The organism is Paraburkholderia sp. EG286A, from assembly GCF_040965375.1.
In the GTDB taxonomy this organism is placed as follows: domain Bacteria; phylum Pseudomonadota; class Gammaproteobacteria; order Burkholderiales; family Burkholderiaceae; genus Paraburkholderia.
In genome coordinates, this window is the sequence record NZ_JBFRCB010000001.1 from 1,027,056 (window position 1) to 1,083,331 (window position 56,276).

Genomic DNA, 56,276 nt, shown 5'->3' on the forward strand with positions numbered 1-56,276 from the left:
GGTCGCCTGCTTCGCATGTTCCGCTGGCCTCGCGCTGATGGGTTTGCGCGCCGTTTATGGAGTCGTATCGTGATGCGAAAGAACGACTATCGCGCCCGCACGCATCCTGCCTGGTGGGCCTTTCTCGTGCATCGTCTTTCCGGTCTGGCGCTGGCCCTGTTCCTGCCGGTTCACTTCTGGGCGCTCGGCCACGCCATTACGGGAGAGGCTTCGCTCGACGGCTTTCTTCGTGTGACCGACCAGCCGCTTTTCAAGTTTGGCGAATGGGGACTCGTGGTTCTGCTCTCGCTCCACATGATGGGGGGGATACGCCTCTTGCTGATCGAATTTCTGCCGTGGACCGGCTTGAGAAAGAACTGGCTCGCCTTCGGTTTGGGGGCAAGCACGTGTACGGGCCTGGCTTTCCTGCTCGCGCTCGTGCATTAGCCCCCTATAGCGGGAATTCCACGCTGCGCGACAGCCCCACAACCTTGTTACCAATCCGGAAGAGACGGCCATGAAACTCGATCTCGACGTCGTCGAGGAAGCCTCGAAGGAACTGTATATCCGCGCCCTCAAGTTGCTCCCGCCCGACGTGAAAGACGGCATTGAACGACTTTCCGCCAGCGAAACGTCGCCGGTCGCGCAGCGGGTGCTCGAAACGATGCGCACCAATATCCGTGTCGCGGAAGATACGGAGAACCTGCTTTGCCAGGACACGGGCATCCCGATTTACAACGTCGCGCTTGGCCGCAATGTCGAGTTCGACGGCTTCGCATTGAAGGCGGCGATTCGCAAAGGGTGCGAGCGCGCCACGAGAGAGCACCCGCTGCGCTCGTCGGTCGTGCATCCGCTCACGCGCAAGAACAATCACACGTCGTGCGGCATCGAGGTGCCCGTCATTCATGTCGACTTCACGGACGAGGACGAGACCGCAACCATCGAGATGGTGCCGAAGGGCAGCGGCTCGGAGAACAATTCCTTCCTGAAGATGGCCGTGCCTGCCGAGGGTATCGATGCGATCAAGATGTTCGTCGTCGACTGTGTGATTTCGGCAGGCGGCAAGACGTGTCCGCCGACGATCGTGGGCGTGGGACTCGGCGGCACGTCCGATCTGTCCATCGCGCTCGCCAAGCGTGCCGCGACGCGCGCGCTGGGCACCACATGCGCCGACCCCGAGGGCGCCGCGCTCGAACGCGAACTGACGCAGGCGGTGAACCGTCTCGGTGTCGGGCCGCAGGGTCTGGGGGGCGACAGCACGGCGTTTGCGGTGCATATCGAACTGGCGTCGACGCACATCACGATGAATCCCATTGCGGTCAACATGCAATGTCATTCGGCGCGGCGCGCGAAGGCGCTGCTTACCACAAGCGGTCTCACTTACGGGTTCTGACATGGCTCACTACGACCTCCATACGCCCGTCGACGAGTCGCAGATCCGCAAGCTGCGCGTGAACGATACGGTGACCTTGCACCACACACTGTTCGGCATCCGCGATGCCACGCAGATCCATCTGTTCGACAAGGGGCGCACGACGGAATTCGACCTGCGCGGGCACGCGGTCATTCACACGGCGCCCAACGTGCGCAAGGTCGCGCCAAGCAGCGAATTCCCGGCGGGGTATCAGCCGGTCTGTATCGGCACGACCACGTCGGACCGCATGGAACGCTTCACACGCCCGCTGATGGAGCAGTACGGCGTGCGCATGATCGTTGGAAAAGGGGGCTTGCGCGAAGGATCGAAGGCGGCGTTCCAGGATCTGGGCGGCGTCTACCTGGCCATCATCGGCGGCACGGCGGCGCTCGAAACGACATGGATCGAGAAGATCGAAGCTGTCGATCTCGATGACCTCAATCCGGAGTCGCTCTGGAAGTTCAGGATCAAAGGCTTCGGTCCGCTGCTGGTCGCCATGGACAGCCACGGCGGCAGCCTGTACGACGAAGTCAAGGGCGACACCGCCTCGCGACGCGCCGAAGTTCTCGAGAGCCTGGGAGTACCGACAAAATGAATATCGAGCGCGTCAAGACGGATATCCTGATTCTCGGCTCGGGCGGCGCCGGTCTCTTTGCCGCGCTGCACGCGCACAAGCAGGCACCGGATCTCTCGATCACGGTTGCCGTGAAGGGGCTGCTCGGGAAATGCGGCTGCACGCGCATGGTGCAGGGCGGCTACAACGTCGCGCTGGCGCCCGGCGATTCGGTCGAGCGTCACTTCATGGACACGATCGAGGGCAGCAAATGGTTGTCCAACCAGGACCTCGCCTGGGCGCTGGTGAGCACGGCAGTCGAGCGTGTGCGTGAACTCGAAAACGAACTCGGCTGCTTTTTCGACCGTAACCCGGACGGGTCGATTCACCAGAAAGCGTTCGCGGGTCAGACGTTCGACAGAACGGTCCACAAGGGCGACCTGACCGGCATCGAGATCATCAACCGCCTGGCCGAGCAGGTGTGGAGCCGCGGCATCCATCGGCTGGAGGAGCACCGGGCCATCGAGCTGATCAAGACGCCCGATGGCAAGCATGTCGCGGGCGTGTTGATGATCGACATGCGCACGGGCCGGTTCGTCTTCGTGCAGGCGAGGGCGGTGCTGCTCGCCACGGGCGGCGGCCCGACGATGTACAAGTTCCATACGCCGTCGGGGGACAAGAGCTGCGACGGCCTCGCGATGGCGCTGCGCGCGGGCCTCACGCTGCGTGATATGGAAATGGTGCAGTTCCATCCTACGGGTCTGCTTGCCGGCAGTCACACGCGGATGACCGGAACGGTGCTCGAAGAAGGACTGCGCGGTGCAGGCGGGCACTTGCTGAACGGCGCGAAAGCGCGGTTCATGGATCGCTATGACAAGCGCGGCGAACGCGCCACGCGCGACATCGTTTCGCGCGGCATCTATGCGGAAATGCGCGCGGGACGGACCTCGCCCAATGGCGGCGTGTACATCCAGATGAGCCACCTGGGCCCGGACAAGGTCCGCAAGCAGTTCAAGGGCATGGTGGAACGCTGCGCGGACTGCGGGTTCGATCTCGCGGGCGGGCTCGTCGAAGTGGTGCCGACCGCGCACTACATGATGGGCGGCGTGACGTTCGATACCGACTGCAGCACCGAACTGAGCGGCCTCTTCGCCGCGGGAGAGGACACGGGCGGCGTACACGGCGCGAACCGGCTGGGTGGCAACGGCGTGGCGAATTCCACGGTGTTCGGCGGCATCGCAGGCGACAACATGGCGAAGTGGGTCAAGGCGCAAGGTGAGTATCGCGAACCCGATGCGCTTGCCATCGAAGGCGCCATCAGGGAGGCAGAAGTTCCCTTCTCCAGGAATGGAAAAGGCCTCGAGAGCATTCGGGAAGCGCTCTACGAATGCATGTGGACGGATGTCGGCATCATTCGCGATCGCGACGGGCTCCTGCGGGCACGCAAGGTCCTGGGCGAACTTCATGAGCAGTTGATGCTCACCGGCGTCGTGGATGGCGACCGCGCATTCAACGCGCAGTGGCACGACTGGCTGAACCTGAAGAATCTGATTGCGGTCAGCCAGATCATCACCGAGGCGGCCCTGTCCCGCGAGAATTCGCGGGGCGCGCATTTCCGTGAGGACTATGCGGAAGCCGGCGATCTGGAGAAGTCCGCTTACACGACGATTCGCAAAAGTGGAGGAGAGGTCGAGATCAAACAGGAGCCAGTGACATTTAGCCGGGTACGGCCGGGAGAAACGATTCTTTGCGAGCAGATGGCGCAATGAGGGGTGCCGCGTGGCAAGCGCATTTCCGGAAACTGCTTCGCTGTCCACCTTGAATCGGGCCACGGCCGATCCACACTATTTCAAACGGAGACAACGCAATGCCCCCCAATATCGTTCGCACGCTTCGGCGCGGGCTCGTGCTCGCTGCCGCATTTACCGCTGTCCTGCAGGCGCAGTCGGCCGCCCATGCTGAAGACGCGTGGCCGTCCCAGCCGATCCGCATCATCGTTCCTTTCTCTGCCGGCGGCTCGACCGATGTGCTGGCCCGCACGATCGGCCAGGGATTGGGGACGCTTTGGAAGCAGTCCGTGGTGATCGACAATCGCCCAGGCGCGGGCGGCATGATCGCCGCTCAAGTCGAAGCGAAGTCTGCGCCTGACGGCTACACATTGATGCTGGCGTCGGGGAGCATGTTCACCGTCAATCAGTACATCTACAAGAAGCTCCCGTACACGGGCAAGGACTTCAGCTATATCACGACGGTGGCGAGCAATCCGATGGTCGTTGCCGTCGCGCCCTCGCTGCCCATTTCGAATGTCAAAGAGCTGATCGCGTACGGGAAGACGCAGCATCCGAAGCTGAATTTCGGTTCGGCCGGCATCGGCAGTCAGGTTCACATGGCCGACGAAGCGTTCTCGGGCGCGGCGGGCATTCCGATGGTTCACGTGCCCTATAAGGGCGAGGTGCTTGCGCTGAACGATCTGATGGCGGACCGCGTGCAGGTCGTGTTGCCCAACATCGCCGCGGCCATGCCCTTCATGAAGGGCAAGACGATCAAGGTGCTCGCCGTGACCGGCGATCACCGTTCAGCCGCGTGGCCCAATATTCCGACCGTGAGCGAGGCCGGATTGCCCGGTTTCAATGTGACCGGCTGGTTCGCACTCGTGGCGCCGGCCGGCACGCCGGCGAACGTCATCAACAAGATTCAGCAGGACACCGTGAAGGTGCTCGCGCAGCCCGACACGCGCCAGCACCTGGCCGTGCTCGGGATGGACCCGGTAGGCGACACGCCTGCCCAACTCCAGGCCAGGATCGCCACGGAATCGGCGAAATGGCAAAAGGTCGTCAGCGCGAGCCATATCAGCGCGAATTGAAGTCGATCGTTGGCTGTCGTTGCTGCCGAGCCCGCCGGATGTGATGTCCTGGCGGGCTTTTCATTGGGTCGGCGGATTACCGGTCGCGTATCGCGCGAGTGCGGCGGCCGAGCCGAGGTCAGGACTGAACGGAGCGACGATTGACGGCCGCTTTCAGATCGCTGATGTCGTCGTGCAGTTCGAGCATCCAGCGTGCGGCAGCGGCGATCTGGCGTTGAATGCGTTGGAAGGTATCGGGGGAAGTGCGAACGGGCGAGGAGGGCGTATTCACGTGCAACCGGGTTTTCAGTTAGGTAGTAACCCGTATTGTACTAGCGTTGAGGCAAACACGTGGTCGCACATGACCGATGCTATGGTCTGCTTACAACAGAATATCGAGGGGTTTTACGCTCACTAAAATGACAACGCCGCCCGGGCAGCTTGCAGCCGGGCGGCGTTCATCTTGCCCCGTTTAATCGCTGCTTGCCCGAGGCATTTCGGTGCGCGTTCCACCCTGGCGCACGCGTTCCGTCTTGTTTGCGCGGCGGCGGTTTCGTTGTGCCGACAACGTGACCATCACGACGAGCAGCAGCGATGCGATGAGGAATCCGCAGCTGATGGGCCGCTCGACGAAAATCGACATATTCCCGTGCGAAATGAGCAGCGCGCGGCGAAAGTTCTCTTCGATCATCGGTCCGAGCACGAAGCCAAGCAGAATCGGCGCGACTGAAAAGCCAAGGTAGTTGAACACGGTGCCGATCAAGCCGAACGCCAGCACTTGCCAGACCTCGAACAGGCTGTTCTGGGTGCTGAACACGCCAACGGCAATAAAGAACATCGCAGAGGGAAAGAGATACCGATAAGGCAGTCTGAGCAATTTGACCCACACGCCGATCATCGGCACGTTGAGCAGCACGAGAAGAATATTGCCGATCCAGAAGCTCGCAATGAGGCCCCAGAAGATATCGGGGTGCTCGGAGATCAACTGGGGGCCAGGTGTGATGCCCTGAATGATGAGCGCGCCGAGGATCAGCGCCATCACCGGATCGCCGGGTATGCCGAGGCTCATCGTCGGAATGAAATCGACCTGCGTTTTCGAGTGCGACGACGCTTCGGGTGCCGCGACGCCGGCAATCACGCCCGTGCCGAACGCCTGGGGATTCTTCGAGAGCTTGCGCTCGAGCGCATAGGCCACGAACGTGGTGATCGTCGGGCCGGTTCCCGGCATGGCGCCGAACAGCGCGCCCACGGCCGTTCCTCGCGTCATGGGCCAGAAGGTGGCTTTGAGTTCCTCGCGCGTGGGCCGCATGTCCTTGAAGCGCACGCTGAGCGACTTGCTCGACACCTGCATTCTGTTGACGTTGCACAGGAAGTCGGCCACGCCAAACAGCCCCATGGCGATCGCGACCAGTTCGAGCCCGTCGTTCATGTCGGTCAGGCCAAACGTGAAGCGGAACGTGCCCGTATTGACATCGGTGCCGGCCATGCCGCAAAGCAGGCCGAACAGCGTCATGGCGACGCCCTTGAGCGCCGAGCCTCGCGACATCGTCGAGCCGGCGAGCAGACCCAGCAGCATGACGGAGAAGATCTCCGAGGGGCCGAACTTGAAGGCCATTGCCGTGAGCAACGGAGAGGCAAAGATCATCAGGATGATGCCGGTCGACGCCGCGAAGAACGAACTCAGCATCGTGATGCCGAGCGCCGCGCCGCCTCTGCCGGCCTTCGCCATGGGATACCCGTCGAGGCAGGTGATCGCATGCGGCGGGTGAGAAGGCAGATTGAGCAGGATGGCGCCGATCGCGCCGCCGTATTGCGAGCCGTAGAAAATACCGGCGAGCATCAGGATCGCCGGTACAGGATGCATGACATAGGTGAGCGGCAACAGGATGGAGATGGCCGACAGCGCGCCCATGCCCGGCAACACGCCCACCATGTTGCCCACGAGGACGCCGAAGAACGACCACATCAGGTTGGTGCCCTGAAGCACAACCGAGAAGCCGTAAAAGAGGTCGTGCAAGGATTGTTCGATCATGTTGCTCACTATCCCCAGGCAAATGGCGCCAGCTGAAGTTTTAGCGCCCATGAGAAGACAACGAGGGCGATCGCGCACATGACGATCGACAACGCGGCTGCCCGAAACACGGTATTGGTTCGGTCTCCGAGCGCGGATATGAAGACGATCGCGAAGGTGGCGGGAATCAGGCCGCCGTACTTGCCGAACAGGATGAACGCGAGCGTGCCCGTGATGATGCACACGGCGCCACGCAGGTCGGGCAGCCGCGCATGCGCATCGGCCGTGTTCGAAGCGGGTTTGGGCAGATCCTTCGCCGAGAGCGCGATCAGAATGCCGACGACAGCCAGAAGCGCGCCCACGGCGACGGGAAAGAAACCCGCCCCCATGCTCGTCAGCGATCCCACGTCATAGGACATGCCGGCATACGCGGCGCTCACGCCGATCACGACCATCAGTGCGCCGGCGTAGTAATCCTTGCTGAAAGAAACTCTGAGGTTCAACGCACACCTCCGCCGCCTGAGCGATTGACATCCGCAGCGCAGCCCGGCGCATGAAGTCTGGGAGAGCGAGGTCCGGCAAGCTTGCCGGGCCCCAGGTGTGGCAGGGCAAAAGGAAGCACTGCGAATCGAAATTGACTGTACAACCGGTGCGCGCCAATGGCCCGCAGGGAGCGTCGCCTGTTTGTCACAGTCATACAACTCATATGTATGAGTCGCAATGTAATGTGTTAGCCTTCGGATTGCCATCAGGGAAAACATGGGTGTCGGCGCATCGTGCGCGAGACGAAGCAATTCTTTCGTCGACTTCAAGAATTACTGACTTTTCGCCCTGCCAGATGACGCGAATAATCCACTCGCCACCCATTTCATGCGGGAATCAATTCGTCTTGAACAGGAGATATCGCAATGTCGATTGCATGCCGCGGCGCTGACGCGCTGGTAAATGCGCTGTCCAAAGCCGGGGTGAAGCATGTCTTCACCTTGTCGGGCAACCACATCATGCCGGTGTTCGACGCTTGCATCGGCGCGGGTATCGAGTTGTTTCACACGCGCCACGAGGCCGCGGCCGTGCATATGGCCGACGCCTATGCGCGCTTGACCGGCAAGGTCGGCGTGGCGCTGGTGACGGGCGGTCCCGGTCACGCCAACGCGGTTTCGGCGCTCTATACGGCGCAGATGGCGGAATCGCCCGTTCTGCTGCTCTCCGGGCATGCGCCGCACGACCAGTTGGGCATGGGCGCGTTTCAGGAGATGCGCCAGGCGGATGTGGCGGCGCCGCTCGTGAAGATGGCCGCCACGGCGCAGCATCCGGACACCCTCGTCGATGAACTGTTGCATGCGATGCGCACCGCGCAGTCGGGGCGCCCCGGGCCCGTTCACCTGAGCCTGCCAGTGGACGTATTGGAAGGCGCAGCGCACGTGCCCGCTGAAATGAACGTCGAAAGCTTTTTGCCCGCGCGGCAGATGCTTGACGATACAACGGCCAGGCGCCTCGTCTCGAGCCTCGCCGATGCGTCGCGCCCGCTGATCCTCGTGGGGCCCGCGTGCATGACGCGCGCGGGCCGCGAGCGCACGGACACGCTCGCGGCGGCGCTCGGCATTCCGGTCATCGGCATGGAGAGCCCGCGCGGCGTCAACGATCCGGCGCTGGGGGCGTTCGCCGAGGTTCTGGCGCAGGCTGACCGTGTGATGCTGGTCGGCAAGCGCATGGATTTCACGCTGGCGTTCGGGAAGTCGCCCGCGTTTGCGCCGGATTGCACGTTTGTTCAGGTCGATCCGGAGTCGCAGGAGATTGCACGCACGCGCCGCGCGGTAGGTGAGCGCCTGATCGGCACGGCCGTGGCGGATAGTCTCCCGGCGCTCGAAATGCTGGCTACCGTTTCCCGCAATGCCCACAAGTGCGACGAACGATGGACGCGCGACGTGCAGGGCGCGATTGCATGGCGGCCCGAGCAATGGCGCACGGCGTCATCGTCGCTCGAAAAACGGGTTCATCCTGTTCAGGCGCTCGCGCCGTTCCGGACGTTGCTCGACAGCCATCCCGACGCGGTTTTCGTCTCCGATGGCGGCGAATTCGGGCAGTGGGCGCAAGCCTGCCTGCGCGCGCCCCATCGTGTGATCAACGGCGTCGCCGGGGCGATCGGCGCCGCGCTGCCGTTCGCGCTGGCCGCGCGCGTCGCGCACCCTGATGCACCCGTCGTTGCCGTGATGGGGGACGGCACGTTCGGCTTTCATGCGGCGGAAATGGATACCGCCGTGCGCTACGGATTACCCTTCGTGGCCGTGGTCGGCAACGACGCGCGCTGGAACGCCGAGTACCAGATCCAGTTGCGCACTTATGGACCCGAGCGGCTGATCGGCTGCGAGTTGCTGCCCGCACGCTACGATCGCGTGACCGAGGCCTTCGGCGGAGCGGGCGCGTTCGTCGAACGTGCGGACGACATGAAAGACGCGATCGAGCGGGCGCAGGCTGCGCAGAACGCGAAGCTGCCGGCGTGCGTGAATATCATGATCGAAGGTGTTGCTGCGCCGTCTTTCAAACGGCGCGCGCCGGAAGCTGAACCGCCGGGACGCTAGATCAGGAGGTTCGCAAACGAATCGGTGACACGGGCTACTGCGCAGTCTGCTGACGCTGATATTCGTTGTGCTTCATTTGCATGTAATCGGCGCGGCTGACCTCGTGCAGTTGCCGCGGATACTGCTCGGTCGCGTCGAACCACTCGGCGAGGCGTTTGTCGAGGCGGGCATTGGGCGGGCTGGAAAGCGCATCGAGATACGCTTCGATGGCGAGGTAATAGCGCATGGTGTTGCGTTCGACCAGACCGCGCACGCCGCCGATGTATCGCGTCTCGTTCGTCGACGGATCGCGGGTCGTGGAAAAGCCGACTTTGTCGCTGCCTATCGTCGCCAGATAGGCTTTCATGGCAAGCCGCCCCGCCGTGCCGTAACCGTAGGCGTAAGTCAGATGAATAAAGGTGCGATCGTTACCCACGGGGATGGCCTCCAGCACGATCCGGTAGTCTTTCGTGCTCAGCGGACCGGTGGCGGCGGTAAGCTCCACGCGAAAATAGTCAGGGCTACTCACCGCCTGCTGCCAGGCGAATTGCACGCGGTAGGATGAGGACAGCGATTCCTCGGTTTTCTTGCCGATATTCACGGCGAGCACCGTACCGTTCGCGCCGGTCGAGGCATGGCAGTACTTGATGTTCAGGTGCAGGATCAGCACGTCGCACCAGTTCGCGGGCCCTTCAGTCGGGTGGTTGAGCGTGTCGTTGACCGTCGCGAAAGGGAAGTTGACCACGCCGTAAATATCGCCTTTGAGTGCCGATGGCAGCTCCTGCGATTCGAGGTAAAGCGGTCGCTGAAACTGGTTTTGCGCGAGTTGCTGTGTGAGACTCTGGTACTTTTCGCGCAGGCTCGTCGCCCTGGCGTCCGCTTGCGCGAAAGCGCCCTGGCCCAGCAAACAGAGCGCCGCGGTCATCACGGCCATCCACCACTGGCGCGTGCGCCGGAGGCCTGATGCGAATTGGGCAAGCGTACTCATGGCCTTCCTCCCGTGTTGACTCCGTGTGCACTGCATCGATCCGACTACCCATTTGGGTGGTGTGCGCCGCCTGTCCTTCTGTCATTGTGAACCCACGAATGGTGAACCCACATTGGCAGGAGACTTGAAATGGAAACGACATCCTCGAGCGCAAATCCTTTAGTGGTTTTCTCGGACGGTCTGGCCGACATTGTCGCGCGAGTCGGGCAGAGCGTTGTGGCAATTCACGGCCGGCATCGCATGCCGTCGAGTGGGGTAATCTGGCGCCATGGCGTCGTCGTAACGGCTGCCCACACGATCCGGCGCGAGGAGGGGATCAAGATCACCCTGACCGACGGTCGTACGGTCGCCGCGGTCCTTGCAGGCCTCGATCCGGGCACCGACCTCGCCGTGCTGAAGCTGGACGGCGTGGACCTCGACCCAGTCGAGTCCGGCGATGCGGGCTCACTGAAGCCGGGTCATCTGGCGCTCGCGGTCGCGCGCACCGACGAACTCGGCGTCAGCGCCGATTTTGGCGTGATCGGCGGCACGGGCGGTGCCTGGCGCACGTGGCGAGGCGGCCAGCTCGACGCGTTCGTGCGGCTCGACGGCGGTCTGCGCCCGGGATTCTCGGGCGCGGCGCTCGCCGACATGCGCGGCCAGGTCGTGGGCATCTGCACGTCGGGGCTGATGCGCGGCGCCGGCATGGTGATTCCCGCGACGACGGTGGAGCGCGTCGCCGACGAGCTGCTGGCCAAGGGGCGCGTCTCGCGCGGCTATCTTGGCGTCGGCACACAGCAGGTCAGCCTGCCGAACGCATGGGTGGACAAAATGAACCTGTCGTTCAATAGCGGATTGCTGATCAGTTCGCTTGCGCCGGGCGGTCCCGCGGAACAGGCCGGTGTGCTCATCGGCGATGTGCTGATCGAACTGGCCGGCCAACCTTGCCGCGACATGGGCGACCTGCACGCCGCGCTGGGCTCGACGGGCATCGGCCAGCCGTTGCCCGTCACGTTGATCCGGGGCGGCGAGCGCCACGCGTGCACGGTCACCGTGGGCGAGCGGCCCCAACGACACGCATGCAGGTGAAGTCCGGGACGCGGCGAAATGGCGGATGGAACGATGGAAGACATGGGGCCGGTGCGGGTCGCGGTCATTGCGGCGTCATCGCAGCTGCGCGCGAGCCTGCAGACGATCGTCGAGTCGGACCCGGCACTCGCGTTCCTCGGTAGCGCCGCCGACACCGAAACGCTCGCCGCTTACCTCGCCGGTTCGGTGCCGGATGTCGTCGTAGCCGACATCGAGCCTCAGGCGAGCGACGCGCTCAAGACGCTGTTCGACCCAGGCCACGCACCAGCGGCGCTGGTCCTGTTGCTCGACGACCCGGATAGCGACGCGTTCCTCGACGAACTGCCCGCCTATGCGACGGCGATCCTGTCGCGCGACGTGACGCCCGCCGAAATCGTCGCGGCCATCGAAGCCGCTGCCGCTGGCCTGTGCGTGCTGTCGCCCGATATCCTCGCAAGGCTGCTGGCCGGACGAAAACCGTTGCGCCAGCCGGCATCCGGCGGACCGTTCGAGGCCTTGTCGCTACGGGAGATCGAAGTGCTGGCGATGCTCGCCGACGGACTCGGCAACAAGGAGATCGCCCGGCAACTCGACATCTCGGACAACACGGTGAAATCCCACCTCTCGTCCATCTTCGGCAAACTCGGCGCGACCAATCGCACCGAAGCGGTGATGCTCGGCATGCGGCACGGATACATCATGGTGTAAGCAGGCCACGACCGCCCCGCGATAAAGGCGGCATGGACAGCGCTCAAGAAACCTTCAGGCTTGCCGATAACACACGGATAGGGCGTTATTCGGCAGCGGCGCAGCCCTTGACTTACGGCGAGAAAGATTCCATGCAGATTCAACCCATTACCGCGACGACGACTACGACGACTGCCTACGGCGGCGGCACGCAGGCTTCGACGGGCGGCGCAGGCAACGGCGCTTCCTCGGGCGCGGCATCGTCGAATTCAAACGACAGCAACACGACGAGTTCGTCGACGAGCGCGTCGAGCAGCGGCACCACCTCGGCTTCGACTTCGACGCAAAGCACTTCGGCCTCTTCGAAAGCGGGCGGCGGCGGCGGCGCGGCATCCTCCAGCAGTTCGTCATCGAGCGAAGTCGAGGAATTGAACGCGCTCATCGCGTCGCTTCAGGCCCAGCTCGCGCAGGTGTCGTCGCAGACCTCCAGCGCCGCGGCGCAAGGCTCGAACTCGGGCGAGATCAGCCAGATCAAGGCGCAGATCCAGAATGCGCAGAGCGCGTTGAGCCCGGCGTCGCAATCGGACGCGAGTCAGGTCAGCCAGATCGCGTCGCAACTGGCGAGCGTGCAGACTTCGCTGGCGCAGTTGATGGTCGCGAGCGGCAAGACCACGGGGCTGGTTTCCACGACGGCGTGAGCGGAGCGGGGCAGGCCGATTCGATCGGCCTGCCGATGATCGAGCGCAACGGCGGCTGGGCTTGCTACTATCGTCGGCGCCAATAACGGAGCCGACTGTGACCCACCCCACTCTCCACCTCTACGCCGACGCCCAGTACGCCAGTCCCTACGCGATGTCCGTCTTCGTCGCGCTGCACGAGAAGGCGCTCGCGTTCGAACTTTCGACCGTCGATCTCGGCAAGAGCGAAAACCAGCAGCCGGAATTTGCGGCAATCTCGCTCACGCGGCGCGTGCCGACCCTGATCCACGATGGCTTCGCGCTCTCGGAATCCTCGGCGATCACGGAGTATCTGGACGAAGCCTTCCCCGGCGTGGCGCTTTATCCCGCGGATCGCCAACAGCGCGCCCGCGCGCGCCAGGTTCAGGCGTGGCTGCGCAGCGATCTCATGCCGATCCGCCAGGAGCGCTCGACCGAGGTCGTGTTTTGCGGCCCGACCACGGCGCCGCTTTCCAGCGCAGCGCAACTCGCGGCGGAGAAGCTCTTCGCGATGGCCGAAGCGTTGCTCGCACAAGGCGAAAAGCATCTTTTCGGCGAGTGGTCCATCGCCGATGTGGACCTGGCGCTGATGCTGAACCGTCTGGTGCTGAACGGCGATCCGGTGCCGCATCGGCTGGCGCAGTACGCCCTGGCTCAGTGGCAGAGGCCTTCCGTGCAGCGCTGGCTCACGCTCGAGCGGCCGCCGCTCTGAGGCTGCGTCGTCGCGCGGAGCTTGCCGATGCGGACCGGATGGCGTTCACCCAAGCCTCAGAAAATCGAGCGGCCGGTGCGCGTCGTCAGCCACTCCAGCGCCAGCGAGCCGACCAGCGAATTCCCAGTCGAGTCGAGGCCCGGCGACCACACGCACACCGCGAATTCGCCGGGCAGCACCGCGATGATCCCGCCGCCCACACCGCTCTTCGCCGGCAAGCCCACGCGGTACACGAAGTCGCCGGCCGCGTCGTAGGTGCCGCAGGTCAGCATCAGCGCAGAAAGGCGCTTGGCCGAACTCGCGTCGAGCACGGGTTCGCCGCTCGCGGGCGAAACGCCGCCGTTGGCGAGAAAGAGCGCAGCGCGCGCCAGTTCCACGCAGCTCATCGAGATCGCGCACTGGCGGCAATACGCGTCGATCACGGTATCGGCGGGCATCTCCAGGTTGCCGAAGCTCGCGATGAAATGCGCCATCGCGCGGTTGCGCTCGGCGTGCGCGAGTTCCGACTGCGCAACGCGCAGGTCGTAGCCGATGCCGGGCTCGCCCGCAAGCCGCCGCATGAAATCGACGAGCGCGGTTTCCGCCTGCACGAAGCGGCGGCACAGCACGTCGGTCACGACCAGCGCGCCCGCGTTGATGAACGGGTTGCGCGGCTTGCCCGCCTCGAATTCGAGCTGCACGAGCGAGTTGAATGCCGTGCCCGACGGCTCGCGGCCCACGCGCTGCCAGAGTGCGTCGCCGAGCAGCTGGAACGCGAGTGTGCAGGCGAACAGCTTCGAAATGCTCTGGATGGAAAAGCGCACGTCGGCGTCGCCGGTGCGGTACACCTGGCCGTCCACCGTGACGATGGCCATGCCGAAGTGATCGGCGCGCACCGTGGCGAGTTCAGGGATGTAGTCGGCCACGCGGCCCGTGCCGATATACGGCTGCAGGTCGCGATGGATGGCGTCGAGGATGGGCGTGTAGTCGAACGTGTGAGTCATGGGAGGGAGCCAGGCAATCGCGGCGGAGCGCCCGCAGCGGTCCCGCGATTGTAGCGGCTCGCGCTTGGCGCCACGGCTTCATTGCGCGCCCCGACTCGACCCCGCGCGTCAATGCGCTCCCGCCGCGCCGCCGCCTCCGCCGCCCTTCGTCGACTTCGTGATCCAGATGAGCGGAATGATCACGAGAAAGATGATCGCCGAGATATAGAAAATGTCGTTCAGCCCCATCATGGCGGCCTGGGTGGAGAGCTGGAAGTCGAACAGCGCGCGCGCGGAAGGCTCGCTCAAATTCAACACCTTCTGGGTCTGGTCCATCGCCTGCACGAAGGTCGGGTTGTTGACCGAGGCCTGTTCCGTGAGCCGCGCGTGATGCAGGATCGTGCGGTTGTTCCAGGCGTTGGTCGCGATCGAGGTGCCCACCGCGCCGCAGAACACACGCACGAAGTTCGAGAGGCCCGCCGCCGCCGGCACGCGGCTCGGCGGCTGCCCCGCGAGAATGATCGCCGTGAGCGGCACGAAGAAGAGCGCCATCGGGATGCCCTGCAGCAGCGTGGGCAGCACGAGATGGAAGGTGTCGATTTCGATCACGTACAGCGAACGCATGTAGAACACCCCCGCGAACATCACGAACGCGATCGTCGCGATGATGCGCGCGTCGGAGCGCGGCAACAGGCGCCCCACGACGGGCGAGAGCAGCAGCGCGAAGACGCCGAGCGGCGCGGTCACGAGGCCCGCGTCCACCGAACGGTAGTTCAGATACTCCTGCATCCACTGCGGCAACAGCACGAGATTGCCGAAGAACACGGCATAGGCCACGGAAATCGCGATCGTGCCGCCGAGAAAGTTCCGTTGTCCGAACAAACGCAAATCGACGATCGGATGCTCCTCGGTCAGCTCCCAGACCAGAAAGAACGCAAAGCTGATGAGCGCGACGAGGCCGAGCGTGACGATCACGGGCGAGTTGAACCAGTCGAGGTCCTTGCCTTTATCGAGCATGATCTGGAGCGAGGCGACCCAGGCGATCAGGAGGCCGAGGCCCACCACGTCGATAGGCGGTTTGCGCGTGGCGGATTCGCGCTTGCGGTAGATCGACCACGTGACGAACGCCGCGAAGAAGCCCACCGGGATGTTGATGTAGAAGATCCACGCCCAGTTGTAGCTATCCGTGATCCAGCCGCCGAGCGCCGGTCCCGCGATCGGGCCGACGGTCGTCGTCATCGCCCAGAACGCCAGCGCGCTCGCCGATTTGTCCTTGGGCCACGAGCCGAGCAGGATGGCCTGCGAGAGCGGAATCAGCGGGCCGGCCACGGCGCCTTGCAGCACGCGCGCGACCAGCAGGAACGGCAGGGTCGGTGCGATGCCGCACAGCCACGACGCCACCACGAACGAGAGGATCGAGGTGACGAACAGGCGCACCTGGCCGAAGCGCTGCGTGAGCCAGCCGGTGAGCGGAATGGACACGGCGTTGGCCGCCGCGAACACGGTGATGACCCACGTGCCTTCGTCGACGGACACGCCCATGTCGCCGGAGATGGTCGGAATGGCGACGTTGGCGATCGACGTGTCGAGCACGTTCATGAAGGTCGCGAGCGAGACCGCGATGGTGCCGAGGACCAGGCTGCCTCCCTGGAGCGGCGGCGGTGGCGCGGGCGGCGCCGATGATGCGGCGGGCTGGTTCAAGCGTGTTCTCCGCGGATTCGGTTTGCGGCACAGGATACCTGTAATCGCCCTTCGTCATCGCCGGCCGCGGAGCATCCCCATGCGGTGCAGGGTCATGGGGCTTGCGAATGGCTTTCGCGCGATCGGGCTGCGGTTGCGGCTTTATGTAATGCCGGGAAATGGAGTCTTTCGTACACGCGCGGCATGGCGAGCGTATCCTTGCGCCTGCCGCGCGCCGCGCAAAAAGCGTGCGCTGGACACACAATACGATCGTCAGTACAGGGGAGGTCCGACCATGAGCTGGGAAGCATTCGAAGGGGGCTGGCGTCTGGCGCCGGCCGATGGCGCCGCGCACGCGCTCGTCGTGCTGCTGCACGGGGTAGGCAGCAACGCACAGGACCTCACGCCGCTCGCGGACGTATGGCGCGATGCGCTGCCGGGCGTCGCGTTCACGTCGCTCGACGGCAGCGAGCCGTTCGACGGCGGCTTTGGCGGACGCCAGTGGTTCAGCCTGCGCGACATCAGCGAGACCAATCGCGAGGCGCGCGTCGTCGTCGCCTCGCAGGTGTTCGAGCGGCGGCTCGCCGCCGAACTCGCCCACTGGGGGCTCGGCCACGACGCGCTCGCGCTGGTGGGCTTCTCGCAAGGCTCGATCATGTCGCTGTACCACGTGGCCACGCAGGCGGCGGGCGCGGCGGCCGTGGTCGCCTATGCGGGCCGGCTCGTCACGCCCGTGGTCGCGAAAAGCCGCACGGTGCTCACGCTCGTGCACGGCGAGGACGACGAAGTGATTCCGGCGAGCGAACTGGAGCGCGCCGCCGCCGCGTTCAGCGACGCGGGCTTCGCGGTCACGGCTTTCGCGCTGCCGGGCGTCGGCCACACGATCACGCCGCAGGGCGTCATGCTCGGGCGCGACGCCCTGGTGCGCGCGCTCGCGCGCGGCTAATCGGCTCCGTTCCGATTGCTGGCGGGGACGAGGTCGGTCCCCGTTAATCAGCGTGAATCGGCCGCGATCCGGGGCCATCAGCGGGCTAAATCGGTACAAATTGGCAGTCGCACAAGCCCGCAGTGTCGTATTTCGGCCATATTTTCCGGATAGGCTATGCAGTTGTTTTTCGACCGGCTAAAGTTCGCGCCGGTCGCGGCCGTTATTACGGGGAGTCGCCGCGACCCTGTGGGCCGCGTAGGCCCGTTCCGCCCGGCGCGCGGCTGGTTCGCGCTGCCTGGACGAGGCCGCCATCGGGAATGCCATCCGGCGGCGCGTCGTCTGCCGGGTCGCCAAAAAGAACCGAACTTCAGACCAATATGGCCCGAGCCAAGCCGCAATCCATTTTTTCCAAAAGGCTGTTCCGCCAGGACGTGGCGCTCGATCTCGGTACGGCCAACACGCTCATCTACACCGCCGACAAGGGCATCGTGCTGAACCAGCCCTCCGTGGTCTGCTTCGAGCGGCGCGCGGGCGCGAACGAGACGACGGTGGCCGCCGTGGGCCGCGAGGCGAAGGATCTGCTCGGCCGCGCGCCGGCCAATATGGAGACGGTGCGGCCGCTCTCGCATGGCGTGATCGCCAATTTTTCCGCTGCCGAGCACATGATGCGCCGCTTCGTGGCGATGGCGCAGCCGCGCCGTCTGCTCGGCCGTCGTGCGGCATTCACGGTGTGCGTGCCGGCGGGCGCGACGCGCGTCGAACTCCGCGCGATTCGCGAGGCGGCCTTCGCGGCGGGCGCTGCGAGCGTAAACCTGATCGGCGAGTCGCTGGCTTCGGCGCTCGGTGCGGGTCTGCCGGTGCACGCGGCGACGGGCTCGATGGTCGTGGATATCGGCGGCGGCACGACGGAAGTGGGCATCGTCGCGCTGGGCGGCGTGGCGTGCAGCGGCTCGGTGCGCGTGGGCGGCGACCAGTTCGACCGCGCCATCGTCGACCATGTGCGCACGCTCTATGGCGTCGTGCTGGGAGACCAGACCGCCGAACACGTGAAAAAGACGATTGGCTGCGCGCTCTACGGCGAACCCATCGAACGCATCCGCGCGACCGGGCGCAGCATGGAAGACGGTCTGCCGCGCACGGTCGAGATCACGAGCCACGACGTGGTGGACGCGCTGGCCGCGCCGTTGCGCGTGGTGATCAACGCGGTGCGGCAGGTGCTCGAGACGGCGCCCGCCGAACTCGTCACCGATATCGCCGATAGCGGCATCGTCCTCACGGGCGGCGGCTCGCTGCTCGGCAGGCTCGACCAGTGCCTCGCCGCCGAACTTGGCGTGACCGTGCGGGTGGCCGACGAGCCGCTCACCTGCGCGGTGCGCGGTGCGGGCGCGGCGGCCTCGCTCATGAGCGAGCACGCTTTCGAAATGGTCGAATAACGGCGCAAGCCGGCGCACGAGGCAACGCCGCTTCTCCGGGGCGCCGGCGTGCCCGGTGTTCGCGCCGCGGGCGTGGGACAATATGCCACTTTGCCGGCGTGCGCCGCGATGGACTGCCCGTAGGCCGTTTTGTCCTTTCAATGCGCCGCTGTCCCGTTGTCTCCACCTCGTCCAGCCGTGAATCCAGCCGCTTTTCCGGCCCCCGGTACGTTCATCGAACTGCCCGGCGGCCTGCCCATGCCCTATGTCGAACGGGGCGAGGGCGAACTCCTTCTCTTCGTGCACGGCTCGCTTTGCGATTACCGCTACTGGCAGCCGCAGCTGGCCGGCCTCGCGCAACAATATCGCTGTGTATCGGTGAGTCTCACGCACTACTGGCCCGCCGCTGACGCTGCGCGCGGCCTGCCATTCAGCTGGCGGCAGCATGCGGATGAACTCGCGGCGTTCATCGAAGCCCTCGGCGCCGGCCCGGCGCACGTGATCGGGCATTCGCGCGGCGGCCTCGTGTCGTTCCAGTTCGCGCGGCGCCATCCGCAGCACGTGCGCACGCTCACGCTCGCCGATCCGGGCGGCCCGGTCCAGCAGCCGGGCCAGACGCTCGCCACGCTCCCCGAGAACGTCAATGCGCTGCGCGCCCGCGCCGTGGCGCTGATCGAGTCGGGCCAGGTGGACGCGGGGCTGGAGTTGTTCGTCGATTCGGTGAGCCGGCCCGGCTTCTGGGCGAAGAGCACGCATGGGTTTCGCCGCATGGCCACCGACAACGCACACACGCTTGGGCCGCAGTTTCAGGATCCGCTGCCAGCGTACTCGCGCGAGCAGGCCGCCGAGGTGCAATGCCCCGTGCTGCTGATCGACGGCGAGCTGAGCCCGGAAGTGTTTCATCGGGCCGTGGCCGCGCTCGATGCCTGGCTACCCGATGCGCGCCGCGCAAGTGTGGCGGGCGCATCGCATGGGATGAATCTGGCGCGGCCCGCCGCGTTCAACGAGTTGATCGATCGCTTCGTGAGCGGCCACGGGCGCTGACGCGCGCTGATGCGCGCCGATGCAAAAAAGGGCGGCCATGCGAGAGAACTTGACTCGCGGCCGCCCTTTTTTATTGCTGCGAGGAATATCGCAGTCCGAACGATGCTCGCTTAGTCGCGGCCGTGCGCGTGGGCGTCGAGCGTGTGCTCGGCAGCTTCGCCGACGAGGCCCGCGTAATAGAGGTGCACACCGATCGCGAGCGAATCGTTGCGGATTTCGTGGAAGGCCTTCCATGCCTTCACCGGATCCTTGAACACGAGATAGTGCGCTTCCTGCGAAACGAGGCGGGCGACCTGGTGCAGGCCGTGGCCGTTGAGCGCGTCCACGAGGTGATCGAGGCTGCGATGCGTGCGCGCGTCGGTGCGCGGATACAGCATGTGCAGCACGGCCACGCGTTCGCTGGCGAGCGCAGCGGACAGTGCGACCACGATGTCCTGGTGATTGAGTGCCGTGACAACGGCGCCCTCTGCTTGTTCGTCTTCTGCGAACAGGGTGTCGACCGAGATGTTCATCTGTTGCTTCCTTACGTTTTGCTTTAAGCGCGTGTGGCGGTGAAAAAAGCCCGCCGGTGACAGCGGGCTAGTTTACAAAATGCAAGTAATGGAAAACCCTTGCATGTCAAGCAGTATCGCAAAGATGGGGTGCGACATGTTGCGCTGCAAGAGCAAAATATTGTTGCAGGAATCGGCGTTAAGGAAGCCGCAAGCTTGGCAGTGTTGCGAGCTTGAAGAGGGATTGTTGCTGGCTGTGCTATCAATCGATGCTGCACCGCGCCGTAGAATGCGGCAAGCGGTCGCAGCGATGCCGGCGTTTCCGGCGGCTGCGTCCTGTTGCGCGAGGTTTTGCGCGAAGTATTGCGATGACAGCAATTCAAGGACAGAAAATGATCGACTCGAAGACACACGCCACGCTCACGATCCCCGGCCACGCTGAAGGCGTGCAGTTGCCGGTCTACAAGGGCACCCAGGGCCCGGACGTGATCGACATCCGCAAGCTGTACGGCCAGACCGGCATGTTCACGTATGACCCGGGCTTCATGTCCACGGCGTCGTGCAACTCGGCGATCACGTATATCGACGGCGACAAGGGCGAGCTGCTCTACCGCGGCTACCCGATCGACAACCTCGCGCAAAACGCCGACTTCCTCGAAAGCTGCTACCTCCTGCTCAAGGGCGAGCTGCCCACGCAGCAGCAGAAGGACGAATTCGTGGCCTCGGTGACGAACCACACGATGGTTCACGAGCAGATGCACTTCTTTTTCCGGGGGTTCCGCCGTGACGCACATCCGATGGCGATTCTGGTGGCGGCGGTCGGCGCGCTGTCCGCGTTCTATCACGACTCGCTCGACATCAACAACGAGAAGCATCGCGAGGTGTCGGCGATCCGTATGATCGCGAAGCTGCCGACGCTCGTCGCCATGGCGTACAAGTATTCGATCGGCCAGCCGTTCGTGTATCCGCAGAACGACCTGTCGTACAGCGCGAACTTCATGCGCATGATGTTCTCCGCGCCGAGCGAAGAGTACAAGGTCAACGACGTGCTCGTGCGCGCGCTCGACCGTATCCTCATCCTGCACGCCGACCACGAGCAGAACGCTTCGACGTCTACCGTGCGTCTGGCCGGTTCGTCGGGCGCGAATCCGTTCGCGTGTATCGCGGCCGGTATCGCCTGTCTGTGGGGCCCGGCGCACGGCGGCGCGAACGAAGCCGCGCTGAACATGCTCGAAGAAATCGGCTCTGTCAATAACATCCCGAAGTTCATCGAACAGGTGAAGGACAAGAACTCGGGCGTGAAGCTGATGGGCTTCGGCCACCGCGTGTACAAGAACTACGACCCGCGTGCGAAGCTCATGCGCGAAACGTGCTACGAAGTGCTCAACGAACTGGGCCTGCACGACGATCCTTTGTTCAAGCTCGCCATGCAGCTCGAAAAGATCGCGCTGGAAGACGAATACTTCGTGTCGCGCAAGCTGTACCCGAACGTCGACTTCTACTCGGGTATCGTGCAGCGCGCGCTGGGCATCCCGACCTCGATGTTCACCTGTATCTTCGCGATGGCGCGTACGGTGGGCTGGATCGCGCAGTGGAACGAGATGATCGCGGACCCCGAGCAGAAGATCGGCCGTCCGCGCCAGCTCTTCATCGGCGAAACGCCGCGCGTCGCGAAGCCGATTTCGCAACGCTGATCCTCGAGCCGCGCGCCGCTTCCGGCGCGCGAGCGCATTGCCTCCACGGGCGCCCGCACGTTACGTCGTGCCGGCGCCCGCAATTTTTTCCGCGCACGATCCTTGCTCGCGCCGGGATGTGCCACCGATTTCGCGCGTCACCTCGCATATTCTTCGCGCATTCGCCGCCAACGCGTGCGCCGAAGCCACTACAATCGATCGCAAGCGAACCGTACCGTAACCCTTTGCATGGGACCCAGGAGGCACGCAAATGCAGGATCCTGAAACACTCGGTGGCGTCACGCGCTCAAGCGGCGTGGATCATCCCGACCAGGACACGCGAGAAGCCGACGGCGCGTTCATCGCGCCCGAAACCCCCGAGGTCGCAAGCGCCGACCAGCATGTGCTGAAGTCGGGCGGCACCTTCATCGTCAACGATCCGCTCGGCGACATCACCGGCATCGACGACGGCCTGTTCGTCAACGACACGCGCGTGCTCTCGTCGCTGCGTCTCACGTTCGGCGGGCGCGTGCCCTCGCTGCTCTCGGGCAGCGTGAGCAGCGACAACGCCGTGTTCACGGCCCACCTGACCAATCGTCCGCTGCCGCCGCTCGGCGGCACGACCACGCCCGAGGGCGTGATTCACGTGCAGCGCGAGCGCGTGCTCTCCGGCACGATGATGACCGAGGCCATCGAACTCACGAACTACGGCACCGAAGACGCCGTGGTGCCGCTTTCCATCTCGTTCGCAAGCGACTTCCGCGACATGTTCGAGGTGCGCGGCCTGAAGCGCGAAAAACGCGGCACGCTCATGCCGCCGCGTGTGGAGGACGGCGAAGTCCGGCTCGAGTACATCGGCCTCGACAAGGTGGCGCGGCGCGTGCGTATCGAGTTCTCGCCCACGCCGAACAAACTCCTCGCCGATCGTGCCGACTTCACGGTCGATCTGCCCGCGCAGGCCTGCGTCTCGGTCTATCTCACGGTGGCGATCGAAGTCGAGGCCATGCCCGGCGCCGCGCCCGGCACGCAGAGCGCGGGCATCTTCCAGCCGCCGCATTGCCTCGCGGACTCGCAGGAGCAGCGCGTGGGCCGCGCCGCCCAGCGCGCCGCGCTGGTCGACTCGCATATCGTGATGCGCGAACGCCGCCGCGCGGCGGCGCACTTGCGTTCGAGCAATCCGCTCTTCAATGCGTGGATCAACCGCTCGATCGCCGACCTCGGTCTCTTGACGACCGACCTGCCGACTGGCCCGTATCCGTATGCGGGCATTCCGTGGTTCTCCACGCCGTTCGGCCGCGACGCGGTCATCACCTCGCTGCAGACGCTGTGGCTCACGCCCGCGCTCGCGCGCGGCGTGCTGCGTTTTCTCGCGGAACATCAGGCACGCGAGAATTCGGCGTTCCGCGACGCGGCGGTCGGCAAGATCATGCACGAAATGCGCAAGAGCGAGATGGCCGCCACGGGCGAAGTGCCGTTCGCGCTCTACTACGGCGGGGTGGACACCACGCCGCTGTTCGTCGTGCTGGCGGGCGCTTACGTCGAACGCACGGGCGACACCTCGCTGATCGACGAGTTGTGGCCGGCGCTGGAGCGCGCGGCGGCCTGGGTCGCAGGTGTATGCGACCGCAACAAACTCGGTCTGCTCGATTACCGGCGCGAATCGGAAGGCGGGCTCGCGAACCAGGGCTGGAAGGACAGCCACGACTCCGTCTTCCACGCGGACGGCCGTTTCCCCGATGGCCCGATCGCGCTCGTCGAAGTGCAGGCGTACGCGAGCGCGGCGTTCGAGACGATGTCGCGTTTCGCCACGCATCGCGGCCAGGTCGAAGACGCGGCGCGCTACGCCGCGCGCGCCGCCAAAATCCGCCGCTGCGTGGAAGAGAAGTTCTGGATGCCGGAGTCGGAATTCTACGGCATCGCGCTCGATGGCCACGGCGACCTGTGCCGCGTGCTCGCGTCGAACGCGGGACATCTGCTCGCCTTCGGGCTGCCCGAGGAGGCGCGCGGCCGCGCCGTGGCGGAAGTGCTCGAATCGGCGCTGTTTCACACGGGCTGGGGCGTGCGTACGCTCGCGGCGGGCCAGGCGCGCTTCAACCCCATGGCCTACCACAACGGCTCGGTCTGGCCGCACGACAACGCGCTGTGCGCACGCGGTCTCGCGCGCTATGGCCGCAAGGCGGCAGCGGTGCGCCTCCTGCAGGCGCTGTTCGAGGCCGCGGTGACGTTCGACATGCGTCTGCCCGAACTGTTCTGCGGGTTCCCGCGCCGGCGCGGCGAGCCGCCCACGGCGTATCCGGTGGCCTGCCTGCCGCAAGCCTGGGCTGCGGGTTCGCCGTTCATGATGCTCGAAGCGTGTCTTGGCGTGACGATCGACGCGGCGCGCAACGAGGTGCGGGTCGAGCAGCCCATGCTGCCCGAAGGCATCGACTGGCTCGAAGTGGGCGATTTGCGCGTGGGCAAGCATACGGTGACGCTCATGTTCCGCCGTGTGGACGGCAAGGTCGTGGCATCGGCCGATCGCAGCGACGTGAAGGTCGTGGCGTTGCTGTGAATCTGGGCGCGGGCTTGCAAAGCCCGCGCGCCTATTTCTGCGCTGATTACGAAGCGGCGCGCTGCAGCGTGAACTGCGGCGCGACGTAACCCGTCTCGACGCCCATCGTGTTGACGATGCGCGGGGCGTCGAATTTGCTTAGTTGTGCCAGCTGTTCCGGCGTGCCGATGCCCAGTTGCCTGAGCACTTCCACGACGGTGGCATGGAGCGCGGTCAGATCGCCGTCCTCGATCTTTACCGCAATACCCAATGCCGGGCCGCCCGTGTGCGGCGCGGTCGCCGCGCTTGCGCGCACGCCAATCGCATAGCTGCCCGCCGCGCCCAGCTTGCCGACGAGCGCGCCTTCGAACGCGCGCATGAGCGCCGTGCAGAAGCGGCCTTCGCCCGCCACGAGTTCCGGATACGACGTCATCGCGCGATAGATGTGGGCGAGCGCCTGCGAGCGCGAGTCGGCCGCGGCCGGGCCTGGCAAAGCCGCGTGGTCCTGCGCATCGGCGAGCTTCACGAACAGGCGGGCGAGCCGGTCGAGCGAGAAGGCGGGCGTAGGCAGATTGCAACCGTCGATGCCCCACTCGACGCCCGTCTCGGGAAGGTCGCAAACCTCGGCCACGACCCGCTTCACATGTTGCTGCAAGGGGTGCGAAGGCAGATGGTAATCGGCCAGCGCCGCGCCGATCGCGCGGGCGCCCGCAAGCATGCCCGCGTGCTTGCCCGAGCAGTTGCTGCACACGGCGCCCGGCGTGAAGTCGCGCTTGATCCACGCCTTGTAGACGGCGTCGGAGATCGGCACATGGCCGCCGCAGCGCAGGTCCGATTCCGTGGCGGACACCTTGGCGAGCATCGCGCGCGTGCGCTCGATATGACGGTCCTCGCTGCTATGCGAGGCGCACATGAGCGCGAGATCGGCGTCGTCGAAGCCAAAGCGTTCGAGCGCGCCGGTTTCGGCCACGGCGAGCGCCTGCGCGGGCTTGGCCGCCGAGCGCACGAGCGTCATGCGATGCGGGTCGCCGAACGCGTAGAGCAGGCGGCCCTGGGCGTCGACCACGGCAATGTGGGCGATATGCGTGGTTTCGATGACACCGCCGCGCAGGACTTTCACGGCGGATTGGGGGGCGCTCGTCGTCATGGTGCGTCTGCCTTCGGTCTCGGATGGGATCGCGCTGCGCGATCGATGTGCGATTCTAATCCGCGCCTGCGGGTCAGCGCATTTGCCGGGCCACGCGGCACGCGGCGAGATCCCACGCGCCGCTGCCAACCGTCTTCAGCAGCACGGGAGTGCCGTCATGTGCCGCGCCGTCCGTCACAGCGGAGCCTATCGTGCGCACGTTCGCCCAGTCGACGCCGGCCTGCAGCAGGTCGCCGGCTTCTTCGCGCGCGGCTGCGAAATCGTCGACGAACACGCGGCTCGCACGCACCGTGTCCTTTGCGATTTCGGCCGCGTCCGGCGTGAACGCGCCCACGCCGATCACGAGCCGGTCGTTTCGCGCCGCTTCGTCGTACACGGGCGTCTTGCTCGTCGTCGCGGCGATGACCACGTCGACTGCGTCGGGTACCGCATCGTGCGCGGGCGTCACGTCTACGCCAGCCTGCGCGAAGTGGGCGCGGAATGCCGCTTCGGACGCTTCGGTCCGGCCTTGCACGTAGAGCGTCGCCGCCGGATAGAGCTGGCCGATCGCCTCGGCATGAAAACGCGCCTGCTGTCCGGTGCCGATGACCAGAAACGCGCGCGGCGCGCCGGGATGAAAGAGGCGCACGCCCAGCATGGAGAGCGCCGCGGTGCGCCGCCCGGTCACGGTCGGGCCGTCGAGGATGAACTCCGGCTGCCCCGTCGCGCCATTGCACACCGTCACCGCGCCGAAGATGGTCGGCAGGCCGAGCGCCGTGTTGGCGGGGCACACGCTCACGAGCTTGTGGATGGCGATGTCGTCGGCGCTGGCGGGCATCGAGAGCATGACGCCGTTGCCCTTGAGCGGCACGCCCGTGCGCACGGGCGCGTGAATGCGGCCCGCGTCGTGGTCCTGCGCGGCCGTGGCGAGGGCGTCGACCAGCACGCCGAAGTCGAGCAGGCGCGCCGTGGCGGTTGCGTCGTAAATCGCGATGGGCTCCATCGAGTCTTCTCTCCTGATGAATGATGCGTAGGTGGGGCGGCGTGCGTTCCGGCCGCCGGCCTCAAAAGCGGTCGATGCGAAACGGCGCGAGATCGACGGCGGGCGTCTCGCGCGCCATCAATTGTGCGACGAGTTCGCCGCTGAGCGGCCCGAGCGTGAGGCCCAGATGCTGATGGCCGGTCGCGACGAACACGTTCCGTGCGCCGCGCATCTCGCCGATCATCGGCAGATAGTCGGGCAGCGTGGGGCGCTCGCCGTACCAGCGGCTCGCAACCTGCGCCGCCCGCGCGCCGGGAAAGAGCGTCTGGAACTGCGTGGCGAGCATGTCGGCGCGGCGCCAGTCGGGTGCGCCGCGCGCGCCGAGTTCGACGGTACCGGCGAGCCGGATGCCTTGCGCCATCGGGTTGCAGGTGAAGCCGCGCTCGACGAAGCTCACGGGCACGCGCAGCGTGTCTTGCGAGGGCGCGTCGAGCTGGACGTGATAGCCACGCTCGTTGGTCAGCGGAATCCTCGCGCCGAGCTGCTGCGCGAGCTCGGCGCTGCGCGAGCCGGCCGCGATCAGTACCTTGGCAACTGGGTGCGTCGCGCCGTTTAGCGTGACGTCGATACGGCCGTCGGGCAGGGCGCGCAAGGCATCGACGGCCGCGCTCGTGAATCTCGCGCCCGCCGCGAGCGCGGCCCCGAAAATGCGCTCGACGACCTGCTGCGGATGCGTGACCGAAGCCATGCCGGGAAAGTAGCGCGCATGGCTGATATGCGGCGTGAGCGACGGCAGATAATCGCGCCGCACCTGCTCGGCCGTGAGAGTTTCGTAGCGCACGCCGTGCCGGTCGAGTAAATCGAGTCGCGCGCGTTCCGTTGCGTGCGCAACGGGTTGCTCGAACACGTAGAGCGAGCCGATGTCGCGAAAGAGTTCGGCGGCGATGTGCCGATCGAGCAGACGACGCCAGGCGTGCGCCGCGCCGGTCACGAGACTCGCGAGCGCTCGCGTGTTGCGCCGGAAGCGCGGGCGCTGCGCCTGCGCGGCGAACTCCAGCACCCACGGCGCCATGCGCGGCAGGCTGCGCTTGTGCAGGCGCAGCGGGCTGTCGCGGCGCAGCAGCATGCGGGGCAGGCCGGCCATCGTCTCGGGGCTCGCGAGCGGCGCGACATGATCGACCGCGATCAGGCCCGCGTTGCCGAACGAGCAGCCCGAACCGGGCGGGGCGCTGTCGACGATATGCACGCGCATGCCGCGCTGCGCCAGGTTGAGCGCGGCGCTGGCCCCGATGATGCCCGCACCGATGACGATGACGTCTTCCATGTCAGTCTCGCGACGAAGAAGTGATTTCGTCCGATGCTAACCCAACTATTTCCTATAGGAAACTTTTTTCTGATCGTGCATCTCGCGTGTTCGACCTGCCGATCAGCCTTGCGCTTGTGAAGCGTTGTAGGCGCTCGCCTGCTCGAGCAGCCACGCGCGGAACAGCTCCAGTGGCTTGCCGTGGCTGAGTTCGGTGGGATAGACGAAGTAGTAGCCGCCATCGGCAATCGCCGGGGCTTCGAACGGCATGACGACGCCGAACCGCTCGAGCTGGCCTTCGACGAAAAACTTCGGCACGAGCGCCACGCCGAGGCCGGCGGCGGCCGCGGCGATCAGCATGGTGTGCAGTTCGTAGCGCACGCCGTGCATGGTGGCGTTGTCTTCCACGCCGAGGTCGGAGAACCAGCGCGTCCAGGCGTCGGGGCGCGTGGTGGAGTGCAGCAGCGGGTAGGCGAGCAGTTCGTGCGCCTTCTTGACGGGGCGCGCGAGCAGCGACGGCGAACAGACGGGCACCACTTCCTCGCCGAACAGAAAGTCGGACGACGTGCCGGGCCAGGTTGGCTTGCCGTAGTGGATCGCGGCTTCGAAATGCGATTCCTCGAACGAAAACGTCTCGGTGCGCACGCCCATGTTCACGCGCACGTCGGGCGTGCGGTCGTAGAAGTCCTTGAGGCGCGGAATCAGCCACTCGGACGCGAAGGTCGGCAGCACCGCGAGTTCCAGATAACCGCCGCCGCTGCCGTGCGCAATGATGGAGAGCGTGTCGCGATCGAGGTTTTCGAGCGCGCGGCGCACCTGGGTGCTGTAGAGCCGGCCCGCGCGCGTGAGCACGACCCGCTGTTTGGCACGCACGAAGAGGCGCACGCCGAGATTCGATTCGAGCGTGGCGATCTGGCGCGAGACCGCGCTTTCGGTGAGGAACAGCTCCTTGGCGGCGTGAGTGAAGCTCTCGTGCCGCGCCGCGGCTTCGAAAGCCGTCAGCGCGCCGATATTCGGGATCTTGAACTTGCGCATGGTGATTCCAGAAACTCATCAAGTGACAATTTAATCTCGCTTTACGCGGTGCGCAACCATTTGAATAATGCGTTTTACGTATAGTTGGCCGAAGCCAATGGCCAGAGGCCCGTTTGATGACCGCTGCGAGGTGGTCGTTTCCTGTGAGATTGGTGATGCGCAATTCGAACGTAGAACGCTTGTTGTCCGCACTGCTGGGCCGCGAGAAAACTGAAACCCTCTTTGCAACGCTGAACTTTCCGTCGACGCTCGCCGACTGGGAAAGCGGCACCGTCACGCGCGCCGAACTCGCCCAGGCGATGAACATGGCGCTGTTCGAAGACCTGCTCGAGCGCTCGCCCAACGGCCGCACGTACACGAACGACACGGTGGCGCAGGGCGGCGCGGTGTACTTCGACCATGGCGCACTGCGCACGGTGCGCTGGGCGCAGAACGGCGCGCTGCCGCCCGGCGAAGCGGCGTTCACGCGCATCCTGCGTCCGCTCGGCTTTCGCCTGAATGGCCGCTATCCGCTGGACAAGCTCGGCATGACGGGGCGCGCCTACGCCCACGAAGACGCGCCCGACGAGATCGCGCAGTTCTTCGTGAGCGAGCTGCACCCCGAGCGCTTTTCGGCGGCGTTCCAGCAAGCCGTGACGAACGTGGTGGGCGCGTCGAAAGATCCGCTCACGCCGCTGGCCATGGCGCAGCTCTCCGAACTCGAACGCGACGGCTCGCTGCCGCTCGACGCGGCGCTACAGCTGCTGCCCGTGATGGTCGGGGCCTTCGCGCGACAGCACGAGGTGCCGTCTGTTTCGGACTACGAGACATTGCTGCAGGAATCGGCGGAAATGGCGTGGATCGCCACGGAAGGCAATGCCTTCAATCACGCGACCGACCGCGTGGAAGACGTATTCAAGCTTTCGGACGACGAGAAGGCCAAGGGGCGCCCGATGAAGCCCAGCGTCGAGACCTCGCGCTCGGGCCGCGTGTTCCAGACGGCGTATCGCGCCGACACCGTAACGCGCGAGTTCCGCGCGGCGGACGGCGAGCGCGTGACGCGCGAGGTGCCGGGCTCGTTCTACGAGTTCATCACGCGCAAGCGCACGTTCGATCAGGCCACGCGGCGCTGGCAGACCGATTTGCGCTTCGATGCGGGCAACGCCACGGGCATCTTCAAGATGACCGCGAACGCCGCATAAGCTTGAGGGCTCACACGCCCGGCGCGCCGTCCTGCGTGTCCGGGTGTGGCTCGTTGATGAGCCAGAGGACTTCCGCGTCCTCTTCGCTCGTGGAGACGGCCGCGTGCCCCGTGCGGCTGTCGAAATAGAGGCTGTCGCCGGCTTCGAGATGCGTCGGCGCGTAAAGCTCGGAGTAGAGGCAGACCGAGCCGCTCAACACGAAGAGAAATTCTTCGCCTTCATGCCGGCCCCATTCCGTGAACTCGTCGAGCGAGTGCGCCGTCACGCGAATGCGAAACGGGTGCATCGCCTTGTGGGCGAGTTCCGTGGCCAGCAACTCCATCTGATAGCAGCCTGCCGAATGCTGCTGCCCGCCGCCCTTGCGGGTGAGTGCGCGGCGTCCGCTCGCGCGCGGCCTGGGCGCCGAGCCGAACAGTTCGCCGAGGTCGATCTTCAGACCGTGCACGATCTTCTGCAGCACGTCGAACGTGGGCGACATGACGCCGTTTTCCACCTTCGAGAGCGTGGAGCGCGACACGCCGCACACGCGGCTGGCGGCCTCGAGCGTGTAATCGTGCTTCAGCCGGGCCGCCTTGACGCGTTTGCCCAGCTCCGCCGAAGCGTTCTCGGCGGGCTTGAGGGACGGGGTTTCCATTCGGGAACTCGGGGTGCTCGCTGATGGTTCGCGGGTGTTCGCTGCTGGTTCGTATCGTACTCTATGTTTCCGATCATAACATTTGCGTATCGCGCGACGTTTGCTATGTCATGCCGCGATTAACAAGCATGGCTAAGTAAATCGATCGGCCGGAAGTTGATGATTTCTGACGCAAACCCTGACGGCGCAAGGCACGGCGCGCACCCAGGCCGCGCTCGCATGACATCCACGCACAAGCAGGCATATCGGCGTTATCGGGTATTTCCCAATGCCAGCGGGGCCGCGTCACGCCTTGCCGTATTCCCCGCGTGCGCGGGCTTGATGAGAAAAGCGCATTACGTGGTGATTAGATTTCGTTTGATGCCAGCGGAACCGCTGCCGACAATCCGTTCACGTCCCCGCCGTTGTGCATCGACAGCGCAAGACGAATCCAGTGCGCCGAAGGTCCGCGCGACCATTCGGACGCATCACGTGCCGGCTCCAGATCCCGAAGGAATTTCGCATGTCTCCTCGTTTCCTCGCTTCTCGTCGTGGCTGCGCGATCGCAGCGTCGTTGATGTTGGTTGCCGGCGCGGTGAGCGCGCAGGAAATGGTCGTGAAGATCGGCGTGGCCAGCCCGCTCACGGGCGGCGGCGCCGCGTATGGCAAGGACATCGAGAACGGTGTGCGTCTGGCCGTGGACGAAGCCAATGCCGCGCATCCCACCATCGGCGGCAAGCCGGTCAAGTTCGTGATCGATTCGCAGGATGACCAGAGCGATCCGCGCATTGGCGTGCAGGTCGCACAGCAACTCGTGGACGACAACGTGGCCGTGGTGATCGGCCACTTCAATTCGGGCACGACGCTGCCGGCCTCGAAGATCTACGCGAAGGCGGGCATTCCGATGATCACGCCGGCCGCCACCAACCCCGCCATCACGCAAAGCGGCGCGCCGACCATCTACCGCGTGATCGCCACCGACTCGCAAAACGCCGGCAACGCGGGCAACTATGCGGCGACGGTGACGAAGGCCAAGCGCATTGCCATCATCGACGACCGCACGGCCTTCGGCCAGGGCGAAGCCGACGAGTTCGAGAAGGCCGTGAAGGCGAGCGGCGGCACGATCGTCGCGCGCGAGTTCACGAACGACAAGGCGGTGGATTTCAGCGCCCAGCTCACGAGCATCAAGCGCACGAATCCGGATCTCGTGTTCTTCGGCGGCCTCGACGCGCAGGCCGCCATGATCGTCAAGCGTATGCGCCAGCTTGGCCTGAAGGCGCAATTCCTCGCGGGCGGCGGCGTCATGGACGCGAACTTCATCAAGCTCGCCGGCGATTCCGCCGATGGTGCGTCGGTGTGGGAATACGGTCAGCCGCTCGGCACGCTGCCCAAGGGTAAGGGCTTCGAGGCTAAGTTCAAGCAGAAATACGGCATCGACATGCTCGCATACGCGCCGTTCGCCTACGACGCGGCGTGGGTCGCGATCACGGCGATGGAGAAGGCCGGCTCGGCGACGCCGGCGCAGTTCAACGCCGCGCTGAGGGCCACGAACTACGACGGCATTACGGGCAAGATCGCCTTCAACGCCCAGGGCGACCTGAAGAGCCCGAGTTCGACGCTGTATCAGGTCAGGAACGTGGCGTGGGTGCCTGTCACGACGCGCACCGCGGACTGAGATCACTCGCCTCTGCTACCTTGAAGGGCGCCGGCACTGCCGGCGCCCAATCCATTGTTTCCAACAGGAAATCGAGGGTCCGCCCGCAGGGCGGCCTCATGCCATTTTCATGGCGAAAAGCCGGGCGGAAGCGATACACGCGGCATGGCGAAATTCCCGAGGATTTTCGTGTTGTCGCCGCAAAATTGCGCGTGTATAGTTTCCTAAAGTAGCAATGTTTCGTATCGGAAATTTTTTAAGGGATTCTACCTATGAAAGCCTCCTCCATCCTCTCGGATCTCGGTATTTCCCAACTCGCGGAAGCGGGCGACATCGCCGTGCATTCGCCGATCAACGGCGAACTGATCGGCCGCGTCGCAAGCCAGTCGGCGGCCGACGTCGACGCCGCGCTCGCGAAGGCGCAGGAGGCGTTCAAGAGCTGGCGCAACGTGCCCGCGCCGCGCCGCGGCGAACTCGTGCGCCTGCTCGGCAACAAGCTGCGCGAACAGAAGCGCGCGCTCGGCAGCCTCGTCTCGCTGGAAACCGGCAAGATCTTCCAGGAAGGCCTGGGCGAAGTGCAGGAAATGATCGACATCTGCGACTTCGCGGTCGGGCTCTCGCGTCAGCTTTACGGTCTGACCATTGCATCGGAGCGTCCTGGCCACCGCATGGCCGAATTGTGGCACCCGATGGGCGTGTGTACCGTGATTTCCGCGTTCAATTTCCCGGTCGCCGTGTGGTCGTGGAACGCCGCGCTCGCGCTCGTGTGCGGCAACGCCGTGGTCTGGAAGCCTTCGGAAAAGACGCCGCTCACCGCGGTTGCCGTCAACAAGATCATGCAGGACGTGCTGAAGGAATTCGGCGATGCGCCGGAAGGCCTCACGAGCCTCGTGGTGGGCGGCCGTGAAGTGGGGGCCAAGCTCGTGGCGGATCCGCGCTCGAACATCGTCAGCGCAACGGGCAGCACCGAAATGGGCCGCACCGTCGGCGTCGAGGTCGCGCGCCGCTTCGGCCGCTCGCTGCTCGAACTGGGCGGCAACAACGCGGGCATCGTCTCCGCGACGGCCGATCTCGAACTCGCGCTGCGCGGCATCCTGTTCTCGGCGGTCGGCACGGCCGGCCAGCGCTGCACGTCGCTGCGCCGCCTGTTCGTGCACGAGAGCGTGTACGACAAGGCAGTCGAGCGTCTGAAGGCGCTCTACAGCAAGGTGGTGATCGGCAATCCGCTGGAGCAGGGCACGCTGATGGGGCCGCTGATCGACGAGCAGTCGTTCGCGCGCATGCAGTCGGCGCTCGAGCAGGCGAAGCGCGAGGGCGGCAAGGTGTTCGGCGGCGAACGCCATTCGGTGGCGGGCAACGAGAAGGGCTTCTACGTGCGCCCGGCGATCGTCGAGATGCCGTCGCAAACCGAAGTGGTCCTGAAGGAAACCTTCGCGCCGATCCTTTACGTCCTCAAGTACAGCGACTTCGGCGACGCCATCGACGCCAACAACGCCGCCCACCATGGCCTGTCGTCGTGCGTATTCACGACGGACCTGCGCGAGAGCGAGCGCTTCACGTCGGCAGCGGGCAGCGATTGCGGCATTGCGAACGTGAACATCGGGCCGAGCGGTGCGGAGATCGGCGGCGCGTTCGGCGGCGAAAAGGAAACGGGCGGCGGCCGCGAGTCGGGCTCCGACGCGTGGAAGGCGTATATGCGCCGCGCGACCAACACGGTCAACTATTCGTCGGCGCTGCCGCTCGCACAGGGCATCGACTTCAACGTCGAATAAGCGCGTTTGGTGTAGTTGAGCAGACATGACCGGGGGCATCGTGCGCCCGGTCAATGGATCGATTCGCGCAAACCCCATCCATGCGCGCCGCAGTTTCCTGCAATCTGGAGCAAGTCGTGAGTTCTCAAGTCGTTATCGTTGGCGGCGGGGTAATCGGTAGTTCTATTGCTTACTTTCTGCGCGCAGCCGACCCAACGGTTTCCGTGACCGTGTTCGAGCGCGACCCGAGCTATGCGCGCTCGTCGTCGGCGCTTTCTGCCGCGTCGATCCGGCAGCAGTTTTCCACGCCGTTGTCGATCCAGATGTCGCTGTTCGGCATCGAGTTTCTGCGCGGCATTGGCGAGCGGCTCGAAGTGAACGGCAGCCGTCCGTCGATCGATCTGCACGAGGGCGGTTATCTTTTCCTCGCCACGGAAGCGGGCGATGCGACGCTGCGCGAGAATCACGCGCTGCAAACGCGTCTTGGCGCGGACATCGAACTCATGTCGCGCGACGCATTGCACGCGAAGTTTCCGTGGCTCAACGTCGAGGATCTCGCAAGCGGCGCGTATGGCCGCAGCGGCGAGGGCTGGTTCGACGGCTACGGCCTCGTGCAGGCGCTGCGCAAGAAGGCGCAGTCGCTCGGTGCGCGCTACGTGCCGGCCGATGTGACCGGCGTCGTGCGCAGCGGCCGCAAGGTCACGCACGTGATCGCGAGCGACGGCGAACGCCATGCGTGCGACACGCTCGTGAACGCAGCCGGCGCGTGGGCGCGCAAGCTCGCGGAAATGATGGACATCGACATTCCGGTGTATGCGCGCCGCCGCAGCATTTTCAACGTGTCGTCGCCGGCGCGGCTCGCCGCGTGCCCGTTGCTGATCGATCCGTCCGGCGTGTATTTCCGCCCCGAGGGCAAGACGTACATCACCGGGACGTCGCCGAGCGCGGAGAACGACCCCAACGACCTGCCGCTCGACGAAGTCGATCACGCCATCTTCGACGACGTGATCTGGCCCACGCTCGCGCACCGCGTGCCGGGCTTCGAGGCGCTGCGCGTGGAGAACTGCTGGTCCGGCTATTACGAGTACAACGTGCTCGACCAGAACGCCATCATCGGTTATCACCCGGCCATCGACAATTGCGTGTTCGCCAATGGTTTCAGCGGGCACGGTCTGCAGCAGGGGCCGGCAACCGGGCGTGGCGTGAGCGAGCTGATCCTCAACGGCCGCTACACGACGCTCGATCTGTCTTCGCTCGACTGGTCGCGCGTACTGGAAAACCGGCCGATCGTCGAAAAGAACGTCGTGTGACTGCGGGGTAGTTAGCCTGCACAAAAAAGGAGCCCGTGATTTCACGGGCTTTTTTCATTGCGCGACGGCTTGATGAGCAAACCGCATGACGTGGTGAATAGATTTCGTTTGATACGCCCGTGAGGGCTGACCACAATCGAAGCTTGTCCGTTGCCGCGCTTAACCGCCATCGACTCCATGTCCGCCATATACGATTTCACCGCGCCCTTTCAGCATCCCGCCGGTTCGCCCATTCGCGAGCTGTTCAAGTACCTGGGAGAGCCAGGCATGATTTCCTTCGCTGGCGGCTATCCGGCCAGCGACCTGTTCGACGCCGATGGCCTGCAGGCGGCAGCGGCCGAGGCCTGGCAGGCTTCCACGCGCTGCCTGCAATATGGTCCGACCGACGGTTTGCCCGAACTGAAGACGCAGCTGCTCGCGCTGATGGCGCGCCGCGGTGTGACCTGCGCTCCTGAGGAGATGCTCGTCACCACGGGGTCGCAGCAAGGACTCGATCTCTTGTTGCGCGTGCTGCTCAATGCGGGCGACACGGCCTTGACCGAGCAGCCCGCCTATCCGGCCACGCTGCAGGCGCTCAGGCTCCAGCAGGCGCACGTCGTGACGATACCGGTAGACGGCGACGGTCTCGACGTGGACGAACTCGCCGCGCGGCTCGCTTCGGGCGCGATCGTCCGGCCAAAGCTGCTGTACACGGTGCCGACCTTCGCGAATCCCACCGGGGCCACGCTCACGCGCGAGCGGCGCCTTGCGCTCCTGCGTCTCGCCGTTCAGTACCGCTTCGTGATCGTCGAGGACGATCCGTACGGCGATCTGCGTTTCGCGGGCAATGCGGTGCCGTCGATGCTGGCGCTGGCGAGCGAGGTGCCGGGCGCGCGCGATTGGGTCGTGCACTTCTCGAGTCTTTCGAAAGTCGTCGCGCCTGGTTTGCGCGTGGGCTGGACCGTCGCGCCCGCCGAAATCGCGCGGCGCTGCGTGATCGCCAAGCAGACCGTCGACCTGTGCAGTACGCCGTGGACCCAGGCCATCGCCGCGCACTATCTGGCGGCGGGCGCGCTCGAACGGCATCTTCCGCACATCACGCAGGCCTATCAGCGCAAATGTGAGGCGCTTAGCGATGGCTTGCGCGCGCAGTTCGGCGACGAGATCGCGTTTCATCAGCCCGAAGGCGGCATGTTCGTGTGGGCGCGCATTCCGGGTGTGGCGATCGATGCGCTCTTGCCGAATGCGATTGCGAACAAGGTGATTTTTGTTCCCGGCAAGGCGTTTTTCGCTGACGCGCCGGACCCCGCGTCGCTGCGCCTTTCGTTCGCCGCGCCGAATGTGGACGAGATTCGCGAAGGCGTGGCGCGTTTGAAGCGTGCCACGCATGCCACGCGCACGGCGGACGTCACGTCGGCATCTGTTTAAATTTCGCGCGGTTCCAATGCCGCGCGTTTCCCGTTACGCAACGTTCTGCGCAAGCTCGACGAAGCGCTCCGCGCACGTCGAGCTAAACGCCTCGATCCACGACACAGTCTGATCGGGCGCAGGCGCACCGCTCAGCGCCACATAAGCCACGCCCGAGCGTTACAGCCGTCGTGAAGGCCGGGACGACGGCGACGCCGCGCTCGGCCGCGGCGAGCGCTATCAGCGGGGCGGTTTGCGAAGCGCTCGGCCCGATGCCCGGCTCCATACCGCGTGGCGCGCACGACGAATCGAGCGCTGCCGTCAGCGCCGACCCCTATCCCGGCGGAAAGATCAGAAACGTCTCGTCGCGCAGCTCGGCGCAGTCGATCGCCTTTTTGCGCGCATGCGCGCCGCCACACGCAGCGACGCCCGCGGAGCGCCAGGGCAATCGCCTGGTTGACAGCCCAAATATTGGCTTCCTATTATGCATACAACGTTGCACACAAATAGACATGCAGAATTGTGTGGCGTAGGTGTCGTGCGTATACGGGATTACCCTTATTGGAGAGGTCATCATGGTTCGGCTGTCTCGCATTACCCGTCAAGCTTTCGTCGGCCTGGTTGCAGTGAGTTGCGTGCTCGCGAGCGCGCCGTCTCGTGCGGAGGACGCGAGCGCGTGGCAAAGCGTGAAGAAAGCAGGTGTGCTGCGCTGCGGCGCCGCGGTTGCGCCCCCGTACGTGATGCGCGACGCGAAAACTGGCCAGTACAGCGGCTTTTTCTCGGACCTGTGCCGCGACTTCGGGCAGAACGTTCTCAAGGTCAAGGTCGAGTTCGTCGACACGTCGTGGGACAACATCGTCGCGGGTCTGCAATCCGATAAATGGGACCTCTCGCTTGCGCTGAACGACACGCCTGAGCGCGAGAAGGCGGTCTCGTTCTCCGTGCCTGCCACCGACTACAACGTCTCGCTGATCTACAACAAGAACAATCCGAAGATTCCGAAGGGCGCGCACAGCGTGGCCGAGATCGACAAACCCGGGATAACGATTGCCGTCATGTCGGGCACCTCCCAGGACAAGGCGATCTCCGCGGCCATCAAGCAAGCGCAAATCATGCGTTTGCCGGGCAACGACGAGACGCGTCTCGCCTTGATGTCGAAGCGCGCCGATCTGCTCGCGGACGCGAACATCACCAACATGCTGCTGACCGAGGAGCACCCGGAGTGGGCGGTTGCGATTCAGCCCAATCCGCCGCTGGCGCAGCAAGCGGTCTCGTTTGGCGTGCGCAAGGACACGTCGAAAGCCGATCTCGCCATGCTCAACGACTTTCTGAACGCGCAGGTCAAGTCGGGAGCGGTCAACCGTCTCATCAAGACCTCGGTCCAGTCGATGCTCGCGACCAACAAGTAATCACGCTGGTTTGATGCCGCGGCGCGCGCGACGTCCGGCTTTCGCTACACGTTCCGAAACATTCCCCTGCTGGAAAGCCACCGTGCGCGTTTGCGCGCGGTGGTTTTTTTCATTTCAAATGCCCGCCGCATGCCCCCGTCTTCACCGTCCCCGTGTTTTCCCTGGAGATCCCGCATCTCTCATTGACGGTCGAATTTTTGGCTTCTACTATGTGTACAACGCTGCACACAAGTAGATGCGCAAGATTGTGTGTCCCGGGCGACGAAGTGACGGCGCCAGCCGCACTGGACCGAACGACAAAGCAGATTCGATTCACATATCGCGCGCTTCGGCACGCGCCCCGCTGGAGAGATTTCATGTTGTCAATGCGAACCATGGCTGCCCAACCCGACATTGCACCGAGCGTCCTGAACTTCTCGCCGTCGACGACGGGCGAGTTCGTCCAATTCGAGAACGTCTATAAGCGCTACGGCGAAAACCTCGTGGTCATGGACCGCATGAGCCTCGACATGCGCGCTGACGACAGGCTCGTGATCATCGGCCCGAGCGGCAGCGGCAAGAGTTCGCTCCTGCGCGTGATGATGGGCCTCGAAGGCATTCAGGGCGGACAGATCGGCTTTCAGGGCAAGCCGTACATCTACGGTGAGGATTCCGGACGATCGAAGCGCATCGACGCGAAGCTGCAAAAGCAGATCGGCATGGTGTTTCAGCACTACACGCTGTTTCCGCATCTCTCCGTGCTGGGCAACCTCATTCTCGCGCCGGTGAAAGTCGGCGGTCTCTCGAAAGCCCAGGCTACCGAGCGCGCTCGCATGTATCTGGCGCGTCTGGGCCTGGAGAGCAAGCTCCACGCTTATCCGAGCCAGCTCTCCGGCGGCCAGAAACAGCGCGTCGCCATTGCGCGGGCGCTCATGCTGGAGCCGAAGCTGATGCTGTTCGACGAGGTGACCTCGGCGCTCGACCCGGAAATGGTCATTGAAGTGCAGAACGTGATGCTCCAGCTCGCCGAACAGAAAATGGCGATGATCATCGTGACACACGACATGCACTTCGCGCGCGATATCGCCACGCGCGTCGTGTTCTGCGCGGGCGGGAAGATCGTGGAGCAGGGTGCGCCGGACGAGATGTTCAAGTGTCCGAAGGAAGTGCGCACGCGCGAGTTTCTCGAGAAAGTTCTGCATCTCGACTGAGGCCGGCCATGAACTACCAGTTTGATTTCCATTTCCTGGAAGGCAGCCTCGGGTCTCTGCTCGATGGGCTGCGGGTGACGGTCGAACTCGCCCTCGCGTCCAACATCATGGGCCTCGTGCTCGGCTTTCTCCTGTGCCTGCTGGTCATGAGCCGTTGGGCGATCGTGCGCTGGCCCGCGCAGCTGTTCATCGAATTCTTTCGTTGCACGCCCGCGCTGCTGCAAATCGTGTGGTTCTTCTACTGCATCCCGATGATGGTCGATGTGTTCATCGACCCCATCGTGATGGGCATCCTGGCATTGGGCCTGAACCTGACGGCTTTCAATGCGGAAGCATATCGCGCCGGCGTTCAGGCGGTGCCGAAAGAACACCTCGACGCCTGCGTCGCGCTCGGCCTGAAGCCGTGGCAACGCACCTTCTATGTGGTCCTGCCGCAAGCGCTGCGCAGCGCGATGCCCGTTCTCATGACCAACGGCATTGGGAGCCTGCAGCAAAGCGCGCTCGTCGCGATCGTGGCGGTGGCGGATCTCATGTACGTGGGCAAGAGCCTGGCGACGCAGGCCTATCGTCCGCTCGAAACCTACACGGTCGTGGCGCTCATCTACTTTGCGCTTTCGCTGCCGATTGCGCGGCTCGTTCACGTGATCGAGCGTCGTCAGGAACTGGCTCATCAGCGCTAGGGAGAAAACCATGAACCTCGATTTCGCCTCGGTGCTGCCGTACTGGCTGGTCCTCCTCAAAGGGCTGGGTCTGACGCTCGCGTTCACGAGCAGTTGCGCCGTGATCGGCAGCCTTGCCGGTTTCGTGTTGAGCCTGCTGCGCATGTCCCCGTCGCGGTGGATGAAAGCGGCCACGACGCTGTACGTCGAATTCTTTCGCGGAACGCCGCTGCTCATTCAGCTCTTCTGGGTGTTCTTCTGTTTCCCGGTCGTTTTCAGAATTCCGATTCCGCCGTACCTCTCGGTCGTCATTTCGCTGACGTTGTATATGGCCGCCATCACGAGCGAGACGTTCCGCGGTGCGCTGAAGTCGATTTCCTCGGAGCAGCACGACGCGTGCATTGCGCTCAGTCTCACGCCGCAGGCCAGGATTCTCTACGTGATCTTTCCGCAAGCGCTGTTGCGCGCCGTTCCGCCGTTGCTCTCGAATGTCGTGAGCCTGTTCAAGGAGAGTGCGCTCATCTCGTCGGTGGGTGTCGCCGATCTGATGTTCGTCGGGCAGAACATTTCGACCAGCACGGCACGCCCAGTCGAATTCCTGACCACGGTTGCCATGATCTATTTCCTTGTCGCTTTCCCGCTGACCCGTCTGGTCGGCGTGGTCGAGACGAAGTTTCTCAGGCGCTTTGCCTACTAAACCCCAACCATTGTTTCGTGAAGCGGAGATTCAAATGCAGATGAAAGGTATCCTGCCGGCGCTCGTTACGCCGTTCAATGCGTCCGGTGCCGTCGACCACGACACCCTCGCGAACATCCTCGAGTTTCAGCTGAAGGCCGGCGTCAACGGCTTCGTGCCGCTCGGTTCGACGGGCGAATATTACGCGCTGACGCACGACGAGCGCCGCGCCATCCTCAAGACGGTGCGCGAAGTCGTGGGCGATCGCGGCACGCTCATCGGCGGCGCGAACGGCTCGTCCACGCGCGAAGTCATCGAGCAGACGCGACTCGTTCGCGACGCCGGCTACACGAACGTTCTGATTGCGCCGCCGTACTATGCGCTGCCGTCGCAGGAAGAATTGATCGGCCATTACGCCGCGATTCTCGAAGCCGTGCCCGACGTCAACGTGATTCTCTATAACTATCCCGTGCGCACGAACGTGGAAGTTGGTTTCGGCGTACTCGACGCATTCAAGGATCACCCGCGCGTCGTCGGCATCAAGGAGAGCAGTGGCAACCTGTTGCGCGCCATCGAAATCGGCGAGAAGTACAAGGATCACTACCAGCTCTCATGCGGCTCGGACGATCAGGCACTCGACTTCTTCCTGTGGGGCGCCACGAGCTGGATTTGCGGGCCGGCGAATTGTTTCGTCAAGCCGGTCGTCGACTTCTACAATAAGTTCGAGGCCGGCGATATTCGCGGCGCGCAGAACGTCATGCGCTCGCTCTTCCCGGTCATGGCCACGATGGAAGCCGGCAAGTTCGTGCAGAAGGTGAAATACGGCTGCGAACTGGCCGGCTTCAAGGTGGGCGCCGCGCGCATGCCGCTGATGCCGCTGACCGACGAAGAAAAGGCCGCCTTCCGCGCGGTATTCGAAGCCGCTCAGGCCTAACCCGCGCGCCGGCGCCATGGCGGCGCCGGCTCACACGTTCCGGTGGAAAATCGAGAATGACGCGACATCGCTTCAAGTGCATCGAAGGTCACACGGAAGGCATGCCGGTTCGCATGGTCATCGATGGCGCGCCGTCGCTCACAGGGCGCACGATGGCCGAGCGGCGCGAGGACTTCGTCAAGCGACACGACTGGATTCGCCGTGCGCTCATGCTGGAGCCGCGCGGCCACTCGCACATGTCGGGCACGCTGTTGTATCCCCCGGTGTCGGCCAATGCCGATATGAGCCTGCTGTTCATCGAGACCACGGGCTGCCTGCCGATGTGCGGACATGCCTCCATCGGCTCGATCTCGTTCGCGCTGGAAGCCGGTCTGGTGAAACCGAAAGCGCCAGGTACGGTGGTGGTCGACGCGCCTGCCGGGAAACTGAGCGCGCGCTACGAACAGGACGGAAATCGCGTGACGTCGGTGCGTTTCACGAACGTGCCGAGTTTCCTGCTCCATCGCGACGTGGAAGTCGTACATCCGAAGCTGGGCAAGCTCGTGCTCGACATTGCCTACGGCGGCAACTTCTATCCGATCGTCGAAGTCCAGCAGAATTTCCCCGGATGCGAGCATTTCAATCCGCAGCAGCTGCTCGAATGGGGCCGTGAAATGCAGGCGCTGTTGAACGAAACCATGCAAGTCGTTCATCCGGACAATCCGCTCATTCGCGGAGTCAAGCACTGCATGTGGACGGGTGCACCGCTTTCGGCCGACGCCGACGCCCGCGCCGTGGTCATTGCGGGCGAGAGTTTGATCGACCGTTCGCCATGCGGGACCGGCACCTCCGCGCGCGTCGCGCAACGGTATGCGCGTGGGCTGCTCGAAGCAGGGCAGGCTTTCCGGCATCAAAGTCTGATCGGCAGTTGCTTCATCGGGCGCGTCGAATCGACGACGCGGCTCGACAGCGGGCTTGACGCCGTCCGCCCCAGCGTCGAAGGGCGCGCGTGGATCACCGGCCGCTCGGAACACGACGTGGACGACGATCAACCGTATGCATTGGGCTTCGACCTTCAGGAGTTCGCCAGGTGAGCGCCGTCCCTCTCGAATCCGCAGTGACTGAACGGAACGCCGCGCCGCGCGAGTCGGCTGTCGTGATTGGCGGCGGTATCGTCGGCGTGTGCTGTGCGCTGTATTTGCAGCGCAGCGGCTATGCGGTCACGCTCATCGATCCCGAAGCGCCGGGCAACAGCACCGCAAAATGGAGCTGCGGGCAGATGGCGGTGAGCGAAGTCATTCCGCTCTCCAAGCCCGGCATTCTCATGAAGGTTCCCGGCTGGCTCATGGACCAGAAGGGGCCGCTGGCGCTGCGACCGGGCGCGTTGCCCGGCATCATCCCCTGGTTCGTGCGCTTTCTCATGTGCGCGCGACACGCGAAGATCGTCGATATCGCCAACGCCATGGCGACGCTGACGCACGATGTCTACGCGGATTACGCACCGCTGCTCGACGCCTGCGACGACAAGGCGCTGATGGGCGAGCGTCCCATTCTGGAAGTCTTCGACGACCCGAAAGGCATCGAGCACGAGCAGCCGCATCTGGCGCTGCGCGAGTCGCTCGGCTTCAAGGCGCAGCGGTTGAACGCCAAAGAAATCGGCGACCTCGAGCCGGCGCTCGCGGGCAAGTTTTCTCATGGGCTGCTCTTCGCGGACTGGCGTTCCGTGCGCGACACCATGGGATTCATCGCCGCGCTCACCGACAGTTTCATTGCACGAGGCGGCCGCCGGATCAGAACGGAAGCGAGCCGCATCGACGAGGCGAACGGCAGGGCGACCGGCGTCACGCTCGCGAACGGCGAACGCGTGGAAGCCAGGCATGTGGTGGTCGCCGCCGGGACGGGCGCGCGGCGCTTTTTCGGCGCGCTCGGTGTGAGCGTGCCGCTCGAGGGCATTGCAGGGTACCAGGTGGTGGTTGCCGATCCCGGCGTCGAGATTCGCCACTCCACGATCTACGCGGACGGCGGATTTTGCTTCACGCCGATGACGCGCGGCCTGCAGATTGGCGGAACTATCGAATTCGCTGGGCGGGGCGCCGCGCCCAACTTCAAAAGGGCCGACATCATCCTCGAGAAGGCGAAACGCGTGCTGCCCGAACTGCGTACCGGGAACGTCGAATATGGCGTGGGCTATCGTCCCTTCCTGCCGGACACGAAGCCGGTTATCGACCGCTCGCGCAGGCTCGACAACGTCTTCATGGCTTTCGGCCATGGCCAGCTCGGCCTCACGCTCGGCGCGACGACGGGAAGGCTGATCGCGGACATGGTTGCGGGCCGCCCGACCAGGCAGGATCTCCAGCCGTTCAGCGCTTACCGGTTCTAGCGGGTCGCGTTCGACGCCACGCTCAACACATTGCGCAAACCAATATCGGGTTGAATATGAAATCGTACGAAAAGCTCTTCATCGATGGCCGCTGGGTGGCGCCGGTGCACAACGGCAGCTTCGAAACAGTCGATCCGTGCACCGAGCAAGTCATTGCGAAAGTGGCGGCCGCAACGGCCGAAGACGTCGACCTCGCCGTCAAGGCTGCGCGCAAGGCGTTCGACGAAGGCCCATGGCCGCGCACGAGCGGCGCCGAGCGCGCGGCAGTCCTGCGCCGCATCGGCAAAGGCATTCGCGACCGCTTGCAGGCGTTGGCCGAAATCGAGGTGCGCGACAACGGCAAACCGCTGCCAGAGGCGCTGTGGGATCTGGGCGATGCGGCGGGCTGCTTCGACTTCTACGCGGGCCTCGCGGAAAAACTCGATGAGCATACCGAAACGACTATCGCGCTTCCCGATGACCGCTTTAGTTCGGTGGCGCGCAAGGAACCCGTCGGTGTGGCGGGCGCCATCATTCCCTGGAACTTTCCGCTGCTGATGGCCGCGTGGAAAGTGGCGCCCGCGCTGGCGGCAGGCTGCACGATGGTGCTCAAGCCTTCCGAGCTGACGCCGCTGACGGCGCTCGAGCTGGCAGATATCGCGGCAGCGGCGGACCTGCCGCCGGGCGTACTAAACGTCATCACCGGGTTGGGCCAGGAGGCCGGCGCGCCGCTGAGCGAGCATCCCGGCGTCGACAAGCTCGCCTTTACCGGCAGCGTGCCGACCGGCAGCCGCATCATGCAGGCCGCGGCGCGCGACATCAAGAACGTGAGTCTCGAACTGGGCGGCAAGTCGCCGTTCATCGTTTTCGACGACAGCGATATCGACGCGGCTGTCGAATGGATCATGTTCGGCATATTCTGGAATCAGGGCGAGGTGTGCTCGGCCACGTCGCGCGTGCTGGTGCAGCGCGGCATCTATGCGAGGCTGCTCGATCGCCTGAAAGAGGAGACGCAGAAAATCACCATCGGCAGCGGGATGCAGGATGGCGTGCTGCTCGGGCCGCTGGTCAGCAAGGGCCAGTACGACAAGGTGCGTCGCGCGGTCGAGCGCGGCGTGGAAGAGGGAGCGCGGCTCGTGACCGGCGGAGGGCGGCCAAACCATCTCGAGAAGGGCTATTTCATGGAGCCCGTGGTTTTCGCCGACGTGCCCGAGACCAGCTGGGTCTGGAACGAAGAGATTTTTGGCCCGGTCGTTTGTGTCCGACCCTTTGACGACGAGATGGAAGCCATACGTTCTGCCAACGATTCGCGCTTCGGCCTTGGCGCGGCCGTCATGTCGCGCGACAGCGAGCGCTGCGAGCGCGTGGCGCGCAAACTGCGGGCAGGTATCGTCTGGATCAACTGCTCGCAGCCGACCTTCACGGAGGCGCCGTGGGGCGGCTACAAGCAGAGCGGCATCGGGCGCGAACTGGGCGAGTGGGGTTTGAACAACTACCTCGAAACCAAGCAGATCACGCGCTACGGCAGCGACAAGCCGTGGGGCTGGTACATCAAGTAAGGCAGATCGAACATGCGCTGGAAAAAGACACTTCAACTCGTGGACGTGCACTGCGAAGGCGAGATCGGCAAGGTCATCACCGGGGGCGTCGTGGGCATCCCCGGCGAGACCATGCTCGACAAGATGAACTACCTCAACGAGGTGGACGACAGCCTGCGCAGGCTCGTCGTGCTCGAACCGCGCGGCTGCCTGCAGATGTCGGTCAATCTGCTGCTGCCGCCCACGCGGCCCGAGGCCCACGCGGGCTTCATCGTGCTGCAGGCGGACAAAGCCCATCCGATGTCCGGCAGCAATGCCATCTGCGTCGTGACGGCGTTGCTCGAACTCGGCATGGTCGACATGCAGGAGCCCGAAACGACCGTCGTGCTCGACACGCCTGCCGGTCTCGTCACCGCGCGCGCAACGTGCCGGGATGGTCGCTGCACGGGCGTCGCGCTCGACATGGTGCCGTCGTTCGTCGAACGGCTCGACTTCGGTATCGACACCCAGCAGTTCGGGACGATTCGCGCCGATATCGCATTTGGCGGCGTCTATTACGCGCTCATCGACGTCGGGCAGGTCGGGTTGACCATCGCCCCGGAGAACGCACGCGCGCTAGCCGAGCTCGGCGTGTCGCTCAAGGACGTGATTAACCAGCAGATCGAGATTGCGCATCCGCTGTACCCGCAAATCAACGAAGTCGCCTATGTCATGTTCCGCAACCGCGTGAGCGACGAGTTGTACCAGACCTGCACGACGTTGCCTCCCGGCCGCGTCGACCGCTCGCCGTGCGGCACCGGAAGCTCGGCGAACCTCGCGACACTCGCCGCCCGCGGGTTGGCGGACGTTGGCACGAAGTTGAAGTCGCGCTCGACAATTGGGGGCGAATTCTCGGTGGAGTTGCTCGGCAAGACGGAAGTGGGCGGCCGGCCCGCCGTTTTGCCGCGTGTTCAGGGCCGCGCGTGGGTGTACGGCATCCAGCAGATCGGCGTCGACCCGGACGACCCGCTGGCGGCCGGATTCATGCTCAGCGATACGTGGGGCGCGGGATTTCCGAAGGTCTGAGGCGAGGGGCGGGCAATGTTAAACTGCAAAGCACGCCCGCTTTACCGGGCCCACGACGACGGCGGGAAGACCATGAGCAAAGCGACCAACGAGGCAGAGGCGGGTGTCCGCCGCCATGGCGGACGATACATCTACGAAGAGCTGCGCAGACAGATCCTGACGCTGCAACTCAAGCCTGGCGCGCCGCTGGACGAGGTCTCGCTCGCGGAGCAATTCGGCCTCTCGCGCTCGCCCGTTCGTGACGCACTCGCCCGGCTCATTAGCGAGGGGCTCGTCACGATTCTCCCGAATCGCACGACGCTCGTGACGCCGCTGGAAATCGAAGAATTTCCGAAGTACGTATCGGCGCTCGACCTCATTCAGCGCGCCGTGACCCGGCTCGCCGCGCTGCATCGCACGCAGGAGGACCTCGACATTCTCAGGAAGGCCGACGCCGCGTATATGAAAGCGGTCGAGAGCGGCGATGCCGAGGTGTTGACCGAGCGGAACAAGCAGTTGCACATGGCCATTGCGCATGCGGCAAACAATCCCTATTTCGTGGGGTATTACGAACGGCTGCTGGGCGAGGGGCAACGTCTGACGCATCTGCACTTCGATTACACGGTGACTTCGCCTCACGCGACCAGGCTGGGCAATGACCATAGCGAGATCATCGACGCCATTGCGCGTAAGGACGCCGATCTGGCCGAGAAGCTCGCACACGAACACACGATGCTTTTCCAGAAACGGTTTCTCGATTACATGCGCCAGAACATGACGGAATCGATCGCCATTGTTTGATACGTGGCGTCGAAGCGGGCCTGGACAATGTAATCGCCGCCATGCACTTCCCAAAGGAGTACCCGTGGAATTGACCGACTTCGACACACTGACTTTTGACTGCTACGGCACGTTGATCGACTGGGAAAGCGGCATCTTCGCTGGCCTCGAGTCCCTGATCGAACGGGCCAGGACACCGCTGTCGAGGGACCAGGTTCTGGAGGCCCATGCGCGCCACGAGTCGTCGCAGCAGAAATACACGCCGGCCAAGCGATACCAGGAACTGCTACCGATCGTCTACAAGCGACTGGCCGAGGAATGGGGACTGTCGTTCACGCACGAGGAGTGCATGGCGTACGGGCGGTCGGTGCGGAACTGGCCGGCATTCGAGGACACCGTAACCGCGCTTCAGTACCTGAAAAAGCACTACAAGCTGGTCATACTCTCCAACGTCGACAACGAGACCTTCAGCTACAGCAATGCAAGGTTGCAGGTCGCGTTCGACGCCATTTTCACGGCGGAAGATATCGGCTCGTACAAGCCATCGCCGCGAAACTTCGAGTACATGCTAGAGAAGCTGGGCGAGCGTGGCATCAAGAAGGAAACGATCCTTCACACTGCCGAAAGTCTTTTCCACGACCACAAGCCCGCCAGTGAGTTTGGTCTGGCGTCGTGCTGGATTTACCGCCGTCATTCGCAGCCGGGCTTTGGCGCGACCATGAATCCCGGCTGGCAGCCGAACGTCGCCTTCCGCTTCAACAGCATGGCGGACCTTGCGCAGGCGCATCGGGAAGCCGCGGCGAAAAAGTGAGGCGCTATTGATGCCCACGCCCGCCGAACACGAATCGCTGAGAGCACGCCTTGCGCAGGCGCGCCGGCTACTGGCACTTGCGCAAACGGGTTTGCAGTACGCGACGAGCCCGTTCGACACGGAACGGTACACGGAAATCGCCAGCATCGCGCATCAGCAACTCGCGGAAATGGCGTCGATGCAAACCGGCGATGTCGCCGCGCTCTTTGCTTTCGAAACGGGATACGCGAATCCTAAACTCGATGTCCGATGCGCCGTCTTCAATCCGTCCGGTCAGATCCTTCTCGTGCGAGAGGCCGTGGATGGTTTGTGGTCCCTGCCCGGCGGCTGGGCCGACGTAGGCGTTTCCCCCGCTGAGAACGCGGCAAAGGAGGCGCGTGAAGAAAGCGGCTACACCGTGAATATCGTTCGACTATTGGCCGTGTGGGACATGCTCAAGCACGGACATCCGCCTTCCGTGTTTCACATCTGGAAGCTGGTTTTCCTTGGGGAAATCGTGCGCGCAGGGGAAATCGCCGGAGCCGAAACCGACGCCGTTCAATTCTTCGATATCGATGACCTTCCAGCCTTGTCGCAAGGCAGGATTCTGCCGGAACAAATTCGACGACTGGATGCGCTGCGCAATAACAGTGGCGTCGAATTCGACTGAAGTTTCTCGTTGACGCCGGGGCGGCAGCTAACGGTGATGCTTCAGGCGGCGCCGGAGTGTTCCGCTCTGACGGTTGCCAGGCGGCTGCCGGCAAAGGGGTCCTTGCGCCAATCCACGCTTGGGGTTTTCACTGACTGCTGTTCAGGTTCAGCCGCCTCGCCGACGGCAAAATGCTCGAGCGACTGCCCCGCGCTCGTCGCTTGCACCACCCACCGCGGGGCGTCGCCCTTGCCGTCCCACGTGTGGCCAGCCGCATCCCGGTAACGTGCGGCGCGCATTTGCGCGGCGTCTGCCGCAATGGATGCGGCGATATCTTCGGGTTCAATACCAAATTCGGCCATCCGACGCCGCAGATAGGCCACGATGCTTTCGCGTTTTCGTTCGTCCATTTCTAGTTGTGCTTCGCTCTGAATGCAACTCTTGAGCAGAATATAGCGCAAGTCGCGTGCCGCCAGGATATCACAGCTTGAATAGGCGTCCCTGGCGGCGGTAGCGAAAGGTCCAGCGGGAATCAGGTGCTTAGCTTCTGGGAGCGTTCGGCTTCATGTTCCGCGGCCCGATCCTCCGCATGTTTTTTCGCAACGTGATGTCCCACGATGCAGCCGCCAACGGCTCCAGCAACGGCGTGGTGGCCCGCATAATGTCCGGCTACGCCACCCACGACAGCGCCTTTGAGGCAGCCGGCGGCATGTGCGCTTCCGGCGGCCGCCAGTCCCAAAGTGGCCGCCGCGGCAAGCATTCTAATTCGATTATTGACGTTCATGATAAACACTTGTGTGAGATTTGAGTTCTGGAACCGGCTCAATTGCCCCAGCGGCCATTGTCGTGCCACTCGCGCTCACGCCATTGGTGTTCGCGACGCTCGTGTTCGCGCCATTCGTGCTCCCGCCACTGACGCGCGCGCCAGTCATCGTCGCCGCGCCAGGCCACCGCGACCGGAGGAGGCGCGTAGGCAACGGGCGGCGGAGCAACGTACACCGGTTCAGCCGGGGCGTAGGCGGCGCCAGGCAGGTTGACCCCCACGGCCAGATCGACATGCGCAAACGCTGCGCTCGAAGCAGCCAGTGCGGCCGCGCCCAGTACCACGCCGAGAATCGTCCTTTTCATTTCACTACTCCTCCGCACGTGTCGTGCGTTTCTGGTCAGCACGGTTCGGAGTGTAGGCGGCGAGCCCGGACACAGGTGCAACGGCGGTGCGAGTTTCGTAACGGCGCGTTATTTCGATTGTTGCGATACGTAAAAAAGCGCGGACGCTGATTCACAGCGTTCCGCGCCAACGGGTACCACGAGGAGGAAGGGGCTAGCGGACCAGGAACCCGTAAGTCAGCGGGTCGCGTTCGTCGACGATCCAGGTCGCGAAGCCGCACACGAACGCGTTGCCTTCGACTTCCGGGATCACTGCCTGGAAGTCGCCGACGGTCGTCTCGCTGAGCACGCGTCCTTTGAAGACCGTGCCGATAATGGACTCGTTCACGAGGGTCTCGTCCTTGCCGAGTTCGCCACGCAGATACAACTGGGCGACGCGTCCACCTGTGCCGGAGCCGGTCGGCGAGCGGTCCACTTCGCGGTCCGCGAACACGCAGCAGTTGGCTTGCGTCGAGCCTTCGTGGCGCGGTGCATTGGCGATGATGGTGCCGTAAATGTGGTTGATTTCGGGGATCTCGGGATGCTCGACAGGGTAGGCCCTGTTCGCGGCTTGCTTCACCTCTGCGCCGAAGCGGATGAGTTCCTCGACCGACGACTCGCGCACGGCAAGGCCATGCGGTTGACCGTCGGTATAGAAATAAAACGCACCGCCGAAAGCGATGTCGCCCTTCACCGTGCCGAAGGACGGCGTCTCGACAGTGACATCGCGCTTCCAGATGAACGAGGGGACGTTCACGAATCGCACGCTGCCGGCGTGTTCGCCATCCCACTGAACGAACGCTTCGATAAAGCCACAGGGAGCGTCAATGCCGACACGCGTTTCCGGAACACCGCGCTGCACCCAGCCAAGCTCGACCGCTGCGGTGGACAGCGCGATCACGCCGTGTCCGCAGTGGTCGCTGTAGCCCTCGTTGTGCAGGAAGATGATGCCGAAGTCGGCGGTGGGGCTGACCGGTTCGGTCAGATAGCCGCCATACATGTCGGCGTGACCGCGCGGCTCGAACATCAACGCGGTGCGGATTTCGTCGGCGTTTTCCTTGAGCCACGCACGACGCTTCACGATCGTGTCGCCGGGCAGGCGAGGCAATCCGCTGGTGACGATACGGAACGCTTCGCCGCCGGTATGAACTTCGACGGTCGTTATGGTACGAGTAGTCTTCATGATCTTTTGACGTTATTGGCTCACTGACCGTACGGAACCGGCAGGCCGTCCTTGATGATGTAGACGGTCGTCGGCGCGCCCACGAGGTCGCCGTTCGCATCGAACGAGTAAGTGCCTGCGACGCCCTTGTAGTCGGTCTTCGCCAACTGGGCGACGAGCTTCGCCTTGTCGGTGGTGGTGCCGGCCTTGACCATTGCGTCGGCGAGCAGTTTCACGCCGTCGTAGTAGTTGACGGCATAGACCTGCGTGTCGGTGTGGTAGGTGTCCTTGTACTTCTTCAGGAAGTCACGGCCGGCCGCAGTCTTGTCGAGCGCGACGCCACCCTGCGCGCAATACACGATCGACGCGGCTTCGCCCGCGACCTTGCCCATGTCGGCCGAGCAGATGCCGTCGCCGCCCAGCAACTTCGCACGCAGTCCGCGTGCGCGCATCTGCTTGGCCATCGGGGCGCCCTGAGCCGCGTATCCGCCGAAGAAGATGACGTCGGGGTTCTTCGCCTTGATGGTGGTAAGGATGCCCAGGAAGTCGGTCGCCGACGAGTTGGTGAACTCCCGGTCGACGATCTGGATGCCGTTCGCTTTCGCCTCCTTGATGAACTGCTCCGCCACCCCTTGCCCATATGCCGTGCGGTCGTCGATCACCGCCGCGGTTTTCGCCTTCAACGTCTTCGCGGCGAACTGGCCCATCGTGCCGCCCAACTGCTCGTCGCTTGCGCCGATACGGAAGATGTTCTTGAAGCCTTGTTTCGTCAGCGCCGGATTCGAAGCGACGGGGAGAATCGGAATACCGGCGGTGTTATAGACACGCGATGCCGGAATCGCCACGCCGGAGTTGTACGGCCCCATGACGGCAACCACGCCGCTGTCGACGAGCTTTTGCGCGACCTGGACGCCGACCTTCGGGTCCGCCTGGTCGTCTTCCGAATCCAGTTTGAAGGTCACCTTCTTGCCGTCGACCGTCACGCCGCTCTTGTTCAGTTCGTCGATGGCGAGGCGGGCGCCATTTTCGTTGTCCTTGCCGTTCGGCGCCTGCGGGCCCGTTAGCGGCGCCGAGTGACCGATGGTGACGACAGTTTGAGCTTGTGCGGTGAGGGCGAAGCCGGCGGCCGTGACGACGGCGAGGGTGGTGGCGAGATGGCGCATGATGTCTCCGGATTATTGGACTGCCAGGCGAAAGCGAACTTGCACTGCTGCTGTGATGGCGCGGCGCCGTCACGAACGACGTTTAGCGCAGGGCGTCGCGAGCGACCCGGCATGCCGCCAGGTCCCATGCTGCACAGCCTACGCTCTTGAAGAGAATGGGTTTCGTCGCGTGGAATTCTCCGGCGAGGGCATTGGCCAGCGGGGAAACAGCGTTCCAGTCCACGTTGGCCTGGATGAGGTCACCGGCTTCGTGTTTCGCGCCGACGGGGTCATCGACCACCCAGGCACTGCCATCGACGGTTTGGCTGGAGATCTCGGCCGCATCGGGCGTGAACGCGCCGACGCCCACGACCAGGCGGCCCGTGCGTGCGGACTCCGTATACACCGGCGTTTTGCTGGTCGTCAGCGTGATGACGACGTCCGCGGTTTGAGGAATCGCGTCGCTTTCGAGCGCGGTGAGATTAGGCGCTGCAGCGCGATTGCGTGCAACGAATTCGTCCGCATCGGCCTTCGAACGGCCCTTTGCCCGCAACTGCGCCTCCGGGAAGATGGCCGCGAGCGCTTCCGCGTGATTGGCGGCCTGTTTGCCGGTCCCGATGAGGACGATTTCCCGCGGAGGCGTTCGATGCAGGGTCTGGATGCCGAGCGCCGTCACAGCCGCCGTGCGGCGCCCCGTAACGGTCGGTCCGTCGAGCACGAAAAGCATTTCGCCCGTGGACGCATCGCATGCGATGACCTGACCGTGAATGGTCGGCAACTGTCGACTGGTGTTGGTCGGGCAGACATTGACCAGCTTGTGAATGGCGATGTCTGGCGCGCTCGCCGGCATGGACAGCATCAAGCCGCCTTGCTGGATGGGGATGGCCAGACGCTCGGGACTGACGACCTTGCCGGCGCCGTATTCGACGACGGTCTCGGCCAGCGCGCGTACGAGGAGGCGGTAGTCCAGCAGCGCAACCGTCGCGGCCGCGTCGAAATTTCGGATGTCGCGTGAGGTCATTCGGAAGCCTTGGGTTCTGGGTGTCGAAAAGCGGATGCATGCGGCCAGGGGCTTTCTGGCTTCAGTCCGGCCAATTTCTCGGGGAGCGGTGTGGAACGAATCTATACCACTAGTGGGTGAATGGCAAGCCAATCTGTGCCGATCTGGTGTCGACGTGGGCTTTTATCCGACCAAAAAGTCGCAATGGGGGCGGAAAGGTGGTTCGGAGTTTCCCGATTTTTAGCGTGGACGCGCCGTAGTGGGCATCAGGAAGTGGTCGCGAAAGTGGTATATTTGAGAACCACCTCACGCCGCACCGGGAACACACGATGGCATCCGCTCGCTTCGAACTTGAAGGCAACTTTCGGCCCCTGCAGATTTACGAGCAGGTGTCGGAAAAGATCCGGGCCGAGATCCGCAGCGGCCGATTCCTGCCCGATGCCCGGCTACCGTCGGAGCGCGAACTGGCCACGCTCTTTGGCGTTGGGCGGCCTGCCGTGCGCGAAGCCATCGGACAATTGCAAAACGAGGGCCTGGTTGTGACGAAGCGCAACTCGGGCACTTACGTGGCATCCACGGCCGACCAGATTCTCGCCGCGGCGCCGAGCGTGGAAACGCAGCCCGGGGAATCCATATCGGACTTCAGCCCGTCGGCGACGCTCGACGTGCGCCTGATCCTCGAGCCCGCCATTGCAAGGCGAGCGGCGGCACGCAAACAGCGAGACCGGCTGGCCGAGCACTATCTGGACCAGATGGAGACGTTGACGGACGTGGCGACGCCCGAAGAGCGCGCGCTGTGGAACAACAGCGACCGGCTCTTTCATCGTCAACTGGCGGTGATGACGGGGGATGCGTTGCTGGCGAAGCTCGCGGAAGAAATCGCATCGACCATGGACCAGTCGCTGTGGAAGCGGCTCAAGGACGACGGGATTTACGACCCGGCTCGCATTCGACTGTACGTGGCCGAGCATCGGCTGATTTACGAAGCCATTGTCTGCGGAGACGCCGATGCGGCGGCGTTCTATGTCGAGCAGCATATTCATCGCGTGCAAAGAGATATCACACCGCAGTAGTGAGTTTGTCGCGGCTCTGGGCAGCGTCATCGAAACGACATCCAGGCAACATACTTCGTTCACCGTTTCAACAAACTGATGGTTGAAACTGGGGCCTTTGGCTAACACAGCAGAGGTCAACGATGTCGACGAAGGTCCGCAGCTATCTCTCCCCGACGCTGGTTTTACTCGCGCTCGACTGGCCAGACGGTGCGACACGTGCCGACTTCCTCGGTTTCGCCATTGAGCGGGCCCCGGGTTTCACGAGCCCGGACGGAAAAACCCATGACGCGAGCAGCTGGCTCCCCAATCGAATCACCTTCAACGGGCCGGTGCCGGATGGGAAGCCCGATGCGCCTTCGAACATCGCGCCGATTCAAAAATTCATGTGGTGGGACGCGCGTATCGAAGAGGCCGACAGAGGCAAGCAGTTCAAGTACACGGTCTATCCGGTGGTCGGTACGCCGGACAATGTGAATCTGCTGACCGCGGAGGCGAGTTCGGTTGACGTCACGCTTCCGGCGCATATCGAAGACGGCGTGGGTACCTGGTTCAACCGTGCGGTGGTGAGCTCACAGGCTTTCGCACGACAGGTGAAGGCCATGGGAATCGACCCGCATACCGCGCCGCCGGCCGCACAGGCGCTTGAACTTCGAACATGGCTCGCCAACGACATGCAACTCGTGTTCAAGGAAATATTCCTGGACGCGTCGCGCGCGGCGGCTGCCGTCTATCACCTGACCGACCCGCTTTGGGCGATTCCGGCGTTCAAGGAGTTTGGGAGTGCTCACGGCAAAGCGAATGTCGCCGTCGTCTACGACTCGCACCTGGTTCGCGAAAAAGGCAAGCCGCCCGCACCATCACCGAATCAACCCGCGGTCGATGAACTAGGCAGCGTCGTGACGTTCTGCCCGCGCGACAAGACGCATATCATGCACGACAAGCTCATCGTGACGGACCGGGGCGATCGGCAAGGCAACCCGGCATTTGTCGTGGCAGGGTCTGCGAATTTCACGACGGAAGGCATTACGGAACAGGCCAACGTGCTTCACCTGTTCGATTCGGCCGACCTCGCGAAACTGTACGACGACAGAACGAAAGCCATTGCCAGCAATCCGCCGATCAACCAGACCGCTGAACTCACGAATGGCTGGTCCGATTCCGTGACGGTGGGAAGCGCAGCGGTGCGTGTTTGCTTCTCGCCGGAAACGAAAACCCGACGTACCCAGATCGATACCATCGTCGAAGCGATAGGAAAGGCGCAGCACTCCGTCCTGTTCTGCCTCTTCATGCCGACCGACGAACCGCTTCGCGACGCCTGCTTTGCCGCCGGCGACAAGGGGCTGATGATGTTCGGGCTCGTCAACAACATTAGCGAAAAGTCCGCTGAGAATGCGCAAGAGGCGCAAAAAGCGGGAGAAGCCGTGAGCACGACTGCGCTGGCAAACCTCGCGCTCTATCATCGAAGCAGGGAAAACCGCGACGTCATCGACGCATCGTACTTTTCCCCGGCAACCGTGCCCGAAGGATTCGAACCCGAGCTGCGGCTCTTTCCTGGCGAAGTCGCGCCCAGTTACGCTCCGGTCATCATCCACCACAAGTTCATTGTGATCGACGCCGAAGGAGGCAATCCGATTGTCTACACGGGCTCGGCCAACATGAGCAACAACTCCGAGCATTTCAACGACGAGAATCTGCTCGAAATAAAAGAGACGCACATCGCCGGCATTTACCTCGCTGAATTCATGCGGCTATACGAGCACTATCGTGCCCGCGCCGTTGGCATCGAGGAGCAGCAGCATAGAACCGTGCAGCGGCTGTTGTTGCAGCCTGACCGTAAATGGGCCGACAAGTATTACAAGGCGAATAGTCCCGAAGAGAAGGCACGGATTGCATTGGCATCGGATCCGGCCAGTTGATGCATTCGCTTCTGTGTTTGCGTAGTCACCGCGCACGCCTCGCACGACGGGGGCGCTGCGCGTTGCCGGCTAAAAATCCAGCGTGAATTGAGGCGACGCGTTACTGGAAGCTTCTCCGGCGTGCTGGAGGTTGCCGGCCTTGACGCCCAGCAGCCTGATGGATTTTACGAGTTCGACTCTTTTCAGGCACTCGGTCGCCGCGCGCCGCAACGCTTTCGCATCATCAATAGGCTCAGGAAGCGTGACATCACGCGTGACTGTCTTGAAGTCATTGAAGCGC

55 protein-coding genes (2 of these 55 cut by a window edge) are annotated in these 56,276 nt (G+C 64.1%); 35 read left to right on the top strand and 20 right to left on the bottom strand.

Annotation, left to right across the window (positions count from 1 at the left end):
- From AB4Y35_RS04610 to AB4Y35_RS04635, 6 genes are all read left to right on the top strand, one after another.
- Nucleotides 1-73, top strand: partial view of a succinate dehydrogenase gene (locus AB4Y35_RS04610; protein WP_368703498.1) — the 3' end only. It extends 275 nt beyond the left edge of the window; only the last 73 of its 348 coding nucleotides appear in the window; its start codon lies off the left edge, out of view; it ends in the stop codon at nt 71-73.
- Nucleotides 73-426, top strand: a complete 354-nt coding sequence (sdhC, locus tag AB4Y35_RS04615) for a succinate dehydrogenase, cytochrome b556 subunit (RefSeq protein ID WP_254355405.1) — start codon at nt 73-75, stop codon at nt 424-426. The genes AB4Y35_RS04610 and sdhC overlap by 1 nt, the downstream gene beginning before the upstream one ends.
- Nucleotides 427-496: 70 nt before the next feature.
- Nucleotides 497-1,372, top strand: coding sequence for a fumarate hydratase (locus AB4Y35_RS04620; protein ID WP_368703499.1), 876 nt, complete (start codon nt 497-499; stop codon nt 1,370-1,372).
- A 1-nt stretch (nt 1,373) separates the two neighbouring features.
- Nucleotides 1,374-1,988, top strand: coding sequence for a fumarate hydratase C-terminal domain-containing protein (locus AB4Y35_RS04625; RefSeq protein WP_368703500.1), 615 nt, complete (start codon nt 1,374-1,376; stop codon nt 1,986-1,988).
- Nucleotides 1,985-3,715 carry an L-aspartate oxidase gene (locus AB4Y35_RS04630; RefSeq protein ID WP_368703501.1) on the top strand — a complete coding sequence of 577 codons (1,731 nt, stop codon included), beginning with the start codon at nt 1,985-1,987 and terminating at the stop codon, nt 3,713-3,715. The genes AB4Y35_RS04625 and AB4Y35_RS04630 overlap by 4 nt, the downstream gene beginning before the upstream one ends.
- Before the next feature lie 98 nt (nt 3,716-3,813).
- On the top strand, nt 3,814-4,809 hold the full coding sequence (locus AB4Y35_RS04635) for a Bug family tripartite tricarboxylate transporter substrate binding protein (RefSeq protein ID WP_368703502.1): 996 nt from the start codon (nt 3,814-3,816) through the stop codon (nt 4,807-4,809).
- 118 nt (nt 4,810-4,927) lie between these two features.
- Here the strand turns inward: AB4Y35_RS04635 and AB4Y35_RS04640 are convergent, their stop codons facing one another.
- The 3 genes from AB4Y35_RS04640 to AB4Y35_RS04650 all read right to left on the bottom strand — a co-directional run bounded on the left by AB4Y35_RS04640 (nt 4,928) and on the right by AB4Y35_RS04650 (nt 7,254).
- Entirely contained in the window at nt 4,928-5,080 is a 153-nt protein-coding gene (locus AB4Y35_RS04640) for a hypothetical protein (RefSeq protein ID WP_368703503.1), read from the bottom strand.
- 180 nt (nt 5,081-5,260) lie between these two features.
- On the bottom strand, nt 5,261-6,820 hold the full coding sequence (locus AB4Y35_RS04645) for a tripartite tricarboxylate transporter permease (RefSeq protein ID WP_368703504.1): 1,560 nt from the start codon (nt 6,818-6,820) through the stop codon (nt 5,261-5,263).
- Nucleotides 6,821-6,828: 8 nt separating this feature from the next.
- Entirely contained in the window at nt 6,829-7,254 is a 426-nt protein-coding gene (locus AB4Y35_RS04650) for a tripartite tricarboxylate transporter TctB family protein (protein ID WP_368703851.1), read from the bottom strand.
- Between the two features lie 453 nt (nt 7,255-7,707).
- Here AB4Y35_RS04650 and AB4Y35_RS04655 point away from each other — a divergent pair, with 453 nt between their 5' ends.
- Nucleotides 7,708-9,378: a thiamine pyrophosphate-binding protein gene (locus tag AB4Y35_RS04655; protein ID WP_368703505.1), complete on the top strand. Its 1,671-nt coding sequence runs from the start codon at nt 7,708-7,710 to the stop codon at nt 9,376-9,378.
- A 34-nt stretch (nt 9,379-9,412) separates the two neighbouring features.
- On the opposite strand, the gene AB4Y35_RS04660 is transcribed toward AB4Y35_RS04655, so the two are convergent.
- Nucleotides 9,413-10,345 (bottom strand): hypothetical protein, encoded by a 933-nt coding sequence (locus AB4Y35_RS04660; RefSeq protein ID WP_368703506.1) that lies wholly within the window; start codon nt 10,343-10,345, stop codon nt 9,413-9,415.
- A gap of 162 nt (nt 10,346-10,507) precedes the next feature.
- On the opposite strand from AB4Y35_RS04660, the gene AB4Y35_RS04665 reads away from it, so the two are divergent.
- Complete coding sequence (locus tag AB4Y35_RS04665; protein ID WP_368703852.1) at nt 10,508-11,413, top strand: S1C family serine protease; 906 nt, start codon at nt 10,508-10,510, stop codon at nt 11,411-11,413.
- A 42-nt stretch (nt 11,414-11,455) separates the two neighbouring features.
- Complete coding sequence (locus AB4Y35_RS04670) at nt 11,456-12,100, top strand: LuxR C-terminal-related transcriptional regulator (RefSeq protein ID WP_368703853.1); 645 nt, start codon at nt 11,456-11,458, stop codon at nt 12,098-12,100.
- A gap of 175 nt (nt 12,101-12,275) precedes the next feature.
- Here the strand turns inward: AB4Y35_RS04670 and AB4Y35_RS04675 are convergent, their stop codons facing one another.
- Nucleotides 12,276-12,521: a hypothetical protein gene (locus AB4Y35_RS04675; RefSeq protein WP_368703507.1), complete on the bottom strand. Its 246-nt coding sequence runs from the start codon at nt 12,519-12,521 to the stop codon at nt 12,276-12,278.
- Between AB4Y35_RS04675 and AB4Y35_RS04680 the strand changes: the two genes are divergently transcribed.
- Nucleotides 12,508-12,777, top strand: a complete 270-nt coding sequence (locus tag AB4Y35_RS04680) for a hypothetical protein (protein ID WP_368703508.1) — start codon at nt 12,508-12,510, stop codon at nt 12,775-12,777. The genes AB4Y35_RS04675 and AB4Y35_RS04680 overlap by 14 nt on opposite strands.
- A gap of 97 nt (nt 12,778-12,874) precedes the next feature.
- On the top strand, nt 12,875-13,507 hold the full coding sequence (gene yfcF / locus AB4Y35_RS04685; RefSeq protein ID WP_368703509.1) for a glutathione transferase: 633 nt from the start codon (nt 12,875-12,877) through the stop codon (nt 13,505-13,507).
- 56 nt (nt 13,508-13,563) lie between these two features.
- Here yfcF and AB4Y35_RS04690 read toward each other — a convergent pair whose 3' ends face one another.
- Together AB4Y35_RS04690 and AB4Y35_RS04695 are read right to left on the bottom strand one after the other, a co-directional pair.
- Nucleotides 13,564-14,490 carry a glutaminase gene (locus AB4Y35_RS04690; RefSeq protein ID WP_368703510.1) on the bottom strand — a complete coding sequence of 309 codons (927 nt, stop codon included), beginning with the start codon at nt 14,488-14,490 and terminating at the stop codon, nt 13,564-13,566.
- Nucleotides 14,491-14,598: 108 nt separating this feature from the next.
- On the bottom strand, nt 14,599-16,170 hold the full coding sequence (locus AB4Y35_RS04695) for a DHA2 family efflux MFS transporter permease subunit (RefSeq protein WP_368703511.1): 1,572 nt from the start codon (nt 16,168-16,170) through the stop codon (nt 14,599-14,601).
- Between the two features lie 274 nt (nt 16,171-16,444).
- Here AB4Y35_RS04695 and AB4Y35_RS04700 point away from each other — a divergent pair, with 274 nt between their 5' ends.
- From AB4Y35_RS04700 to AB4Y35_RS04710, 3 genes are all read left to right on the top strand, one after another.
- Nucleotides 16,445-17,095, top strand: a complete 651-nt coding sequence (locus tag AB4Y35_RS04700) for an alpha/beta hydrolase (RefSeq protein WP_368703512.1) — start codon at nt 16,445-16,447, stop codon at nt 17,093-17,095.
- A gap of 359 nt (nt 17,096-17,454) precedes the next feature.
- Nucleotides 17,455-18,510, top strand: coding sequence for a rod shape-determining protein (locus AB4Y35_RS04705; RefSeq protein WP_368688349.1), 1,056 nt, complete (start codon nt 17,455-17,457; stop codon nt 18,508-18,510).
- A gap of 237 nt (nt 18,511-18,747) precedes the next feature.
- Nucleotides 18,748-19,533 (top strand): alpha/beta fold hydrolase, encoded by a 786-nt coding sequence (locus AB4Y35_RS04710; RefSeq protein ID WP_368688423.1) that lies wholly within the window; start codon nt 18,748-18,750, stop codon nt 19,531-19,533.
- Nucleotides 19,534-19,643: 110 nt separating this feature from the next.
- Here the strand turns inward: AB4Y35_RS04710 and AB4Y35_RS04715 are convergent, their stop codons facing one another.
- The gene (locus AB4Y35_RS04715; RefSeq protein WP_368688350.1) at nt 19,644-20,045 is read right to left on the bottom strand and encodes a hypothetical protein; all 402 of its coding nucleotides are present in this window, start codon (nt 20,043-20,045) and stop codon (nt 19,644-19,646) included.
- Between the two features lie 371 nt (nt 20,046-20,416).
- Between AB4Y35_RS04715 and gltA the strand changes: the two genes are divergently transcribed.
- Complete coding sequence (gltA, locus tag AB4Y35_RS04720) at nt 20,417-21,718, top strand: citrate synthase (protein WP_368703513.1); 1,302 nt, start codon at nt 20,417-20,419, stop codon at nt 21,716-21,718.
- Between the two features lie 250 nt (nt 21,719-21,968).
- Entirely contained in the window at nt 21,969-24,248 is a 2,280-nt protein-coding gene (locus AB4Y35_RS04725; protein ID WP_368703514.1) for a glycogen debranching N-terminal domain-containing protein, read from the top strand.
- Nucleotides 24,249-24,294: 46 nt separating this feature from the next.
- Here the strand turns inward: AB4Y35_RS04725 and AB4Y35_RS04730 are convergent, their stop codons facing one another.
- The 4 genes from AB4Y35_RS04730 to AB4Y35_RS04745 all read right to left on the bottom strand — a co-directional run bounded on the left by AB4Y35_RS04730 (nt 24,295) and on the right by AB4Y35_RS04745 (nt 28,673).
- Nucleotides 24,295-25,374, bottom strand: coding sequence for an asparaginase (locus AB4Y35_RS04730; protein ID WP_368703515.1), 1,080 nt, complete (start codon nt 25,372-25,374; stop codon nt 24,295-24,297).
- 73 nt (nt 25,375-25,447) lie between these two features.
- Nucleotides 25,448-26,356 carry a bifunctional Delta(1)-pyrroline-2-carboxylate/Delta(1)-piperideine-2-carboxylate reductase gene (lhpI, locus tag AB4Y35_RS04735; protein ID WP_368703516.1) on the bottom strand — a complete coding sequence of 303 codons (909 nt, stop codon included), beginning with the start codon at nt 26,354-26,356 and terminating at the stop codon, nt 25,448-25,450.
- Between the two features lie 61 nt (nt 26,357-26,417).
- Nucleotides 26,418-27,659 carry an NAD(P)/FAD-dependent oxidoreductase gene (locus AB4Y35_RS04740; protein WP_368703517.1) on the bottom strand — a complete coding sequence of 414 codons (1,242 nt, stop codon included), beginning with the start codon at nt 27,657-27,659 and terminating at the stop codon, nt 26,418-26,420.
- A gap of 102 nt (nt 27,660-27,761) precedes the next feature.
- The gene (locus tag AB4Y35_RS04745) at nt 27,762-28,673 is read right to left on the bottom strand and encodes a LysR family transcriptional regulator (RefSeq protein WP_368693088.1); all 912 of its coding nucleotides are present in this window, start codon (nt 28,671-28,673) and stop codon (nt 27,762-27,764) included.
- A 155-nt stretch (nt 28,674-28,828) separates the two neighbouring features.
- Here AB4Y35_RS04745 and AB4Y35_RS04750 point away from each other — a divergent pair, with 155 nt between their 5' ends.
- Complete coding sequence (locus AB4Y35_RS04750; protein WP_368703518.1) at nt 28,829-29,854, top strand: DUF1338 domain-containing protein; 1,026 nt, start codon at nt 28,829-28,831, stop codon at nt 29,852-29,854.
- Nucleotides 29,855-29,864: 10 nt separating this feature from the next.
- Here the strand turns inward: AB4Y35_RS04750 and AB4Y35_RS04755 are convergent, their stop codons facing one another.
- Complete coding sequence (locus tag AB4Y35_RS04755; RefSeq protein ID WP_324157219.1) at nt 29,865-30,488, bottom strand: XRE family transcriptional regulator; 624 nt, start codon at nt 30,486-30,488, stop codon at nt 29,865-29,867.
- A gap of 502 nt (nt 30,489-30,990) precedes the next feature.
- Here AB4Y35_RS04755 and AB4Y35_RS04760 point away from each other — a divergent pair.
- The 16 genes from AB4Y35_RS04760 (at nt 30,991) to AB4Y35_RS04835 (ending at nt 48,596) form a co-directional block, all read left to right on the top strand.
- Nucleotides 30,991-32,142, top strand: a complete 1,152-nt coding sequence (locus AB4Y35_RS04760; RefSeq protein ID WP_368703519.1) for a branched-chain amino acid ABC transporter substrate-binding protein — start codon at nt 30,991-30,993, stop codon at nt 32,140-32,142.
- Nucleotides 32,143-32,393: 251 nt separating this feature from the next.
- Complete coding sequence (locus AB4Y35_RS04765) at nt 32,394-33,893, top strand: aldehyde dehydrogenase family protein (protein WP_368703520.1); 1,500 nt, start codon at nt 32,394-32,396, stop codon at nt 33,891-33,893.
- Between the two features lie 116 nt (nt 33,894-34,009).
- Entirely contained in the window at nt 34,010-35,182 is a 1,173-nt protein-coding gene (locus AB4Y35_RS04770; RefSeq protein WP_368688361.1) for an NAD(P)/FAD-dependent oxidoreductase, read from the top strand.
- A gap of 186 nt (nt 35,183-35,368) precedes the next feature.
- A complete protein-coding gene (locus tag AB4Y35_RS04775; protein WP_368703854.1) occupies nt 35,369-36,589 on the top strand; it encodes a PLP-dependent aminotransferase family protein in 1,221 nt (406 codons plus the stop codon).
- 554 nt (nt 36,590-37,143) lie between these two features.
- Nucleotides 37,144-37,977, top strand: coding sequence for a substrate-binding periplasmic protein (locus AB4Y35_RS04780; RefSeq protein ID WP_368703521.1), 834 nt, complete (start codon nt 37,144-37,146; stop codon nt 37,975-37,977).
- A 356-nt stretch (nt 37,978-38,333) separates the two neighbouring features.
- The gene (locus AB4Y35_RS04785) at nt 38,334-39,167 is read left to right on the top strand and encodes an amino acid ABC transporter ATP-binding protein (protein WP_368703522.1); all 834 of its coding nucleotides are present in this window, start codon (nt 38,334-38,336) and stop codon (nt 39,165-39,167) included.
- Nucleotides 39,168-39,175: 8 nt separating this feature from the next.
- Nucleotides 39,176-39,847 carry an amino acid ABC transporter permease gene (locus AB4Y35_RS04790; RefSeq protein ID WP_368703523.1) on the top strand — a complete coding sequence of 224 codons (672 nt, stop codon included), beginning with the start codon at nt 39,176-39,178 and terminating at the stop codon, nt 39,845-39,847.
- Between the two features lie 10 nt (nt 39,848-39,857).
- Nucleotides 39,858-40,523 carry an amino acid ABC transporter permease gene (locus AB4Y35_RS04795; protein ID WP_368703524.1) on the top strand — a complete coding sequence of 222 codons (666 nt, stop codon included), beginning with the start codon at nt 39,858-39,860 and terminating at the stop codon, nt 40,521-40,523.
- Between the two features lie 34 nt (nt 40,524-40,557).
- Entirely contained in the window at nt 40,558-41,436 is an 879-nt protein-coding gene (gene dapA / locus AB4Y35_RS04800) for a 4-hydroxy-tetrahydrodipicolinate synthase (RefSeq protein ID WP_368703525.1), read from the top strand.
- A 56-nt stretch (nt 41,437-41,492) separates the two neighbouring features.
- Nucleotides 41,493-42,509, top strand: coding sequence for a 4-hydroxyproline epimerase (locus tag AB4Y35_RS04805; RefSeq protein ID WP_368703526.1), 1,017 nt, complete (start codon nt 41,493-41,495; stop codon nt 42,507-42,509).
- Between the two features lie 23 nt (nt 42,510-42,532).
- Nucleotides 42,533-43,795, top strand: coding sequence for an NAD(P)/FAD-dependent oxidoreductase (locus AB4Y35_RS04810; RefSeq protein WP_368703527.1), 1,263 nt, complete (start codon nt 42,533-42,535; stop codon nt 43,793-43,795).
- A gap of 56 nt (nt 43,796-43,851) precedes the next feature.
- Nucleotides 43,852-45,333 (top strand): aldehyde dehydrogenase family protein, encoded by a 1,482-nt coding sequence (locus AB4Y35_RS04815; protein WP_368703528.1) that lies wholly within the window; start codon nt 43,852-43,854, stop codon nt 45,331-45,333.
- A gap of 12 nt (nt 45,334-45,345) precedes the next feature.
- Nucleotides 45,346-46,377, top strand: a complete 1,032-nt coding sequence (locus AB4Y35_RS04820; RefSeq protein WP_368703529.1) for a proline racemase family protein — start codon at nt 45,346-45,348, stop codon at nt 46,375-46,377.
- A gap of 72 nt (nt 46,378-46,449) precedes the next feature.
- On the top strand, nt 46,450-47,157 hold the full coding sequence (locus AB4Y35_RS04825) for a GntR family transcriptional regulator (RefSeq protein WP_368703530.1): 708 nt from the start codon (nt 46,450-46,452) through the stop codon (nt 47,155-47,157).
- Nucleotides 47,158-47,221: 64 nt separating this feature from the next.
- Nucleotides 47,222-47,947: a haloacid dehalogenase type II gene (locus AB4Y35_RS04830; protein ID WP_368703531.1), complete on the top strand. Its 726-nt coding sequence runs from the start codon at nt 47,222-47,224 to the stop codon at nt 47,945-47,947.
- Nucleotides 47,948-47,957: 10 nt separating this feature from the next.
- Complete coding sequence (locus AB4Y35_RS04835) at nt 47,958-48,596, top strand: NUDIX hydrolase (protein WP_368703532.1); 639 nt, start codon at nt 47,958-47,960, stop codon at nt 48,594-48,596.
- 41 nt (nt 48,597-48,637) lie between these two features.
- On the opposite strand, the gene AB4Y35_RS04840 is transcribed toward AB4Y35_RS04835, so the two are convergent.
- From AB4Y35_RS04840 to lhpI (AB4Y35_RS04865), 6 genes are all read right to left on the bottom strand, one after another.
- A complete protein-coding gene (locus AB4Y35_RS04840) occupies nt 48,638-49,036 on the bottom strand; it encodes an H-NS family nucleoid-associated regulatory protein (RefSeq protein WP_342918827.1) in 399 nt (132 codons plus the stop codon).
- 71 nt (nt 49,037-49,107) lie between these two features.
- On the bottom strand, nt 49,108-49,335 hold the full coding sequence (locus AB4Y35_RS04845; protein WP_368703855.1) for a hypothetical protein: 228 nt from the start codon (nt 49,333-49,335) through the stop codon (nt 49,108-49,110).
- A 62-nt stretch (nt 49,336-49,397) separates the two neighbouring features.
- A complete protein-coding gene (locus AB4Y35_RS04850) occupies nt 49,398-49,703 on the bottom strand; it encodes a hypothetical protein (protein ID WP_368688365.1) in 306 nt (101 codons plus the stop codon).
- Between the two features lie 193 nt (nt 49,704-49,896).
- Complete coding sequence (lhpH, locus tag AB4Y35_RS04855; RefSeq protein WP_368703533.1) at nt 49,897-50,904, bottom strand: trans-3-hydroxy-L-proline dehydratase; 1,008 nt, start codon at nt 50,902-50,904, stop codon at nt 49,897-49,899.
- Nucleotides 50,905-50,924: 20 nt separating this feature from the next.
- A complete protein-coding gene (locus AB4Y35_RS04860) occupies nt 50,925-52,046 on the bottom strand; it encodes a branched-chain amino acid ABC transporter substrate-binding protein (protein ID WP_368693082.1) in 1,122 nt (373 codons plus the stop codon).
- An 82-nt stretch (nt 52,047-52,128) separates the two neighbouring features.
- Nucleotides 52,129-53,046 carry a bifunctional Delta(1)-pyrroline-2-carboxylate/Delta(1)-piperideine-2-carboxylate reductase gene (gene lhpI / locus AB4Y35_RS04865; RefSeq protein WP_368703534.1) on the bottom strand — a complete coding sequence of 306 codons (918 nt, stop codon included), beginning with the start codon at nt 53,044-53,046 and terminating at the stop codon, nt 52,129-52,131.
- Nucleotides 53,047-53,354: 308 nt separating this feature from the next.
- On the opposite strand from lhpI (AB4Y35_RS04865), the gene AB4Y35_RS04870 reads away from it, so the two are divergent.
- Nucleotides 53,355-54,098, top strand: coding sequence for a FadR/GntR family transcriptional regulator (locus tag AB4Y35_RS04870; RefSeq protein WP_368703535.1), 744 nt, complete (start codon nt 53,355-53,357; stop codon nt 54,096-54,098).
- A 122-nt stretch (nt 54,099-54,220) separates the two neighbouring features.
- Nucleotides 54,221-55,996, top strand: coding sequence for a phospholipase D-like domain-containing protein (locus tag AB4Y35_RS04875; RefSeq protein ID WP_368703536.1), 1,776 nt, complete (start codon nt 54,221-54,223; stop codon nt 55,994-55,996).
- A gap of 69 nt (nt 55,997-56,065) precedes the next feature.
- On the opposite strand, the gene dinB is transcribed toward AB4Y35_RS04875, so the two are convergent.
- Nucleotides 56,066-56,276 carry the 3' end of a DNA polymerase IV gene (dinB, locus tag AB4Y35_RS04880; protein ID WP_368703537.1) on the bottom strand. Its footprint extends 935 nt past the window's final position, so 211 of the gene's 1,146 nt are visible here — the last part of the coding sequence; its start codon lies beyond the right edge, outside the window; the stop codon is at nt 56,066-56,068.

Bases quoted from the DNA above. Each gene is read 5' to 3' on its own strand.
- AB4Y35_RS04765 (WP_368703520.1), top strand. From the start codon at position 32,394: ATGAAAGCCTCCTCCATCCTCTCGGATCTCGGTATTTCCCAACTCGCG.
- AB4Y35_RS04670 (WP_368703853.1), top strand. From the start codon at position 11,456: ATGGGGCCGGTGCGGGTCGCGGTCATTGCGGCGTCATCGCAGCTGCGC.
- AB4Y35_RS04825 (WP_368703530.1), top strand. From the start codon at position 46,450: ATGAGCAAAGCGACCAACGAGGCAGAGGCGGGTGTCCGCCGCCATGGC.
- AB4Y35_RS04860 (WP_368693082.1), bottom strand. From the start codon at position 52,046: ATGCGCCATCTCGCCACCACCCTCGCCGTCGTCACGGCCGCCGGCTTC.
- AB4Y35_RS04755 (WP_324157219.1), bottom strand. From the start codon at position 30,488: ATGGAAACCCCGTCCCTCAAGCCCGCCGAGAACGCTTCGGCGGAGCTG.
- AB4Y35_RS04760 (WP_368703519.1), top strand. From the start codon at position 30,991: ATGTCTCCTCGTTTCCTCGCTTCTCGTCGTGGCTGCGCGATCGCAGCG.
- AB4Y35_RS04725 (WP_368703514.1), top strand. From the start codon at position 21,969: ATGCAGGATCCTGAAACACTCGGTGGCGTCACGCGCTCAAGCGGCGTG.
- AB4Y35_RS04870 (WP_368703535.1), top strand. From the start codon at position 53,355: ATGGCATCCGCTCGCTTCGAACTTGAAGGCAACTTTCGGCCCCTGCAG.
- AB4Y35_RS04705 (WP_368688349.1), top strand. From the start codon at position 17,455: ATGGCCCGAGCCAAGCCGCAATCCATTTTTTCCAAAAGGCTGTTCCGC.
- AB4Y35_RS04650 (WP_368703851.1), bottom strand. From the start codon at position 7,254: ATGGTCGTGATCGGCGTGAGCGCCGCGTATGCCGGCATGTCCTATGAC.
- AB4Y35_RS04845 (WP_368703855.1), bottom strand. From the start codon at position 49,335: ATGCTTGCCGCGGCGGCCACTTTGGGACTGGCGGCCGCCGGAAGCGCA.
- dapA (WP_368703525.1), top strand. From the start codon at position 40,558: ATGCAGATGAAAGGTATCCTGCCGGCGCTCGTTACGCCGTTCAATGCG.
- AB4Y35_RS04630 (WP_368703501.1), top strand. From the start codon at position 1,985: ATGAATATCGAGCGCGTCAAGACGGATATCCTGATTCTCGGCTCGGGC.
- gltA (WP_368703513.1), top strand. From the start codon at position 20,417: ATGATCGACTCGAAGACACACGCCACGCTCACGATCCCCGGCCACGCT.
- AB4Y35_RS04710 (WP_368688423.1), top strand. From the start codon at position 18,748: ATGCCCTATGTCGAACGGGGCGAGGGCGAACTCCTTCTCTTCGTGCAC.
- AB4Y35_RS04820 (WP_368703529.1), top strand. From the start codon at position 45,346: ATGCGCTGGAAAAAGACACTTCAACTCGTGGACGTGCACTGCGAAGGC.
- AB4Y35_RS04780 (WP_368703521.1), top strand. From the start codon at position 37,144: ATGGTTCGGCTGTCTCGCATTACCCGTCAAGCTTTCGTCGGCCTGGTT.
- AB4Y35_RS04730 (WP_368703515.1), bottom strand. From the start codon at position 25,374: ATGACGACGAGCGCCCCCCAATCCGCCGTGAAAGTCCTGCGCGGCGGT.
- AB4Y35_RS04745 (WP_368693088.1), bottom strand. From the start codon at position 28,673: ATGCGCAAGTTCAAGATCCCGAATATCGGCGCGCTGACGGCTTTCGAA.
- AB4Y35_RS04690 (WP_368703510.1), bottom strand. From the start codon at position 14,490: ATGACTCACACGTTCGACTACACGCCCATCCTCGACGCCATCCATCGC.
- AB4Y35_RS04835 (WP_368703532.1), top strand. From the start codon at position 47,958: ATGCCCACGCCCGCCGAACACGAATCGCTGAGAGCACGCCTTGCGCAG.
- AB4Y35_RS04715 (WP_368688350.1), bottom strand. From the start codon at position 20,045: ATGAACATCTCGGTCGACACCCTGTTCGCAGAAGACGAACAAGCAGAG.
- AB4Y35_RS04620 (WP_368703499.1), top strand. From the start codon at position 497: ATGAAACTCGATCTCGACGTCGTCGAGGAAGCCTCGAAGGAACTGTAT.
- AB4Y35_RS04750 (WP_368703518.1), top strand. From the start codon at position 28,829: ATGCGCAATTCGAACGTAGAACGCTTGTTGTCCGCACTGCTGGGCCGC.
- AB4Y35_RS04785 (WP_368703522.1), top strand. From the start codon at position 38,334: ATGTTGTCAATGCGAACCATGGCTGCCCAACCCGACATTGCACCGAGC.
- AB4Y35_RS04740 (WP_368703517.1), bottom strand. From the start codon at position 27,659: ATGGAAGACGTCATCGTCATCGGTGCGGGCATCATCGGGGCCAGCGCC.
- AB4Y35_RS04635 (WP_368703502.1), top strand. From the start codon at position 3,814: ATGCCCCCCAATATCGTTCGCACGCTTCGGCGCGGGCTCGTGCTCGCT.
- lhpI (WP_368703534.1), bottom strand. From the start codon at position 53,046: ATGACCTCACGCGACATCCGAAATTTCGACGCGGCCGCGACGGTTGCG.
- sdhC (WP_254355405.1), top strand. From the start codon at position 73: ATGCGAAAGAACGACTATCGCGCCCGCACGCATCCTGCCTGGTGGGCC.
- AB4Y35_RS04850 (WP_368688365.1), bottom strand. From the start codon at position 49,703: ATGAAAAGGACGATTCTCGGCGTGGTACTGGGCGCGGCCGCACTGGCT.
- AB4Y35_RS04875 (WP_368703536.1), top strand. From the start codon at position 54,221: ATGTCGACGAAGGTCCGCAGCTATCTCTCCCCGACGCTGGTTTTACTC.
- AB4Y35_RS04795 (WP_368703524.1), top strand. From the start codon at position 39,858: ATGAACCTCGATTTCGCCTCGGTGCTGCCGTACTGGCTGGTCCTCCTC.
- AB4Y35_RS04645 (WP_368703504.1), bottom strand. From the start codon at position 6,820: ATGATCGAACAATCCTTGCACGACCTCTTTTACGGCTTCTCGGTTGTG.
- AB4Y35_RS04815 (WP_368703528.1), top strand. From the start codon at position 43,852: ATGAAATCGTACGAAAAGCTCTTCATCGATGGCCGCTGGGTGGCGCCG.
- AB4Y35_RS04625 (WP_368703500.1), top strand. From the start codon at position 1,374: ATGGCTCACTACGACCTCCATACGCCCGTCGACGAGTCGCAGATCCGC.
- AB4Y35_RS04790 (WP_368703523.1), top strand. From the start codon at position 39,176: ATGAACTACCAGTTTGATTTCCATTTCCTGGAAGGCAGCCTCGGGTCT.
- lhpI (WP_368703516.1), bottom strand. From the start codon at position 26,356: ATGGAGCCCATCGCGATTTACGACGCAACCGCCACGGCGCGCCTGCTC.
- AB4Y35_RS04675 (WP_368703507.1), bottom strand. From the start codon at position 12,521: ATGAGCGCGTTCAATTCCTCGACTTCGCTCGATGACGAACTGCTGGAG.
- AB4Y35_RS04655 (WP_368703505.1), top strand. From the start codon at position 7,708: ATGTCGATTGCATGCCGCGGCGCTGACGCGCTGGTAAATGCGCTGTCC.
- AB4Y35_RS04805 (WP_368703526.1), top strand. From the start codon at position 41,493: ATGACGCGACATCGCTTCAAGTGCATCGAAGGTCACACGGAAGGCATG.
- AB4Y35_RS04660 (WP_368703506.1), bottom strand. From the start codon at position 10,345: ATGAGTACGCTTGCCCAATTCGCATCAGGCCTCCGGCGCACGCGCCAG.
- AB4Y35_RS04700 (WP_368703512.1), top strand. From the start codon at position 16,445: ATGAGCTGGGAAGCATTCGAAGGGGGCTGGCGTCTGGCGCCGGCCGAT.
- lhpH (WP_368703533.1), bottom strand. From the start codon at position 50,904: ATGAAGACTACTCGTACCATAACGACCGTCGAAGTTCATACCGGCGGC.